The organism is Sinorhizobium sp. 7-81, assembly GCF_030124405.1.
Lineage (GTDB): Bacteria > Pseudomonadota > Alphaproteobacteria > Rhizobiales > Rhizobiaceae > Sinorhizobium > Sinorhizobium psoraleae.
Map to the genome: position 1 here is coordinate 1 of NZ_JASKLT010000019.1, position 57,671 is coordinate 57,671.

The 57,671-nt window shown below is 57.4% G+C and carries 49 protein-coding genes and 7 pseudogenes (1 of these 56 running past the window's edge); 25 read left to right on the forward strand and 31 right to left on the reverse strand.

Going from position 1 to position 57,671, the window contains the following annotated elements:
- Nucleotides 1-179: 179 nt before the first annotated feature.
- The 5 genes from QN224_RS29885 to QN224_RS29905 all read right to left on the reverse strand — a co-directional run bounded on the left by QN224_RS29885 (nt 180) and on the right by QN224_RS29905 (nt 4,662).
- Nucleotides 180-1,181 (reverse strand): IS30 family transposase, encoded by a 1,002-nt coding sequence (locus QN224_RS29885; RefSeq protein ID WP_283979628.1) that lies wholly within the window; start codon nt 1,179-1,181, stop codon nt 180-182.
- A gap of 267 nt (nt 1,182-1,448) precedes the next feature.
- Nucleotides 1,449-2,903 (reverse strand): ISNCY family transposase, encoded by a 1,455-nt coding sequence (locus QN224_RS29890; RefSeq protein ID WP_283979629.1) that lies wholly within the window; start codon nt 2,901-2,903, stop codon nt 1,449-1,451.
- 176 nt (nt 2,904-3,079) lie between these two features.
- The gene (locus QN224_RS29895; protein WP_283979630.1) at nt 3,080-4,051 is read right to left on the reverse strand and encodes a hypothetical protein; all 972 of its coding nucleotides are present in this window, start codon (nt 4,049-4,051) and stop codon (nt 3,080-3,082) included.
- A 72-nt stretch (nt 4,052-4,123) separates the two neighbouring features.
- Entirely contained in the window at nt 4,124-4,336 is a 213-nt protein-coding gene (locus QN224_RS29900) for a hypothetical protein (protein ID WP_283979631.1), read from the reverse strand.
- 176 nt (nt 4,337-4,512) lie between these two features.
- On the reverse strand, nt 4,513-4,662 hold the full coding sequence (locus QN224_RS29905) for a hypothetical protein (protein WP_283979632.1): 150 nt from the start codon (nt 4,660-4,662) through the stop codon (nt 4,513-4,515).
- Between the two features lie 140 nt (nt 4,663-4,802).
- On the opposite strand from QN224_RS29905, the gene QN224_RS29910 reads away from it, so the two are divergent.
- The 9 genes from QN224_RS29910 to QN224_RS29950 all read left to right on the forward strand — a co-directional run bounded on the left by QN224_RS29910 (nt 4,803) and on the right by QN224_RS29950 (nt 11,688).
- The gene (locus QN224_RS29910; RefSeq protein WP_283979633.1) at nt 4,803-6,293 is read left to right on the forward strand and encodes a hypothetical protein; all 1,491 of its coding nucleotides are present in this window, start codon (nt 4,803-4,805) and stop codon (nt 6,291-6,293) included.
- A 53-nt stretch (nt 6,294-6,346) separates the two neighbouring features.
- Complete coding sequence (locus QN224_RS29915; RefSeq protein WP_283979634.1) at nt 6,347-6,634, forward strand: hypothetical protein; 288 nt, start codon at nt 6,347-6,349, stop codon at nt 6,632-6,634.
- 96 nt (nt 6,635-6,730) lie between these two features.
- On the forward strand, nt 6,731-6,976 hold the full coding sequence (locus tag QN224_RS29920; protein WP_283979635.1) for a hypothetical protein: 246 nt from the start codon (nt 6,731-6,733) through the stop codon (nt 6,974-6,976).
- A 130-nt stretch (nt 6,977-7,106) separates the two neighbouring features.
- Nucleotides 7,107-7,868: a TIGR02391 family protein gene (locus QN224_RS29925; RefSeq protein WP_283979636.1), complete on the forward strand. Its 762-nt coding sequence runs from the start codon at nt 7,107-7,109 to the stop codon at nt 7,866-7,868.
- Nucleotides 7,865-8,170, forward strand: a complete 306-nt coding sequence (locus tag QN224_RS29930; protein ID WP_283979637.1) for a site-specific integrase — start codon at nt 7,865-7,867, stop codon at nt 8,168-8,170. The genes QN224_RS29925 and QN224_RS29930 overlap by 4 nt, the downstream gene beginning before the upstream one ends.
- A gap of 205 nt (nt 8,171-8,375) precedes the next feature.
- On the forward strand, nt 8,376-8,819 hold the full coding sequence (locus QN224_RS29935) for a tyrosine-type recombinase/integrase (RefSeq protein ID WP_283979638.1): 444 nt from the start codon (nt 8,376-8,378) through the stop codon (nt 8,817-8,819).
- 113 nt (nt 8,820-8,932) lie between these two features.
- Nucleotides 8,933-9,529, forward strand: a complete 597-nt coding sequence (locus QN224_RS29940; protein WP_283979639.1) for a hypothetical protein — start codon at nt 8,933-8,935, stop codon at nt 9,527-9,529.
- Nucleotides 9,530-9,650: 121 nt separating this feature from the next.
- A complete protein-coding gene (locus QN224_RS29945; protein WP_283979640.1) occupies nt 9,651-10,736 on the forward strand; it encodes a DUF262 domain-containing protein in 1,086 nt (361 codons plus the stop codon).
- The gene (locus QN224_RS29950) at nt 10,723-11,688 is read left to right on the forward strand and encodes a hypothetical protein (protein ID WP_283979641.1); all 966 of its coding nucleotides are present in this window, start codon (nt 10,723-10,725) and stop codon (nt 11,686-11,688) included. The genes QN224_RS29945 and QN224_RS29950 overlap by 14 nt, the downstream gene beginning before the upstream one ends.
- A 336-nt stretch (nt 11,689-12,024) precedes the next feature.
- Here QN224_RS29950 and QN224_RS29955 read toward each other — a convergent pair whose 3' ends face one another.
- The 4 genes from QN224_RS29955 to QN224_RS29970 all read right to left on the reverse strand — a co-directional run bounded on the left by QN224_RS29955 (nt 12,025) and on the right by QN224_RS29970 (nt 15,908).
- Nucleotides 12,025-13,086, reverse strand: a complete 1,062-nt coding sequence (locus tag QN224_RS29955) for a BsuBI/PstI family type II restriction endonuclease (RefSeq protein WP_283979642.1) — start codon at nt 13,084-13,086, stop codon at nt 12,025-12,027.
- Entirely contained in the window at nt 13,083-14,792 is a 1,710-nt protein-coding gene (locus QN224_RS29960; protein WP_283979643.1) for an N-6 DNA methylase, read from the reverse strand. The genes QN224_RS29955 and QN224_RS29960 overlap by 4 nt, the downstream gene beginning before the upstream one ends.
- A 272-nt stretch (nt 14,793-15,064) precedes the next feature.
- Entirely contained in the window at nt 15,065-15,475 is a 411-nt protein-coding gene (locus QN224_RS29965; protein ID WP_283979644.1) for a hypothetical protein, read from the reverse strand.
- Between the two features lie 136 nt (nt 15,476-15,611).
- Complete coding sequence (locus QN224_RS29970) at nt 15,612-15,908, reverse strand: hypothetical protein (RefSeq protein ID WP_283979645.1); 297 nt, start codon at nt 15,906-15,908, stop codon at nt 15,612-15,614.
- A gap of 301 nt (nt 15,909-16,209) precedes the next feature.
- Here QN224_RS29970 and QN224_RS29975 point away from each other — a divergent pair, with 301 nt between their 5' ends.
- Nucleotides 16,210-16,368: a hypothetical protein gene (locus QN224_RS29975; protein ID WP_283979646.1), complete on the forward strand. Its 159-nt coding sequence runs from the start codon at nt 16,210-16,212 to the stop codon at nt 16,366-16,368.
- A 129-nt stretch (nt 16,369-16,497) separates the two neighbouring features.
- Nucleotides 16,498-18,261: a DUF262 domain-containing protein gene (locus tag QN224_RS29980; RefSeq protein WP_283979647.1), complete on the forward strand. Its 1,764-nt coding sequence runs from the start codon at nt 16,498-16,500 to the stop codon at nt 18,259-18,261.
- A 205-nt stretch (nt 18,262-18,466) separates the two neighbouring features.
- Here the strand turns inward: QN224_RS29980 and QN224_RS29985 are convergent.
- Nucleotides 18,467-18,946, reverse strand: a pseudogene (locus tag QN224_RS29985) (SOS response-associated peptidase family protein); the annotation flags it as partial.
- Here QN224_RS29985 and QN224_RS29990 point away from each other — a divergent pair.
- Nucleotides 18,912-19,563, forward strand: a pseudogene (locus QN224_RS29990) (DUF2726 domain-containing protein). The pseudogenes QN224_RS29985 and QN224_RS29990 sit on opposite strands and share 35 nt — an antisense overlap.
- Before the next feature lie 4 nt (nt 19,564-19,567).
- Here QN224_RS29990 and QN224_RS29995 read toward each other — a convergent pair.
- Nucleotides 19,568-19,648, reverse strand: a pseudogene (locus QN224_RS29995) (DUF3606 domain-containing protein); the annotation flags it as partial.
- Between the two features lie 479 nt (nt 19,649-20,127).
- Here QN224_RS29995 and QN224_RS30000 point away from each other — a divergent pair.
- Both QN224_RS30000 and QN224_RS30005 read left to right on the forward strand, forming a co-directional pair.
- On the forward strand, nt 20,128-21,069 hold the full coding sequence (locus QN224_RS30000) for a hypothetical protein (protein WP_283979648.1): 942 nt from the start codon (nt 20,128-20,130) through the stop codon (nt 21,067-21,069).
- 131 nt (nt 21,070-21,200) lie between these two features.
- Nucleotides 21,201-22,481: an acetyl-CoA carboxylase biotin carboxylase subunit family protein gene (locus QN224_RS30005; RefSeq protein WP_283979649.1), complete on the forward strand. Its 1,281-nt coding sequence runs from the start codon at nt 21,201-21,203 to the stop codon at nt 22,479-22,481.
- A gap of 799 nt (nt 22,482-23,280) precedes the next feature.
- Here the strand turns inward: QN224_RS30005 and QN224_RS30010 are convergent.
- From QN224_RS30010 to QN224_RS30030, 5 genes and pseudogenes are all read right to left on the reverse strand, one after another.
- Complete coding sequence (locus QN224_RS30010; RefSeq protein WP_283979650.1) at nt 23,281-24,543, reverse strand: D-amino acid dehydrogenase; 1,263 nt, start codon at nt 24,541-24,543, stop codon at nt 23,281-23,283.
- A gap of 456 nt (nt 24,544-24,999) precedes the next feature.
- Nucleotides 25,000-25,509, reverse strand: a pseudogene (locus tag QN224_RS30015) (IS701 family transposase); the annotation flags it as partial.
- Between the two features lie 415 nt (nt 25,510-25,924).
- Nucleotides 25,925-26,767 (reverse strand): IclR family transcriptional regulator C-terminal domain-containing protein, encoded by an 843-nt coding sequence (locus QN224_RS30020; protein ID WP_283979651.1) that lies wholly within the window; start codon nt 26,765-26,767, stop codon nt 25,925-25,927.
- A gap of 49 nt (nt 26,768-26,816) precedes the next feature.
- Nucleotides 26,817-27,239 (reverse strand): hypothetical protein, encoded by a 423-nt coding sequence (locus QN224_RS30025; RefSeq protein WP_283979652.1) that lies wholly within the window; start codon nt 27,237-27,239, stop codon nt 26,817-26,819.
- Between the two features lie 171 nt (nt 27,240-27,410).
- A complete protein-coding gene (locus tag QN224_RS30030; RefSeq protein ID WP_283979653.1) occupies nt 27,411-28,550 on the reverse strand; it encodes a KamA family radical SAM protein in 1,140 nt (379 codons plus the stop codon).
- Nucleotides 28,551-29,158: 608 nt separating this feature from the next.
- Between QN224_RS30030 and QN224_RS34140 the strand changes: the two genes are divergently transcribed.
- Entirely contained in the window at nt 29,159-29,329 is a 171-nt protein-coding gene (locus tag QN224_RS34140; RefSeq protein ID WP_369292621.1) for a transposase, read from the forward strand.
- Between the two features lie 27 nt (nt 29,330-29,356).
- Here QN224_RS34140 and QN224_RS30035 read toward each other — a convergent pair whose 3' ends face one another.
- The 7 genes and pseudogenes from QN224_RS30035 to QN224_RS30060 form a co-directional block, all read right to left on the reverse strand.
- Nucleotides 29,357-29,923 carry a UPF0149 family protein gene (locus tag QN224_RS30035; RefSeq protein ID WP_283979654.1) on the reverse strand — a complete coding sequence of 189 codons (567 nt, stop codon included), beginning with the start codon at nt 29,921-29,923 and terminating at the stop codon, nt 29,357-29,359.
- Nucleotides 29,920-30,696 (reverse strand): annotated as a pseudogene (locus QN224_RS30040) (transposase); the annotation flags it as partial. The gene QN224_RS30035 and the pseudogene QN224_RS30040, both read right to left, overlap by 4 nt.
- Nucleotides 30,697-30,798: 102 nt before the next feature.
- Nucleotides 30,799-31,140, reverse strand: coding sequence for a transposase (locus tag QN224_RS30045; protein ID WP_283979655.1), 342 nt, complete (start codon nt 31,138-31,140; stop codon nt 30,799-30,801).
- 87 nt (nt 31,141-31,227) lie between these two features.
- On the reverse strand, nt 31,228-31,515 hold the full coding sequence (locus QN224_RS34145; RefSeq protein WP_369292622.1) for a Mur ligase domain-containing protein: 288 nt from the start codon (nt 31,513-31,515) through the stop codon (nt 31,228-31,230).
- Between the two features lie 73 nt (nt 31,516-31,588).
- Complete coding sequence (locus QN224_RS30050; RefSeq protein WP_283979656.1) at nt 31,589-32,659, reverse strand: ABC transporter ATP-binding protein; 1,071 nt, start codon at nt 32,657-32,659, stop codon at nt 31,589-31,591.
- Between the two features lie 12 nt (nt 32,660-32,671).
- On the reverse strand, nt 32,672-34,441 hold the full coding sequence (locus QN224_RS30055; RefSeq protein ID WP_283979657.1) for an ABC transporter permease subunit: 1,770 nt from the start codon (nt 34,439-34,441) through the stop codon (nt 32,672-32,674).
- A gap of 783 nt (nt 34,442-35,224) precedes the next feature.
- Entirely contained in the window at nt 35,225-36,214 is a 990-nt protein-coding gene (locus QN224_RS30060) for a succinylglutamate desuccinylase/aspartoacylase family protein (protein WP_283979658.1), read from the reverse strand.
- A gap of 279 nt (nt 36,215-36,493) precedes the next feature.
- Here QN224_RS30060 and QN224_RS30065 point away from each other — a divergent pair, with 279 nt between their 5' ends.
- The 7 genes from QN224_RS30065 to panC all read left to right on the forward strand — a co-directional run bounded on the left by QN224_RS30065 (nt 36,494) and on the right by panC (nt 44,270).
- Nucleotides 36,494-37,336 (forward strand): IclR family transcriptional regulator C-terminal domain-containing protein, encoded by an 843-nt coding sequence (locus QN224_RS30065; protein ID WP_283979659.1) that lies wholly within the window; start codon nt 36,494-36,496, stop codon nt 37,334-37,336.
- Between the two features lie 400 nt (nt 37,337-37,736).
- Nucleotides 37,737-38,507: an enoyl-CoA hydratase/isomerase family protein gene (locus QN224_RS30070; protein ID WP_283979660.1), complete on the forward strand. Its 771-nt coding sequence runs from the start codon at nt 37,737-37,739 to the stop codon at nt 38,505-38,507.
- A 7-nt stretch (nt 38,508-38,514) separates the two neighbouring features.
- Complete coding sequence (locus QN224_RS30075) at nt 38,515-40,056, forward strand: AMP-binding protein (RefSeq protein WP_283979678.1); 1,542 nt, start codon at nt 38,515-38,517, stop codon at nt 40,054-40,056.
- Between the two features lie 83 nt (nt 40,057-40,139).
- Nucleotides 40,140-40,997 carry a pyrroline-5-carboxylate reductase gene (proC, locus tag QN224_RS30080; RefSeq protein WP_283979661.1) on the forward strand — a complete coding sequence of 286 codons (858 nt, stop codon included), beginning with the start codon at nt 40,140-40,142 and terminating at the stop codon, nt 40,995-40,997.
- Nucleotides 40,998-41,009: 12 nt separating this feature from the next.
- Nucleotides 41,010-41,978, forward strand: a complete 969-nt coding sequence (locus QN224_RS30085) for an ornithine cyclodeaminase family protein (RefSeq protein WP_283979662.1) — start codon at nt 41,010-41,012, stop codon at nt 41,976-41,978.
- 221 nt (nt 41,979-42,199) lie between these two features.
- Complete coding sequence (locus tag QN224_RS30090) at nt 42,200-43,153, forward strand: Glu/Leu/Phe/Val dehydrogenase (RefSeq protein WP_283979663.1); 954 nt, start codon at nt 42,200-42,202, stop codon at nt 43,151-43,153.
- Nucleotides 43,154-43,397: 244 nt separating this feature from the next.
- The gene (panC, locus tag QN224_RS30095; RefSeq protein ID WP_283979664.1) at nt 43,398-44,270 is read left to right on the forward strand and encodes a pantoate--beta-alanine ligase; all 873 of its coding nucleotides are present in this window, start codon (nt 43,398-43,400) and stop codon (nt 44,268-44,270) included.
- 20 nt (nt 44,271-44,290) lie between these two features.
- Here the strand turns inward: panC and QN224_RS30100 are convergent, their stop codons facing one another.
- Together QN224_RS30100 and QN224_RS30105 are read right to left on the reverse strand one after the other, a co-directional pair.
- Entirely contained in the window at nt 44,291-44,989 is a 699-nt protein-coding gene (locus QN224_RS30100) for a hypothetical protein (protein WP_283979665.1), read from the reverse strand.
- Between the two features lie 255 nt (nt 44,990-45,244).
- A complete protein-coding gene (locus QN224_RS30105; RefSeq protein WP_283979666.1) occupies nt 45,245-45,793 on the reverse strand; it encodes a cupin domain-containing protein in 549 nt (182 codons plus the stop codon).
- Between the two features lie 181 nt (nt 45,794-45,974).
- Here QN224_RS30105 and hisD point away from each other — a divergent pair, with 181 nt between their 5' ends.
- From hisD to QN224_RS30120, 3 genes are all read left to right on the forward strand, one after another.
- Complete coding sequence (hisD, locus tag QN224_RS30110) at nt 45,975-47,273, forward strand: histidinol dehydrogenase (protein ID WP_283979667.1); 1,299 nt, start codon at nt 45,975-45,977, stop codon at nt 47,271-47,273.
- A 762-nt stretch (nt 47,274-48,035) separates the two neighbouring features.
- Entirely contained in the window at nt 48,036-49,127 is a 1,092-nt protein-coding gene (locus QN224_RS30115; protein WP_283979668.1) for an ABC transporter substrate-binding protein, read from the forward strand.
- 252 nt (nt 49,128-49,379) lie between these two features.
- Nucleotides 49,380-50,840 carry a M81 family metallopeptidase gene (locus tag QN224_RS30120; RefSeq protein WP_283979669.1) on the forward strand — a complete coding sequence of 487 codons (1,461 nt, stop codon included), beginning with the start codon at nt 49,380-49,382 and terminating at the stop codon, nt 50,838-50,840.
- A 142-nt stretch (nt 50,841-50,982) separates the two neighbouring features.
- Here the strand turns inward: QN224_RS30120 and QN224_RS30125 are convergent, their stop codons facing one another.
- The 6 genes and pseudogenes from QN224_RS30125 to QN224_RS30155 all read right to left on the reverse strand — a co-directional run.
- Nucleotides 50,983-51,294, reverse strand: a complete 312-nt coding sequence (locus QN224_RS30125) for a DUF736 domain-containing protein (RefSeq protein ID WP_283979670.1) — start codon at nt 51,292-51,294, stop codon at nt 50,983-50,985.
- A gap of 642 nt (nt 51,295-51,936) precedes the next feature.
- Nucleotides 51,937-52,887: pseudogene (locus QN224_RS30130) on the reverse strand (ArdC family protein).
- Nucleotides 52,888-53,199: 312 nt separating this feature from the next.
- Nucleotides 53,200-53,754, reverse strand: coding sequence for a hypothetical protein (locus tag QN224_RS30135; RefSeq protein ID WP_283979671.1), 555 nt, complete (start codon nt 53,752-53,754; stop codon nt 53,200-53,202).
- 709 nt (nt 53,755-54,463) lie between these two features.
- A complete protein-coding gene (locus QN224_RS30140; RefSeq protein ID WP_283979672.1) occupies nt 54,464-54,676 on the reverse strand; it encodes a hypothetical protein in 213 nt (70 codons plus the stop codon).
- A 315-nt stretch (nt 54,677-54,991) separates the two neighbouring features.
- Nucleotides 54,992-55,794: pseudogene (locus QN224_RS30150) on the reverse strand (hypothetical protein).
- 209 nt (nt 55,795-56,003) lie between these two features.
- Nucleotides 56,004-57,671, reverse strand: the 3' portion of a protein-coding gene (locus QN224_RS30155) for a ParB N-terminal domain-containing protein (protein ID WP_283979673.1). It continues 108 nt past the right edge of the window; the window shows 1,668 of its 1,776 coding nt (coding positions 109-1,776); its start codon lies off the right edge, out of view; it ends in the stop codon at nt 56,004-56,006.

Sequence of the window (57,671 nt, forward strand, 5' to 3'; positions counted from 1 at the left end):
CGAACACTCATGGTCTCAACCACGCTTCACGTCGCCAGTCTTCCTTCCAAACGTTGACGTTTGACCAGCATCCCAAGAGGCGACGACTGTCGCATCTCTAACTGGCTCATATGTCGCATCTCTAAAATGCCGTGGAGAATCTAATCCAAGTGCAACAATGACGAGTGGATGGTAGGGGATTACCCGCAATCTCGCAAATGTGCCATGAACACCTCGGCTGGTGTGCGATAGCCAAGGCACTTCCTGGGCAGGGAATTTAGATGGTGGGCAAGGGCGACCAGCTGCTGCTGGCTGACGGCGGATAGGTCGGTATCGCTCGGCACAAAGCGGCGGATGCGCTTGTTGGTGTTCTCGATCGCACCTTTTTGCCACGGCGAATTTGGATCGCAGAACCAGCTCCTGGCGCCGATCCCATCTTCCAAAGCCCTGAAACCGCGAAACTCGGTACCACGGTCGAAGGTGAAGCTCTGCCGGGCAAAGGCGGGTAGCGGTGAGAAGGCATCGACGATCTTGTCGATGAGCGGCCGGGAGTGACGGCTGCCATTCTTGATCATCACCGTGTAGCGGCTCTTGCGCTCGATGAGCGAGGTGACATTGGCGTCACCGAGGTCGCGCCGGAAGATCAAGAGATCACCTTCCCAATGGCCGAACTGCGAGCGATCGGCAATAAAATCAGGACGTTGGCTGATCCTGCAATCAAACGGGATCGAGCCGTCGCGGGGTTTGCGGGAGCGGCGTGGGCGGCGCTTGCGACGGCCTTCCGGCAGATGCCGATAGAGCTCCAGCGCATAATCTTCCTTGCCATAAATGAAACGGTAGATCGTCTCGGTGCAGACACGGACGGCGCTCACACCGTCGGCAAGCAGACGGCCGGCGATCTGCTCCGGCGACCAAAGTGCCTTCAGTTGCTCGATCACCAGCTCGCGTAACTGCGGATGGCGCCTGAGCTTGCGTAGGCGTCGCCGACGCTCCTTGGAGAGGTCGTTGGCAATGCCACCATAATAGCCGCTGTATTCCGGAAACTCGGCATCATGAAAGGTGTTGCGCTTCAGCTCGCGATATATCGTCGAGCGATGACGGCCGAGCTGCCGGGCAATTTCGGCAACCGGAACCTTGCGTTCTAGAAGCTGATGCAAACGTCGACGGTCGGGAAGGGTGAGCTGCAAATAGCACTGCGACATGCACAAATCTCCAAGGGCCAAGCCATTGTTTTTATTGCCATGTCGCACTTGGAAATAGAATGTACCCCGCTACATGTTTTGTCAAAGCTATTTAAAGAAGAGACAAAGTAGTCAACTTAGAAATGCGACATCATCATACCCATTATTACTGCACTCGCAAGTGAACATATTTAAACAGTACGCAAACGCAAGCCGCCGACCGGCTGAAGCTGGTCAGGGTTGCGCAGGCCGGTCGGCGGCGGATGGCTTAAGACGCAAGAATAAACTTTAGCTTTGAGAGCCCGAACCCGCCGGATGCGCGGCAGCCTTGAGTCTGGCCAGCGACTGCTGCCGCCGGGCGATCACCACCGGATCGTTGGTGAAATCCGTCCTTGGACCGGGCTTGGTGCCACGTTTCTGATAGCCATTGCTCAGGCTGCCATCGCGAATGCCGAACATATGGTCCGTCTGGCCGGTGCGGCGCGGCCCGCCTTTGCTGCGCTGCTGTGCGCGGCCAGCCTGCATCTCGGCGACCAGGGCCAGCATGTCATCAAGGCGCTTGTTCTCAACCACCTCGGACCGGTGCACCGAGCGCAGCGTGTCGAAGGTCCTGTAGGGCAGGGAGGTCGCCTCATGGGTGATCTCGAGACGGCCATCGGGATAGTCGCAGACGATGACCTTCTGGCCGGCAAGCGTCCTGGCGAGATCGGTCGGATCGAGGATGAACATCACCTTGTCATAGCGCAGCGTCAGTGCCTGCGACACCGTGCGGACTTCCTTGCGGCACATCGCGCCATCGAGGTTCTCATGCTCGGCAAACGGCCGGTGCATGTCCTTCGGATTGCGCGGCGCCTTGCCGAAGCGAAGATTGAAGTCCGCCATGAACTCCGGCGCATAGGCATTGGCGGCCTCGATCGTGTCGATGCCGCGCAGCCGCAGCTCCTTGACGAGCCGATCCTGCAGCGTCTGGTTGGCGCGCTCGACACGACCCTTGGCCTGCGGGGTATTGGCGCAGATGATGTCGATGTTGAGCTCGTAGAGGGCCCGCCCGAACTGCGTCAGGCCGCTGGTTCTGTCCTTCTTGGAAGCATGGGTGGTGCGGAAGATGCCATGCTTGTCGCTGTAGAAGGCGATCGGCTTGCCCCATTGCTGCAGATAGGCCTTCGTCGCGTGCAGATAGTCGAAGGTGTTCTCCGAGGCAGCAAAGCGCAGATGCAACAGCTTGCCGGTGGCATCGTCGATATAAACGAGCAGGGCGCATTTGGGGCCGCGGTTCTCAAACCACCAGTGATGCGAGCCGTCGATCTGAACCAGCTCGCCGAAGCAATCGCGCCGGCCGCGCGGCTGGAAAACCCGCTTCTTGCGCTCGCGTCGCGAGACCCAGATGCCGGCTTCCATCATCCACTGGCGCAGCGTCTCCTTGCTGACGGCAATCCGGTGACGTTCGATCAGCTTCTCAGCAGCCAGAGTCGGTCCGAAATCCTGGTAATGCTCGCGCACCAGGTCGAGCACCAGATTGCGGAAGTCCTCGCTATGACGCCGGTTGCTCGGCCGGCCGCGCTTCTTCGAGACCAGACCGTCGGCGCCGGCCCGGTCATAGGCCTGCAACAGCCGGTGCACCTGACTGCGGCTGAGACCGAGCAACTCGGCCGCCTGGACGACGGTCAAGCGGCGCTGGCGAATCTGCTGGATGAGTTCAAGACGATGCAATTCCTTCTGCGACATGACGATCAAACAAGACATGACGACTCCGAACGCTCATGGTCTCAACCACGCTTCACGTCGCCAGTCTTCCTTCCAAACGTTGACGTTTGACCAGCATCCCGAGAGGCGACGACTGTCGCATCTCTAACTGGCTCATATGTCGCATCTCTAAAATGCCGCTACATGTTTTGATCGCATAAGATAGCTTATGGAACTCAGCGGTCATTTGGACCGTCACGATAGAGCGGCTGGTAGCGCTCCGCGGGAGTCTTCCATGACAGAAAGAAGTCCAGCGGATTGTTGCTACCCAGAAAACGGCGTGCGAGGGCGAGGCGATCGAGCACCTGTTGCCGTTCGTCGGCGGCCAACGCGGCGGCTCGGTCTTCGACTCCCCGCAGGAACTGTTCGACGCTCATCACGTGCGCCCATTGCTGGATGACTTGTCCTAGATGTTCGCGACTGTCCTTGACGGATTGTTCAATGCGGCGTCGTTCCTCTGCGGCAAGCCATTCACGATGTTCGACTTCGGCTTTGCGATCAGCTTCCTCCAGTTTGGCCACGAGCTCGACGGCTGCGGTTTCAATCGCCTTGACGATGGCTCTGAGGGATTTGCCGAGCGGCGCGGATCTCGTTTCCTGCCATTCGGATGTCCAGGTGACACGCGAGTAAGGCGAGTAGGCAACCAGTCGCAGGCGTCCGGACGGCGCCTCCCGGGTGGTCGTCCATGTATGATCGACGAACCGGCCAGAGGCCTTGAGAGCAACGTAGTCGGCGTCCCGGATATATTTTCCGTTGCCGATGTACCGCATGAGCGTCTGTTCGGACATCTCTACGATCGTGAGCCCGATGGCGACTGTTCCTATATAGACGAGAGTCGGGCGGTCCGGTGACCAGAGGCTATTGTGGTAATAGTTGCGCTGCTCGCGGTTCTTCTCACGCTCGTCGATGCGGCTGCGATAGAACCCCTGCCCCGAGGGGGCCATCACGACGCGGTGCCCGCCGGATCCCAAGGCATTATAAAGGTCGCTGGCAAATTTGAGGGCCTTGTCGAGGCAGCCCTTCGACGTCGTGACATCGAGCAGCAGTCTTTTGTAGGGTTTGAGGTATGCGCCGTCCGCAACCGGACGGCCAGTCTCGAAATGTTGCCTCGCTCCACGGATCAAGGGATGAATGCTGTCCGTCGGCACCTGCGTCTTGGAGCGCCGGCGCCGGATCTGGACCCGGGCTCGCGGCGGGGGATGTAGCTTGCCGTCCTTCGACTAATGCAGCTGATCGCCGGGCTGTGCCTCCGGCAAGCGTTCGCGGGCCGGTGCCTTGCCGACCGCGAGTTTGGCCCAGTAGCCCCGCTCTGGTCGGGGGACATTAAGCACCGTGCAGACCCGCGCCATGTAACTGCCAGAGACGTCGAAGTCCTTGGCGACCTCGGTCATGGGCTTGGACCAGACCAGCTCATAGAGCTCTTCTCGCGTCATTGGCGCATCCTCGCTTTGCCATTTACCACGTTCGCGTCACGGCACCTTCCCGAGCTCGTATTCAAATTTGACAAGCCAAGGGATGCCGACAGACAGACGTTTCGGGTCTTTGGTCATAATGATAAACGTGAAGGCCGCGAGCATAGGAAGAGTAACGATTGCGATAACGGTCACTTTCAACCAAGCCCAGCGACCCTTCTGGAACAACTGCTCCATAAGGCCAGCTGGGCGGCCCTGGCCTCCAGCGCGGCGTCGATGTCGGCGTCCGAGGAGGCCGCTAGCTGAGCTTCCTGCGGCTGCCCTTTCTTCTTTATCCTGTCGAGCATGCCCGAAGTTCCTGCCCGCGGCGGCGATCTCTCCCATACTCGCACCGTTTCTACTTTATGGGGAAAGTTCCCACCGGTATATATAATCTGTTGTTCTGACGTGACTTCCGCTCTACTCTCCAATTGGAGAAGGGGATTTCATGGCGACATTCATTAGTGACTATTTCGGCGTCGATGCGGAAGTATTCGAGGAGTATGGGGCTCTCAATATTTCTATCGTGAATGACCTGCCGCTGTTCATCGACCCGTTCCTGCTCTTCCACAGCGACAAGCCGGAATATGTCGAACTTCACGAAGCGATCATCAATTATCTCGTGTTTCTGCGCGATCGGGCGGCCGCCGGATCCGTAAACGAAGGTGATCTGCGCAACTGGTATTGCTTCAAGGAAGTTAAGCAGAACTGGTTGGGATTCTCGGTTTCCGGAAACGGTGGCGCCGGTCTGGGGATGGACTTCGCGCGAAGCCTTCACGCCAATCTCAATGTCATCTTCTCGAATTTCGGCGAAGAGCAGATCACGGAAAGCAGCCACCTAGAAAAGGTATGTCTGGTCTCTGATGGTGTCGGACGCGATAACATCAGCGATTTCACCACCAACCTGATCAAGGACTTCCTCTGCAAATATACAGAGACGTTCGCCGCGGCCCACTTGCCCCCCGGCGCAGTACGGGAAGTGTGGGTTGAGCGCGCTCGCTTCAACTATCAGACCCAGGCTTGGGCACGCGCCAAATACAAGCTACCCTGGATTAACGGCGACTATGTCATTTTGACACCGAAAGACATGCTCACCCGCGACGAAAACTGGATCAACAAGGGTGACCTGATCGATGGGTTCGAGAACGTCCCTACCGCAATTCCAGACGTGCAGTTGCGTGCGGCCGTCTTCAATTATTTCGAAACCGAACTGAAACGGCGTCCCAAACAGCCGGGAAAGAAGCAGCGCGAGCCCACCAAGGAAGAACGCGCGAAGGCGGCCGTCGCAACGATGCGGCGTTTCCCCGAAATCATCGACTATTATATCCGCCTGAAGGAGCAGAGCGGGGATGACGCTTCGGACGTGAGTGCCGAAAAGGTTTTGGCGATCGAATACATGTTCATCGAGCAGCTGAGAGCCTTGCAGGCCTTACTCGTCGCCGATACCAAATTCTACGAGATCGGGAAATCGACCTATGAGGAAGCCCATGCCCGCCTGGCCTATCTAAAGGACGTAATTGAAAACAAAGGCGGTCACCGATTCTTTTACGACGACAAAGGCGTGCCTATCGAGCGCGAGAAGGATCTGCATGTTCTCTATCGCTTGGTCTGGTTCGGGACGCCTTCTGATTTCGGAGCTGAAGCCAACGATGGCCGTGGGCCGGTCGATTTCAAGATCAGTCGAGGCACAGAGAAAACCCTCGTGGAAATGAAGCTCGCCAAAAACACCAAGCTGGCGACAAACCTAGAAAAGCAGGTGCCGATCTACCAGAATGCCAGCGATGCCGGTACAGGCATCAAAGCCATCATCTATTTCACCGCGGCAGAGTTGGCCAAGGTCAAGCGCATTCTAAAAGATCTTAAGCTGACGGATAATCCGGACATCGTGCTCATTGACGCGCGGAGAGATAATAAGCCTTCGGCCTCGAAAGCGGCATAGCCGTTCGCGTCATCTCGTTCATGTCCTTTATCATAGATATGGAGAACTGCAGCATGAGTTGTGAGAATTTGGTTGGCGGATGTTTTTCCGGTGATCGCGCGCCCTTTGCTCTTCATGAGTCAGATCGACGAAGCGCGGTTGTTTATTTGCAGTGCTGCGTTGAAAACAGCCTTCGATGGAGCGATGTCGAAACTCAAATCCGTGCCTATCTCGCACCGCGCGGCAGCGGTGAGCACTACGTGAAATGGGTCGATCAGCAGATCCAGCAAGCGCAAAAAATGTTCCTGCCTTGGCTCGAAGAGATCGACACCGACCAAACCAACGTCGTTGATATCCGCTAGGGGGGAGCATGGCCGAACCGTCACGCTACACTGAGGCAGTCACCGGGGGGGCGGTCGCCGCAGGCGCCGGTCTCGGTTATCGATAGGAGAAGTTGAATGGCGAAGCCTCAAAAGCCTGTGGTTATGGTCATTGCCGATCACGCCCGGAAGGTGTTTTCCATAGAGGGGCCAATGTACGATGATACGCGCTGGACGAATGCGGTCGCCGACGCCATCGACAGCGGTATGAATATCAATTGCTCCACTGCCGAGCTAAGTCCCGCCCAAGCTGCGGCCGAATACCAGCAGACCTATGGATATTCGCAGGTTCCGAGCGGTTCAATCGTTAGTTTGAAGAAATGACGCTCATGGCAAGTGGCCGGATCACTTCGGGTAACTCTATGCCGGGCGTCTTACAGGCCGCCGGCGCGTCTGCGCGAGCAAAATTCCTGGAATTCTTCACCTTGCAAATCCGGAAAGATATGGGGGAGTTATGAGAGACCTCGCCAGAGAGATTCCGGACGTCAATCTCTTGCTGGCGTTGCAGCCCGAAGAGTTGGCGACAAAGCTCCTTTTCGTTCTGCGACGGCGTTTGGAGCAACCAAACGCGCGACATATCAATTTGCACAATTCCCTCAATGAAGTAATCGGCAACTTCGGGAATGACGCCCCTTATCCGATTGATCGAGCGGACGAGGTAAAGGTCGCCATCAGCGAGGCTTGGCTTTATCTGGTAGCGCAGGGCATGATCATCCCTGCAACGGATGGAAATGGGGTGAACGGATTTTCTATCCTGAGCCGCCGCGCCAAGGCGTTCGAAAACGAAGCAGCATTTGCCCAACATCAAGTTGCGCGGCTCCTGCCCAAGGAGATCCTTCACCGCCGGTTCGCAGACAGGGTTTGGTCATCATTCGTCCGGGCTGAATATGATGCGGCCGTGTTTCAGGCGATGAAAGCCGTTGAAGTGTATGTCCGCGAGGTTAGTGGCTACGGAAACGACCTCTTGGGCACCAAATTGATGCAGGAAGCCTTCAAGCCGGAAGGCGGGGTGCTAACCGATCCGAATGCAGAAGCTGGTGAGCGTCTTGCCAGAATGCAGCTGTTCTGCGGTGCCATAGGCTCCTACAAAAATCCAAATTCCCATAGGGACGTTGATATGACCGACCCTATGGAGGCATTGGAGATTATTCTGCTCGCCAACCACCTGATGAAAATTGTGGACGCGCGCGCGGCTGAACGGAATTCGGCGGCATGAATGACCTGATCATCGCGCGTTCTGCTGCAGCTCCGGCACTGATACGGCAGGCGCCGGAGCATGCTAAGTTTCGTTTCCTTGAGTTCTTCACGGCGCAGATCCGCGATCCAAACACCCGCCGCGCCTACGCCAAGGCGGCAGTGAAACTTCTGAGCTGGTGCGAGCAGCAAGAGGTGCATTCGCTTGACGCCATCACGCCTATCCATGTCGCCGGTTGGGTTGAGGAGCTGACACAGAGCCATGCGGCACCTACGGCCAAGCAGCGCCTGGCCCTATCAGGCATCTGTTCGACTGGCTGGTGACAGGGCACGTCATGCAGATCAATCCCGCGCATTCGGTGCGCGGCCCGAAACATTTCCGCAAGCGCGGCAAGACGCCGGTGCTGTCGCCAGAGGAAGCCCGGCAGCTGCTCAACAGCATCCCGGCCGAGACGCTAGTCGGCAAGCGCGATCGCGCGCTGATCGGCCTTATCACTTATACCTTTGCGCGCATCGGGCCGCTTCTGGTATGGAGGTCCGCGATGTCTATGTGCAGAACCGCCGTCTTTGGGTCCGGCGGCACGAGAAAGGCGGCAAGCTCCAGGAAATGCCCTGCCACCACACGCTCGAGCATTACCTGGACGACTACGTTGAGGCGGGGGGACTGCGGGACCAGCCCCGCGGCCCGCTCTTCCGAACGATCGCGCGGGGAACCGGACGATTGTCGGAGCGCCCCCTTCCCCAAGGGAGCGCCTATGCAATGATCCAGCGTCGTGCCGCGGTGGCCGGCATCGACACCGCCGTTTGCTGCCATACATTCCGCGCGACCGGTATCACCGCCTATCTCAAGAACGGCGGTACTCTTGAGAAGGCCGCACTCATGGCCAATCATAGTTCGACGCGTACCACCCAGCTCTACGATCGTCGCGGCGATGACGTCAGCCTCGACGAGGTCGAGAGGATCCTCATATGAGCTCGGATAGTGCGCCTCAGAAACCGTGTATTCAGTGCGGGCTGCCTATTCCCGAACCCGCGCAGTTGTGCACGCACTGCCAGTCCCACCAGGACTGGCGACGATGGTTCCCCGTGTCGAGCACGGTTTTGGCTTTGCTCACCGCACTTATATCTGTGGTCAGCGTTGCCGGCCCTGCCCTTTATCAGCTCGTGCACAATCCTCGCTCGAAGACGGTCTTGATGACGCCTTCCATAGATGGAACCACACTTCGTGTGGTCGCCGTGAACGAGGGGGACGCCCCGGCCGCTTTCATCCTTGCGGCCACTCGGAGCGACTATCTCGCGGGGGCAACGAAAATCCGCCTGCGTAACGATGCGGATGCCATTATTCCGCCCGGCAGCAAGCTCCTGACATTCGATATCATTCCCTTGCTCACAAAGGAGGAGTCGTATCGCAATTCTCTCGAGATGCTGCAGCTTGTGGTTCAAAAGAAGGAGGCAACGGATACGGCAATAGCCTTCGAGATCGCAGAATCGGATGGGAAGCGCTTCGTTGCATCGTTTCCCCTGAGTGCCGAGGATCTATTCTTCTTGATGCGTGCGAACTCCGATCGCTGCTCAGGTATTCAGAGTCCCGATTTTACCAATGGATGCATTGGACCGGGCACCCTGGAGCGGGACGCTGATCCCTTGCCGAGAGCGACAGAATATAGAAACGCGGGACGATGAGGAAATGCCTTCCTGCTTTTAATACGTAGCCTAAGTTGCAGACGATATTGCCTGTGGTATTGTCCACCCGTCTTTGGCATGCCTCCCAAAGAATTTTAAATAACGAAGGGCTTAATCGCATATGGCCAGAGCACTCACCACCCAGGATATTAGCTGGTTCTTGGACTTGAACGAGAAGAATCAACTGGACCTGAATCCTCCCTATCAGCGGAAAAGCGTTTGGTCGCCTCGGGACAAGCGATATTTCATTGACACAATCCTCAACAACTACCCTGCCCCGCCGGTCTTCTTACATAAGTCGCTCAATGAAAGCGGGCGCGCGACCTACCATGTCGTCGATGGGAAGCAGCGGTTACAAACGATTATCGATTTCGCGAACAACAAGGTCCGCATTCCCGACGACTTCTCTGATGTGAATTTGCAGCGCAAGAGATGGAACGATCTCGAGCGTGCGACACGGGAGCGCTTCTGGAATTATGTTCTTATCGTTGAAATGCTACCGGACACCAACGATGCGGCCCTGAAGAACACGTTCGAACGCATCAACCGCAATTCCCGCAAACTCACTGAACAGGAAATGCGTCATGCGCGATACGACGGTTGGCTGATTACCCTCGCCGAAGCGGAAGCGGAAAAGCAAGAATGGAAGGATTTTGGCGTCGTTACGACGGCGCGCGCCAAGCGCATGGCCGACGTCCAGTTCATTTCCGAACTGCTTTATGTTTTGCTCAAGCGCCAGATTACCGGCTTCGATCAAGACGCGCTGAATGAGTTCTACGCGGAATATGAAGATACGAGCGAGGTCGCCGAATTTGTAGAGGAAGATGTGCTTGCCTTGCTTGAGGCGACAAAGGGTCAGCTTCGAGCGCTGCTCACCGCGAATGCCGAGATGAAGGACCATCTCAAGGTTCAAAGCCACCTTTACACTTTGTGGGCGTATTTCGTGCTCCAGAAGGACCGCCTTCTCCCGATGGAAGAGTTCGCTCCGAAGTATGAGGCGTTCTTGGCCCAGGTATCCCAGGCCGTGGCCAATACCCTGCCTCCGGTCGACGATGATCCAGCGAACGTTGCTGCTCGCCAACTGGTCATCGACTATGCGACCAATGTCCGCGGTGCATCTACGGATCTGGCGCCTCGAGCCAAGCGGCAAAGCGGCCTTACGACCGCCATCCATGGGCCGGTGGCCGAACAAAATGAAGATCATTAAGGCGATCCGTGACCTGCACGCAGCCAGTGAGGAGCGTTACAAAAGACTGGCAGATGAGGTGCAGGGGCTCCTCAAGGGTGAGGCAGAAAGGCAAGGGTGGTTCTTTATCGGCCGCACAAAAGGCTTGGAGAGCTTTGCATTGAAGATCGAGACCGGTCGGGTTGCTGACCCAGCCAAGCTCGAGGATTTTTTCGCCTGCACGATCGTTGTGCCCACCCTCTCGGAAATCGAAGCTGCTGAAACATGGATTCTGACCCATTATGACCTGGTCGAACGAAGACCTGCGGAGGATGCCGTCACATTTAAGCAGGCGTCGAATTTCCAGTTCGACGACCTGCGTTTGTACGTTGCCAAACGAGCAAGCCAGACCGGAAAGAACGTCGATCTCGATGGCGCCGTGTTCGAAATTCAGGTGAAAACCGTGCTGCAGCACGCCTGGAGTCTGGCAACTCACGATCTGATATATAAAAGCGATACCGCAAGCTGGCCCCGCGAGCGGATCGCTTACCAGGTGAAGGCTATGCTTGAGCACGCGGAGATCGCTATCGCCGAGGCAAACAGATTGGCGGATGCGCCGGCCGTCGCAAAGAAAGATGAGCGAACAGCGGAAATCCTGAAGCTCATCGCGCAAATCAGGGCGCAATGGTCGGCCGACCGCCTGCCCCGCGACATTAAGCGACTTGCCGAAACCACACAGCAGATTTTCAGATCGCTGCGGTTGGAGGTGGATCAGCTTACGCCTATCCTCGTCGCTGAAAAGCAACGCTTGGGCATGCTTCCGAACGATATGTCACCATATGCTTTCATTATCCAAGCCCTAGCACACAGCGGGACTATCAATTTTCAGACCGCACTCAGCAAAGCGAAGAAATTGAAAGTCTTTGTGCATGGTGGAATGGATCTGCCACAGTGGATGACCGAGGAGCACCCTCAGATCGTTCGGGTGCAATAGCCTGAAGGACCCCGTCGCTATCGGCCGTCTATCAACTCAGAAGCGTCGTATGAATACACGCCTGCCTTATTGTAGTAACCGGAAAAGTATCTCCCGCGCCCGAACACACTCGCTCGTTTGCCTTCGCAAACTTCTCTCGGCGAAAGTTGTTAAATTCCATACCGATCGCGAACGCGGCATGACAACTAATAAGCAGAATAATTGAGTACCACCGAAATCCGTAAGCATTCAGGAGACAGATAAAGAGTGCCAAGGACGCACTCAACCAAGCTGTGGCAAGCAGCACCCCGGGCCACACAGTAGGAGTTTTGATGGCCGTAGTTCGCTCGGCGGCCGCTATTTTGCCTTCCAAACGAGCTCCCCATCACCGTCGAAGTGCAGCAGATGCTCGGGTTCGCTTGCAAACCACGCAAAGCTGCCCCAAGCCAGCGCATCAACGGTTTTCTTGAACTGTGCGCGACTGCGATCGAAATAGGCCGTCACAAACGCGATATGCTCGCGCGGGAAACCTGCGGCATCTGTCAACTTCAGCAGGGCTTCCTTGCGCGTTTCGGAGACGGGACCATCTGAGGCGACGACCTCGATAAAGACCAGGCGGGGATGCGCAGGCGCCAGATCCGCGAGGATAATATCGGGAAGGTTCCTGTCTGCAAGAATGTTAAGGCCGATCTGCTTTGCTAGTTCCTCATGCCGGGAAACAACCTTGTCACGGCTCTCACTCAGGAAAATGACAGCCGGCTCCGTGAGAAATTTCGGCGCGAAGATCTCAATGACCGCTTTCGACAGCTCCGAGCTGGGGCCAGGCGCCATACGCTGCGTCTCACCACTGGGGAATGTCACCAAGATCCGGTCGCCACCAGCTGATGCACCCTTACGCATAACCGCAATGCGCATCCGCGCGCCTGCCGTAAGATGCTTCCCTTGCCATTCCGCAATGGCCGCTGAGAGCTCTTCACCCATAAGCTCAGGAGCGAAGAGAGCTGCAAACCCATCCTGCAGTGCATATTTCCCCGCTGGGGACGTGGTAGGCAAACCCTGCCGCTCAATCACGGCGCCGTTGGCGACCAGAGCGTTGCGGATAGTATCGTCACGGATCGATTCCCGTGTGTTGACCGCATACCAGCGGCCCGGAATATCGCTTTTGGACGGGCGAACGGAATCTTTCTCCCACATTGCACGATCAGCGGGGCTCTCCTTTGCGGCCTGCGCGTCGGTCATGCGCGTAACCTGGTCAGGCCTCAGCCACACCCCTTTGCCCTCGACCGCATCGACGTATAGCATGACGAAAACAGTTCGGGCGGCAATGTCCCAAATCGATTGCGCTCGGTTCGGAGTACCTTCTGGGAAAATTTCACGCAACCGAAGTTGGATATCCTGCCAGGCCAGCAGATCAATCATGCTGCCCCACCCGCGTAAAGGCACTCAAGTTCGGCCTCTATCGCAGACGCAGAAGCCCCGGTTTTCACCAACTTTTCAAGTTTTTTCAACTTGTCGACGCTCGGAAGCGGGAGGGCCTCGAGTTCGAATGCTGAGACAGCAACACTGCCGTTGATGCATCGGAAGGCACGATCAACAATGCGCGAGTTCATGACCGCAGCCACGACCCCTGGCGAGACTGCCGCTTTCGCGCGAACAGGGCGGATCATATTGAGATGGTTTTCGACGATGACACTGCCATGCGTCCGAATAAACGCTTCTGGCAGCTCGGCCGCAATCAGGCGCCGGGCTTGCTCTTTCGCGGTGGTGCGCTGGAGAAGGACACAGCTCTGAGAAACTTTGAGCCATCCGTCCACCGCTTCAGTCTTGAAATATGGAAGGTGGTTGCGCTTTTGCGCCCGGAACTCAAATTGCCCATCCGGTGTAACCGCCTCAGCCCAAATAACCGGGTAGACATCCTTTCCAGAACGGGCGCGGAATTGCTTCTTGAACCGGTTCCAGACCAGCGGTCCGGTCGATACCTTATATCCCCAATCAGCAAGGCGCGTGGGCATCTTGTTGAGACCGGCTACGAGATCGTCGTCTGCAGGGCGGCGAGGCGCCAGCCACGGCGCCGTGGGTTCGCCCGGCAACGCAAAATGGCCCACATGTGTAACCTCAGCCGTTCCATTCACAGAAAGGAAGTGCACCGCCGTCGCGCTCCCCTTTCCGCCTTTCCGGTATGTGGAGAGCATCGTTTCCTGCAGGACATCCTCAAATATGCCGCGCCGGGCCGTCACAAAATCCATCGCTACCGGAGGAGCTTCGCGTACAAGCAAGCCCCGGAGTGCCTTAAAATACTCGCCTGCCAGGAAGCTCGTGGGCGTGACGTAAGCAATGACGCCGCCCTGCTTGGCCCAACGCAATGCCAGATCTGTGAAAAGTCCGTACAGGTTGGCATGCCCATACAGGCTGCGCGCATACTGCGTTCGTAACGTGCCGGCGAGCTTCACACGCCCGTAGGGCGGGTTCCCGATGACCAGATCAAATTGACCACAGGCTCTCTGCTCAAGGCTATTGCATACGGTGACCACCTTCGGGAAAGCTTGATCTGCGGCCTGCAGCTCAGCAGCAAAGGCAATCTCAAGCCATACTTGGGTCAGCCAAGCGGCAAAGGGGTCAATCTCAAACCCCCGCAAATGCCCTTCAAAATGGTCGAGGATTTCCGCCGCCCGCAGATGAGGCAAAGCCTCCCGCATCTTAAGAGCGACTGGTAGCAGAAACGCTCCGCCGCCACATGCCGGGTCGAGGACCCGAGCGGTTTGCCAGTCCACACCCGCCTCAACCCCCAATGTCATCAGCCGATCGGTGAGGGCCGGCGGTGTATAATACGCCCCCCAGGCACTCCGGACGTCTTGTGGCAGCATCGCCGTGTAACAGGCGCTAAGCTGATAGCAGGCTTCCTCGATCGGGAACGAGGCCGCGGCTCTGCCGAGCGTGCACGCGAGTTCGGCAGCTGACGTGTCCAAAATATAAGACAGTGGCATCGACAAAGGAGTAATAGCAATGTCGCGGCCTGTGATTTCCACGGATGCGCTAACATACGCGTCCACCGCCCGGGCGATGAACGCCCAAGCTGCTGGCTGGCGCCGGTCAGCCTTGAGCTGCTCACTCCAGGCGCGGGCCATAACTCGACCCGTCTGCAGGCTGATGGACGCGTCACGAACTACCGGCTGTAGAGCCGGGGCTGGTCGGCGGAATCCGGCTCGGTGGGCAACTCGGGTCATAGGCGCGTGAAACTTTCTTGCTTCGTTCACGGTAACGCGTAGGTGATTCGCTGGCAACCAGAACGACTGCCGCATAGCACCTTTCCCCGACACTTTGGCAACGAAGTAGTAAAAAATCTATGATTGCAGAGCGATAGCGCAAGCTAATGAAGGGGGTGGCGTCTGAGTTGCCTCTATTTCGGTGAAGGCATCCGCCGCTCATTGAGAAGACGTGCAATATACGAACCCATCGGACCAATCATTTCATAAGTACAGGATACAAGATTACACATAGCGCTTGGGTTATGCTTTTGTGCAACGACGATTGCAAAGAATGATTGGTTGCCGGTCGGCCGATAATTACACGCCGCGATTTCCGCTCGGTATGTCGCCAGAGCGCCGGCATCTTTGAACAAAACCCAGTCGACAGCCACGATTGCATCGTCAACGGAACCACAAGAAGGGCGGCCATCTGCTCGAAAATCAAATCCGCAGACCGCCTTCACGTGGTCAAATGTCCCCTGGTTGCACAGCGCTTGCCCAAAGGCGGGCGACGATATGGACACCGCACAAAGAGCTAGGCACGGCAAAACAATCCTAAGCATGTTGATCCTCCCAAAGGACAACGTCCTTGAAAAACAGTATCATCGGCGAAACTCAAAGGCCCGGGTTCGACCCGACCGCGCCAGGGCGAGGAGAGCCCCCGTTGCAGCCCCTTCCCTCTCCTCCCGCCCGCGAAAATCACTCGATAATCTCGATGACCTCGTAGCTCTTCACAAACGCGCCTATGCCGTCATTCAGCAGCGCAAATATGCTCTCCTTCGAGATCGGGAGGGTCACTATCTTCTCGAGCTGCATCGGCGGCCACTCGTCATCCATGTCACTCTCAACATCTCCGCGCAGCTCGTGAAGCGCCTCACGCGCGCTGTCCTCATCATAAAAGAAGATCTCCGGAATACCTGTATAGGCCCAGCGATCGTCACGGCCTTCATCGACACGTGCGTAAGTGTAAAAGGTGAGCGACTCACCTTGGGACATGCCTGACCTCCAAATGTTTTTCCGACAGCAGCACCGGGAGATGGGATCTCATTCCGGTCAGAACGCTACTCGCAAAAGTATTAGCTGCCCGTCAATTGTAGGATCCTACAACGAACGGGCAGCTTCTCTGCACCTACGTCGACGCGGTAGAGGCAGCTCAGTCTCCGAAAACGACGCCGCAATTCCCTTGGCCCTGGGACCGAAAAATCCTGTCGGCGGATTCGGTCATTTTTGTTCCTTGCATCGCCTCGGGCGACAATTCAGATGCGGTGAACATGCCGCATAACACTAGGAACTGACAATGAAACCAGAAACTTTCTACGCCCGCGCCCCGTTCATGACAGCCGTTAGCATCTTCGCAGTCGGCATCCTCGTCTACGAGGTCCACCCGCTCGCGGCGGGCATCATTGCTGCAGCATACGGCTTTGCCTACGACTGGCTCGACAGAAAGCTCTCGTAAGGGCTTGGGGACAGGCTTCGGCCTGTCCCCTCGGTTCTCGCGCCTTCACCAAGCCCGATTACCCTTCCCTGTTGTGCCGCCACTTTGCCGTGTGCTAGCTGTCGAACACAGAAACACTGAGGGGCAAAGATGTACAAGCCAGGCGGAACCATCAAAGCATTGCTCGATAAGATTGCCAGCCAGGACTATATCCTGCCGGCGATCCAGCGCGAATTTGTCTGGTGGCCCGATCAGATCTCTGAACTTTTTGACAGCCTCATGCAGGGCTACCCGTTCGGGACCTTCCTGTTCTGGAAAATCACGCAGGAGCGGCGAAACGAATACAAGTTCTACGATTTTGTACGCGACTACCACGAGCGCGACCGCTCTCACTGCGAACTGCTGAAAGACCCCCCGAACCGTGAGCTCACCGCCGTCCTCGATGGCCAGCAGCGCATGACCGCGCTCAACATTGGTCTGCGGGGCTCTTACGCCTGGAAGATGCCCGGCAAGCGTTGGGCGTCGGATGCTGCCTTCCCCGTCCGCCGTCTTCATCTAAACCTTTTGAGCGAACCGGACCTGGAAAGCGGCTCTAAGTATCACTTCGAGTTCTTGACCGACGAACAGGCAACAACGCCAGAAGACGGCGAAGTCTGGTTCCATTGCGGACGTGTGCTCACCGAGGACTACGACGCCCTTGTCGACAGCCTTGATGACCTGGACCTCGACAAAGAGAGCGTCAAGGCCGCGCGTGCGACCCTGCGACTGTTTCACAGGACGATTCACGACAAAGATGTGATCACGTATTACGAGGAGGAAAACCAGAGCCTCGAGCACGTGCTAAATATCTTTATCCGCATGAACAGCGGCGGCACTCCGCTCTCCTATTCCGACCTGCTTCTCTCGATCGCGGTGGCGCAATGGGAGGAAGTCGACGCGCGTGAGGCCATCCATACCCTCGTAGATGACATGAACAATGAGGGGGACGGGTTTAAGTTCACCAAGGATTTGGTTCTGAAGGCTGGCCTGATGCTTTCCGACATTGGCAGCGTCGGCTTCAAGGTGGAGAATTTCAACAAGGCCAACATGGCGGTTCTGGAAAGCAATTGGCCCAAAATTCGCGATGCCATGATGCTGGCGGTCCAGCTGCTCGCCAGCTTCGGCTTCAACAACCAGAACCTACGCGCCGAAAGCGCGATCCTACCAATTGCCTATTATTTGTATGCCCGCAAGCTGGACGGCTCCTACCTTCTCCGCGCCGAATACGCAGGGGATCGCGAGAATATCCGTCGGTGGCTGATCCGTAGCCTGCTCAAGGCGTCGGGTATCTGGGGAAGTGGTCTTGATACGTTCCTCACCGCGCTGCGCGAGAAAATCAGCGCTCACGCGCCGCAGGGGTTCCCAGTTGCGCAGCTCGAGGCGGTCATGGCATTGCGCGGGAAATCTCTCGCCTTCACAGATGTTGAAATCGACGAGCTCTCCGAACTGCCCTACGGCGATGGTCGGACGTTCGCCCTGCTCTCCCTCATTTTCCCGGGTTTCGACCTGTCACGGCACTTCCACGTCGATCATATCTATCCGCAAGGACGCTTCACCGAGGCCAAGCTCAAGAAGGCAGGCGTAAATGAACAGCTGCGGGAAATCCTCAGCGAAAAGTACAACCGGCTGCCGAACCTTCAGCTGCTGGAGGGGTCCATCAACAACCAGAAACGCCAGAAGATGCCACACGAGTGGTATGCACTCCAAAAGCCCGATGCGCGTGCACGTAAAGAGTACCTGGCTGGCCTGGAAATCGCCGAGTTGCCGGAGGATATAAAGGGGTTCCCCGGTTTCTACGAGCTTCGCAAGCAAGCCTTGCGTGTCCGGATCGTCAATGCTCTGGTTGCGCCTGAAACCTTGGCCGTTGCTTCGTAGTTCCCGATATCCCTCTACCTCTTGATTTCATGAAGTAGGGATAGTTCCGTCCACCTCGGCTCGGAGAATGGCAGCCGTCCCAACGGCTTTGACATGGGAGCGTTGAGGCGCCACGATGCCGTAGCGTTTAACCACTCATGCGGTGGATTGTGGCTCTAGCTGGCGACGCGCGATTGGCCAACCCCCTCCCCCTCCTCCTCCCGAATTAGAAAAGCGTCTGTTCTTCCGCACGCTCCAGCGGCAGCATCATCATCGCGTCCGTGGGGAGTGGCCTTTGCAGATGCTTGGCATCCTCCCACTCCGCAGTGAGCCAGAGTTCGACTTCGGCCGGTTCGGTCAGTATGACCGGCATGCCTTCGGGTGGATCGCTTCACAATCTTATTGTGCCTCGCAGGTGAGCAAACCGAATAGCTCGTGTTCGCCGGCGCGCGGATTCTTGATCGAGCCGCGCTCTCCCTTCCACGGCGTCCAGATCCCGGCAAAGAAGGCCAGCGGTTCGCTCTTATCGAGCCTAAACCAGCGCGCCGTCTTCCTCGGCTTCGTATCTTCAAGTTCACAGAATGCCGTCCAGGGCACGATGCAGCGATATTGCGGCGCCAGCCAGCGGCGCCAGTGCGGTGAATCGAATGTTGGTGACGCCGTAATCAGGTTTGCCCTTCGTGACGAAAGGCGGCGATGGCCTCCCCGCAGCTCTGTTCGTCGGCGTCATCGTTGGCATGGCCGTTGAGCAGCTCTTGGCGGCGATGCGGCAGCACGCATGACAGGCCAGGAATCAATCACGTTGGCAGGAAAACGTCGCGGCGCTAGCATCGCCGCTGGGCCATGGCTTCCGGCACTCGTTACGGAGCCGCCGAAAAAAATCGACGCTGCCAAACAGTTGCGGATCGTGATGGGCGCAAACTTCGATCCAGCCGTTCCTCAACAAGAGCGAGGCGCGCGTGTTCAAGGAACTCGACCGTATCGTCATTGGCTGCAACCCGACATGGCAGGTAATGGCCCAAGTCTCCATGGGCGAGATCATACGTAGCAAGGATTCGGTCGCGCATAGCTGCATCAATTCTAAACGCGTCGACCTGCTCCTGGTCGACGGGAACTCGGGAACTGCCAGCCTCGGCACGCCATCGAGTATCAGGGTGGGGCGCACCATCAGGCGCCGCGGCGGCGCGCGACGCCATCAACAAAGAGGCGCTTCGACGCGCGGGAATCGGCTATTACGAGGTCGTTGCAGGACATACGACCCCGGCTGAGCTTAGGCGGCTGATCGAAAAGCTGGTCGACAAGCCGACAAGCGGCCCGTCCTGAGTGCCTACTTCTTGCCGAGGTATTGCATTACCTTCTCACGGCTCGGCCCTGCCTCGCGGATCGCCTCGAGCGCCTTCTGGCGTGTCGTGGAGCAGTTTTTCAGGATCACAACCCGATGCGACAAGCGCCCGGAAAACTGCCTCGCCGCCGTACTGTGCTTCCGAGAGCGTATTAAGCATCTGATTCTTGGCATTTAGCATCGCACCAAAGTGCATGGTCTGAAACTCAGCCCATGACGAAAAAGCTGTCGTCTGGCGCGATGCTCTTATGTCACGCTCCTCGCCATCAGATGTCGAGTTTGTCGTGTCTGCGCGCACTGCGGTGCGGCTTAGTCTCCTGCAACACCGTCATAGGAGCTTGAATATAATTAAATTAATTCTTCTTCCGCTTAGACCAACCGAGTTGGCGCAAGGCTTGCATCCTTCATCGGTTGTAATACCGCAGCCGATCCCACTCGTCTGATACTGAACTCGAGGCGCCGGAGGACGATTTCTGGAGAACTCGATGTCGAGAACATCCCGTCGTCAATAGCCCGTGAGTTCAAATCAACTTCAGGAGGAACCGATGGGAAAACTTCTTGGCCTTTACGTTGACCACCGGATGACCTCGCCTGCTACAATGGCGCAGCATTCGGCGAAGATTAAACCAATTGCTCACGATCTCGCGAAAAGCGGAGTTCTCTTGGTCGCAACCTGCTTGCGAGTTGAGGTCTATGGTGAGGAGCCCGCAATCAGAAATCTCTCCCCCGCGATATTTTGTGAGCTTCCGTGCAATCGCATTGAAGGTTCGGGTCCTATTGCTCAACGTCTCGCCGAGATTGCCTCCGGCGCTCATTCCCAAATCCTTGGTGAGGCTTACATCAGCGACCAACTCGCGAAAGCAATTGAACTTCTTGATCCAAACCTCCCAATTTTCCATATCGCGCGACGAGCCGTTGATACGGGTCGTGGCTCGCGCGAGCGACAGCAGTTCATCGCATCATTCAATTACGACCAGATTGTCCGAGACATCATAGCTAGCAGATTTCGGGATGGAGCGACACCCAACCATCTCTACATGATCGGGGCGGGCATGCTTGGGCGCGAGTTGATCAGGAGCGGTGTGGGAGAGCGATTCCGTTCGACGGTAGTCGTGACGAGGAACCCCAAAAACCTTCGCAAACGTCTCCGCGCTTGGACCGACATAGAAGTCTTGCTCAAGCGCCCGGTGGAGGTTGGCACCGTACGTGAACCTTATTCAATTGTCGTAATCGCAACCGCTGACGTCAACGACGAATACCAGGGGATTCTTCAGCAAGCGCTTCTGCGGTTGGAGCCGCGTGCCGTAGTCGACATGTCGTCAATCCCAGTGCTGACCGACGCCGCCGTCGAGAAGCTCGATTATGTAACCATGTACGATGAAGAGTTTCTTCAATTCATTGCTCAGAACAATAAGCAACTCGCTTCGAAACTGCCGCGCTTGTGTTCGGATATTGAACAAAGACTCCTGATGGCGCAGTTGCCGTGACCAGACGTGGTAAACACTGCGCCGAAGGCAAAGCAGTCGAGCGCCTTCTTGGGCGGCATTATCGAATGACAAGTCGACACCAAATTCACCTTAAGACCACCCCCACCGCAAGTAAGGAAAGGCAACAGCCGATGCCAAGAAGAGCACTCATTCTCATTGAAGGTTCGAGGAGTAATGGTTTGCTATACTTCCAAGCGGCCCAGCGTCTTGGACTTCATCCAATTACCCTGGCGGCTGATCCAGCTCAGTACGACTATCTTGTGGCGGAAAGCGGTGAGGCTATCGGGGTCGATACTGACAATTTCGAGGCGCTGTTGCGCGAATGTCTCCGGCTGCGTGCGACCTATGAGATCGCTGGTATCACTGGTTTTACAACCCGCGGGGAGTCGGTCTATGCGACCGTCGGCAAGCTTTGCCGGCACTTCGGTCTACCGGGACCGAATCCGGTGTCCGTTGAACGGTGCTGTGACAAATTTGCCCAACGCCAGCTCCTCGCCCGGGCCGGCGTTCCAGTGCCTTCTTTTCGCTTGGCAGCGAATGCGACGGACGTGGAAAGCGCTGCCGCGAAGATAGGCCTTCCGGTGATTGTTAAGCCCGCAGTGGGTAACGGCAGCAGCGGTGTTCGTTTGTGCCGCGATGCGGATGAGTTAGCCGAACATACGACCTATCTGCTGGGCGAGAAGAACCCGTGGCGGTCTTCGCCAAACATACTGGTCGAAGAATTTGCACTAGGCTCATTCTATGACGTCGTTACGATGGGGAACTCGGTTGTTGCCGTCGGTGCCGCAGACTTCGGCTGCCCACCGCATTTCGTCCCTTGCCAGAGCATGTTTCCGGCCAAGCTAACTGAAAAGGAGCATAAGCGTATTGAGGATGTTTCGCTGAACTGCTTGCGAGCTCTAGACCTTGGCTGGGGACCCGCAAATATTGAGTTCCGATGGACGGAACGTGGCCCAGTCGTAATGGAAGTTAATGCGCGTCTTCCGGGTTGGACCACACCTCGGCTGGTTCAACTTGCGTACGGTGTAGATATCATCAACGAGCACATCAAGCTTGTGATCGGCAACGAGTGCAATTTGCGCACAACGCATTCGCACGCTGCGGTCGCGCGGTTCCTCGTTCCTGATCGCGACGGTATCCTCGCTCCGGTCGACGGCACTAGTCGGGCGGCTGCTGTACCGGGTGTCGTGGAAGTCAGATTTTATGTTGAACCTGGGACCCGAATCATCCGGAAAGGCGATTATTTAGACATTATCGGACATGTCATTGCCGCTTCGCCCACACGCACTCGGGCCGAGGCCGTACTTCAGCGTGCCACCGACCTGATCGATTGGTCGATCACGCCATTTCAGCCCCCGAGCGAACCGGGACGGTCGGGGACTGCTTTCTTAGCCGCGCCAGATAAGAGCTGATCGAAAGCGTCGGCCATCCGTTGAACTAGAACACGCCCGGTGAAGCTTGCGGGCGTGGCAGGCCCCGTTCAAATCGATCTGCCGCGGCGCTGCAAATCAATGTCGCTCAGCCAGTCGAGCATGAGGATCGAACGCTCGAGACGGGGACCTCTCTGAGCACCAATTCATGGCCGTTCTAAACGCGGATAGGCGCCGAATTTTCGAAGAATCTCACCTCGGGCCTCGGGGCCAATGCTTGCGGCGAGTCTGAAAATATCAGGCCAATTTTCACGGGTTTGTACGACGCATGCCGCCAAGGTGGGACGCGTCGAGAGTGGTAACAGCAATGGATCTTGCTCAGAAATTCCGGCCGGTCGAGGAGTAAGCACCCGGCAAAGGTCGCTGCCTGAAGGACTTCAGGCAGCGACCTTTGCCGGGTGCTTACGACCGTTCGATAGCAATAACAAGAGCTGTTCGGATGTTGGAGTTCGGAGAAGTGCTATTGTGGCTGGCAAAGGAGGGCAAATAATAGGCGGATCCGTGGTTCCGTTTTTCGGATCGAGAACAGGTTCGAACGGCATTGAAGGCTTTTAAGGCGCATCATAACGCAGATCTGAGCGTCGGATCACCAAGTCAACCAGCCGTGGGTTGATGCGATTTGCTCGCGTGATGTGGACCAATGGTCAGAAGCGAGCAGGTAACCTCGACTCCGCTTATCCGGAGTCGAACTCGGCCCAGATTTGCCGCTCGCTACCTAGCCGCTCAGCCAATCGTACTCTTCACGCCAACCCGCGATGGGCGATGGAGAACACCTGCTTGATCAGAGGGCATAATCTCTTGGGTTGACGCGATTGTTCAACACGCGACCATGGGTGACGAAATCCGCCGCGAGCTTTGCCGAGCCACAAGACATTGTCCATCCAAGGGGTCCATGACCGGTGTTGAGGAAGAGATTGCTATACGGCGTTGGGCCGACAAGAGGGGGGCCGCCGGGTGTCATAGGCCGCAGGCCCGACCAATTCAACGCTGCTTCAATGTCGACGTGCGACACCATCGCTGGCAATATCTTGAGGATGTCGTTGAGCACGCGACGGCCCTCTTTGGCGTCAGTATGCGTGTTATATCTGGCAAACTCAGCTTTGCCGCCCATCCGCAAGCGGTCTCCCATCGGGACCATCATCGCGTGATAGCCGTCGTCCATGACCGGGCGTGTCGGTCCCCCGTTCCAGCCGTTAAGTGGCAAGGTTACAGAGTATCCTTTGACTGGAATAATCGGCAGATTGATGCCGAGGGGACGGGCGAGAATGGGACTATAGCTTCCAAGCGACAGCACATAAGCATCAGCATGAATATCGCCTTTAGAGGTTCGTACATGCGATATTCGTGACGAAGAACCTTTGACTATCTCCAACACGCTGGTGTTCATCATGAATTGAGCGCCCAGTGACGTTGCAAGGCGCGCCATCTCGTTCGTAAACTTGTGCGCGTCACCGCTTTCATCGTCGGGAAAAAAGACAGCACCTACATAGCGGTCGATTACGTCTTTCAAACATGGCTCTTTCTCAAGAATTTGCCCTTGATCGAGCACTTCGAAATTGACGCCCCATTCCTGCATCTCGCGGCACATCTGGACGAACTCGGCCATGCGTCCACCGCGGGGAAAAACCCGCATTGTGCCGCGTGTCGTCTGATCGTAATCGAGGGCTGAAGTCTCGCGAATATTCCGCAATGTCTGCAAACTCAGACTAGCGATTCTGATATTTGCGATCATATTGGCTTTGTGACGCTCGTAAGTCGAATTTGCTAGAAACTTAAGGCCCCATCCAACGATCGACGGTACGGCGCTGGGGTTGATTTTCAGCGTCGAGTTGCTGTCGAACAGCATTTTCCAAAGCCGTTGTACTGTTCCTGGCGAGTTCCAAGGGCTGGAGTCGCTGGGCGTCATCAGTCCGCCGTTAGCGAAACTCGTTTCCATCCCTGGCTTATCACAGCGGTCTACGATGGTTACCCCGTGACCATCCTTGGCGAGCATGTAGGCTGTTGCGCTACCCACTACGCCCGCTCCAAGCACTGCAACTTTCATTCGACGTTACCCTCTATAATGTCGAGCAGGGTGGCCAAGACAAGCCTCCTCTGTATCATTATGTAATTCATTACATTGGAAAACAATACAAATCAAGAGGGTTATGATGGTGCAGGGCGATGGCGGCGGCCCAGGGCGAATCATCCAAGCCAGATCATTGCGGCAGCGAGTAAGGCAAAACCTTGAAGTAGGTGGCCGTCGATAAATAGTGGGGGATAAACGCTGGAAGCGGTCAAGCAGTGTTCGATTCGAGGCGGTATCGATTCGTTTCGTCCTCATGCGGAATGATGACCTTGCGCAAGCGGTTGAGGGAGTGATCGCTCTTGGTCTTCGTGGCGGCGATCGTCTCACGCAAGGCATTGCTGTCTTGGAGCAATGGTCCGGTCGAGGGCGAGATTGGCAAGCTAAAGAACGTCAAGCGCTCCATGTACGGGAAAGCTCGGATGGACCTTCTCCGAGCGCGATCTCCGGTTTGGTGCGAGAAAGGCGCATCTCCTCGGGAACACCAGCCTTAGCCATCCGATCCTGATCGCTGGTCCAACTCTCGGGCAGGAACAGCCGTAAGCCCACTGGGACGGGAACCTCGTCGCGGGCCAGCATCAACGACACCAGCGTCTGGCAATTGGCGCGCTTACCGAGCATCGACGCATACTGTGGCGCGACCCCAACAGAATGGTCGCCCTTCTTCGGCAGGCCTGTGTCGTCGATCATTAGAAAAGCATCTGTGCCCCCGACAATCTTGTCGGCCTGCACGGCCAATTCCGCCTCGAGTGGACCGGTATCCCAAATGCCGTCCGAGATGAAATGATGCAGGCGATCATAGTGATCGGGTGCAAGGCGTTCGGCCATCGGTTCAATGCTCTTGCGATCGCCCGGACCGATCAGGCCCGAAATATAAACCGGGCACATCTGCCGCCGCTTCTTATGATCAAGCTTCTCAACGAACGGCTTTAGCCAATCCGCCAGTGCAGTGCAACATCCTGCTCTGCCATCCCTGCACCCCTGTTAAAGGGTCAAAGATGGCCAATCATCGTTAACCACGGGTTAATCTGCCAAAGTAGTGCTAGTGCGACGGCTGGACGCACAGTATCAAGTTCGAACGCACCTTCCCCGAAATCGCCTCGCAGACGCTCCTTCCGGGCGCCGCCCTCACGAGGATATCGGCGCGATCCATACGTCTATCAGGAGTTCCGCGAGCCTCTCGCCCATCACCGTTGAGCGGCACGCCGAACTCGCCGGATGATGGAGCAGCAAAGATTACGGGCTTGACGAGGCCAACTTCGCCTCCAAAGTCATCGAAGATTTGTCCAGGAATGGGCCCGCAAATCACGTCCAAGAATCTGAACCTTCAGACTGGGCTTTCGCCGAATGCTTACTTTGATCATGGTCGCCGATAGTGCAAAGCAACCTTGGACAGTTGTCGCGCTGTCTCAATTGCTATTGGGCTGAGTTCCGCCTCGACCTTTTGAACCGTCCACCGCGCCGGAGATGCCACGATGGTAACAGCAGCTACGACCTCATGGTCGTAGCCTAAAACCGGCGCAGCCGTTGAAATGTCCCCAAGGTTCGCCTTCTGACTGACTACGGCAAAACCTTTCGCACGTATTTTTCCCAATTCCGCGAGCAACGCACTTGGGTCCGTTACGCCAGGTCCTACAAGTGCGGAAAGGTCTGAGGTCTCGACGATCTGGTCTGCCATTTTCGGATTGAGATAAGCTAGAATCACGCGGCCTGACGCTGTAGCGAGGGCAGGTAGACGAGTTCCGACCCCGACGTAAGAACTTACGATCCGCCGGCTAGGTACGCGCGAGATAAATACTACGTCAGTGCTGTCCAGTTCTGTGAGACCGACGGTCTCTTGGGATTGCCTGCTTGCCTCCAGCAAAAAGGGAAATGTTGCTTCAACCAGAGGATTGCTTCGCAGATAAGCATTCCCAATGTCCATCGCGCGTGACGAGAGGGCATACTGCCGCGTTATTTCGCTCTGAGTTAGATAACGTAGTGCGCGCAAGGTATAAAGTACACGCTGAGCCGCGCTCTTACTCAACCCAGACGCCGCTGTGACCTCTGTAAGAGTCATTGGCCGCGGATTGGCATAAAATGCATCAAGGACTACCATTCCTTTCTCGATAGTTCCCAAATAAAGCCGCTCATCGATCTGCGAATTATCGAATGTCCGGGGGGAGTGCTGCCGGCCGCCACCTTTGTTCCTGCTCTTGAGCATCCTCTTGCTCCTCACCTCGACTGCCCGATCCCTGCGCCGGATATGGAGTTCAATGAAGCTGCAAATCGAAATCTCCCATTGCGAGCTCCGGCTGCACGACCTCGAATTGGATTGTCACGCCGGCTCGCAGGCTGATTTCATCTACACAGTTCCCCACCACTTCGACGAGCTTTTCAAGCACAGTACAGGCTTCTCGCCTTTCTCTGGAGAGATCAAATTTTCCCAGGAGCAGCAACGCGCAATGCTTGTCGGGGCGGGCGCAGAAGATCAAAGCCGCGCCGCTGGCCTCGAGTTCTAGCACCAGGAATGCGTCGTCGGAGGCGACTCCGGGAAGCAACTCGTAGGTTCGACACAGCTTCGATCGGATTGAGGAATACTCCTCTGACGTTTCGATGACACCGGCAAGGGATAGGTACGGCAACCTCCTTGAGCTCCGCAGCCATACTTCAGTTCCGTCCGCTTTAAGAAACAATGACGATCTCCTTGGCATGTAAAAGTCATCAGATGGCGTCGCAAAACTTAGGCCTCTGCCTTGGCCTGTTAGCGCTGGGACCGCGCTTCAACATGGTGCAGAACACGTCCGGGTACGCCCCGCGCGTAGGATGACTGTTTGCAAGCAGTTCCCGCCTCGACTTTAAGGCGCTTAAGAAGGATCGAGACTGTCCGGGTCCTTCCAGGTCCTCCATTCATAGTTGCGAAGCACGATATAGCCGGGCCCGGTTCCTATCACGTAGTTGGGATTGAGTGGCGTTTTGCCGAGCGGGGTGCAGATTACATATTGTGGCACAGCAAAGCCCGTGGTGTGCCCACGCAAGTTCTCGATAATGTCAATGCCAACATCAATAGATGTTCGGAAGTGCTCAGCGCCACGCACCAAGTCGGCGTGGTACAAATAGTATGGTCGCACACGTGCAATAAGAAGTTTGTGGACCAAATCTTTCATAACCTCGACAGTATCGTTAATGCCTCTTAAGAGCACAGACTGATTGCCAACTGGCACTCCCGCTTCGAGCAACCGTTCGATGGCAATTTTCGCTTCAGCCGTGATCTCGTTGGGGTGATTAAAGTGAGTATTTATCCAGATGGGATGGTACTTTTTGACCATTTGGCAGAACTCGGGCGTGATCCGCTGTGGCATTGTCACGGGTGTTCGGGTACCCAGTCGAATGATCTGAATGTGCGGAAGTTGCCTGAGCCGTGATAGTACGTACTCTATCTTAGTGTCGGGAACGGTCAGCGGATCACCCCCGCTTAACAGTACGTCCCGGATCTCCGGCCGCTCGGCAATGTACGCTATGCCCTTGTCTATTAGAGTTCGATCAGTGACGATTGACTCTTGCCCAGCGTGAACCTTGCGCGAGCAGTGCCTGCAGTAGGTGGCACAAAAGTTTGTAAGATGGAAAAGTACGCGATCGGGATACCTGTGGACTATGCAGCTGACGTCGGTCTTCCCCTCCTTCCAAAGAGGGTTTTCGGAATCAACTGCTGATCGGTGGAAGGAGGGGAGCTGCTCAATATGGAAGAGGTCCTCAAGCTCCTGGATATTGGGGAGAGCTTGTAGGCGAACTGGATCGTTCCGATCCTCTTTGTTTATGAGCGAGAGGTAATACGGCGTCACCCGGAAACTATACCGCTCGCTCACCTGGTAGAAGGCCTCTTCTTCTTCAGGGCTGACGTTAATATGTTGCTTGAGCGCCTCGATTGTGGTGACGCTGTTGGCAAGTTGCCAACGCCAGTCATCCCAGGCGCTATTTGGTTTGTCAGTTGCGTTCGTGGTCAGCATGTCAGATCTCCGAATCGACTACTTTCTTGCGAGCGTTTTATGTGCAATCTCCCATTGTCATAGAAGCCACATCAACCAGAGGTACGTTCGAGGAGTCGGTGGATCGCCGATGTCCCTTTCCGTGGCGCGATCTCTGACATGTCTCTCTCCTACCTCGGTCCAATTACGCCCGGGACATTGATGCTGGTCGGCAACAACCGCTGCCTCGCGATGGGAAGTTCAAGGTTCATGCCAATTGGCTGCTTCTCACGAAGGAGCCGTTTCGCGTGCTTTTTCAGCTGTATGGCTTGGCGCAAAAAAGCGGTTGCTACACACAGTTGTGTCGCCGAACCGACATAGGCGACATAAGTACAGACATGCCTACGGACGGCGGATCACTGGCCGTATCTATATTCGGAGCCGCATTCGGTTTCAGTCCCTACTTTCCAAAACTGCCGATGGCCGGATCACCAGTTGTGTGTGGCTACGTCAGTTCGAAGCCCGCTTCAATTCCAACGATATGAATGAAGTCCTCGACGTAACGCTCCGGCGGGAGCCGCCTTTCGAAGTTCCGCGTGTCCCTTGAGTCGCGCTCTTAAGAGTGGACTTAAGAGCGCACTGAGCAATTCATGGGACATGCAGTTTTGCTGACGGGGCCAGAGCGGCGTCGGCGATGGTCATTGGAAGATCGCGCGCAGATACTGGCGGAGGCTTTCGCGCCCGGCGCGGTGGTTTCCGAAGTTGCACACCGCTTCGAGGTTTCGACTGTGAGCGCAACGAATGGCCCACGGCTTTCGTGATTGACTAAATAGGTTTCTGGCTCTCGGTCAGAACCTCTGCTTTGCCCGCTTCGGCATAAAATAGGTTCGGATATTGACGAGTGCTTCGGCGACCTCAGCAGCATCCTGGCGGGTCGCTTTCCGTTTTGCCTCGCCGAGCTTGCGGATGGGCGCGATGATATCGCCAGTGACGGCATGACCTCGAAGGACGGGCTGCCAAAGCTTGGGCGCGTACCTTGTTCCTAGCAGAAAGCAGAGGTCCCAATCGAATGGATCAAAGGTCTGATCATCGATCCTGGTGAACTTGGGCCGGTGGTCTTTGGGCGTTTCGGAAAGGCTGGCCGAGATGCGGTTATATTCCGCAACGATCGTCTGCACGGCCCGATGTTCGGTTGTTTCCATCGGCATATTCAAGGCCTCTGGGCCGGTCAGCTGCGGGATCCACTGACGTGGGTCGATGAACTTTGGGCCGATGATGAGAGCCGTGAGATAGCCATCGAGACCGCTCATCGACCAGATTGGCGATGCCGGACGGCGTGCCCTGATAAACGCCTCGAACGCCGCATCGTCAAGCTTCGGTCGTGCGGTCGTCGTCCCCTGGCTGTTGTGCGTCATGCCGCCCGTCGCTCCTGCTCTGTCATCGCCTCGCGTTCAGCCTTCCAGTTCCACGGCAAGAGACTCTCCATCTCGCTGGCTTTCACTTTGCCCGCGATGATGCGTTCCAGCACATCGGCAAGCCAGGCCTCGGGGTCCACACCATTCAGTTTGCAGGTGTTGACGAGCGATGCGAGGACCGCGAAGGTCTTGCCGCCGCGCTCGTTGCCCACGAACAACGAATTCTTCCTCGTCAGGGCCACGGATTTCATCGAACGCTCGACCACATTGGAGTCCACTTCGATCCGGCCATCCTCCAGGAAGGCTGCCAATCCGCTCCAGTGTCGACCGCCGGCGGCGCCCGGCCATTCCAGGGTCGGTCGTCGATCGCTTGCGCCCAGAGTTGGCAGAGCTTGGTGCGTTTGCGTCCCGGATCGAGCCGCGGAAGCGGCGTCTCGTCGCAAAACACCCTCGGCTGGGAGCGGATGAAGGCGGTGAGCGCATCATAGAGAAGCTCGAGCCACCAGGCGATCCGCGTCACCCAGGCGCCGAGCGTGCCGCGATCGATGATCACGCCGCAAGAGGCAAGCATCTGTGCCTGGCGATGCAGCGGCAGATGCCAGGCAAACTTCGAAACGGCGACATGGGCTGCAAACGCCGTAGTCACCATGCCGATCCATTACGCGCGGCGGCGCGGGCGCCTGCACAATGACGCTTTCGCAGGCCCGACATGCGTAGCGCGGCCGGATCGTCCGTTTGACCCGGACGACCGCCGGCACGATGTCGAGCGCTTCACACACCATGACGCTTGAGCCACGCCATATCCCACAATTGGCCATGGCATCAGCGTTTTTACACAGCCTGGATCCACACCCGCACCCCGGAACTGATCGGAATCATTTGAGCGCTCGCATGACCGCGGCCGCCAGCTCCGATTGCGCTGCAGTGCCAATTTTCACCTTCACGCCATTCGGGAAGTCTACGGACATGGCCGGTTCGACCGCATCGCTGCTGGCAAAGTCAACGAGCTTGGCCGGTGCGAAGGCGGGGTCCGCCTCCTGTACCAAGGCTGCTTGCCGCCGCCAGGTGTAGATCAGGCCAGTCGAAACCTCGAAGCGGTGTGCAACTTCGGAAACCACCGCGCCGGGCGCGAAAGCCTCCGCCAGTATCTGCGCGCGATCTTCCAATGACCATCGCCGACGCCGCTCTGGCCCCGTCAGCAAAACTGCATGTCCCATGAATTGCTCAGTGCGCTCTTAAGTCCACTCTTAAGAGCGCGACTCAAGGGACACGCGGAACTTCGAAAGGCGGCTCCCGCCGGAGCGTTACGAACGGTCCTCAATCTCGATGGCTCCAGGCGCAGCCTCTATGATCGCTGATCTAATCTGCTCTGGTCTTTTGGCTGAAATTACAGACGCCGCACCTCGTATGCTTGCCTTGTGAATATAGTGAGCGCCATCGACGTTCGATCCGCGCAAAGCCACGAAAAGCGTCCCGGATTTTACCGTACGGGTCGTAGACAGTCCGTCAATCTCAATATCCCGGTCGTTTCCGCCATCGGATGGGCGACCTCCGGGAATTCTCCGGCAACCACATCTCTTAACTTCATACATTATTGCCCTGGACGGAGATCCGCAGTTGATCCGGTGCCGGCGGCTCCTCGCCGGCAGCCGAACAGGGAGCTTGTTAATTTAGAATGGTGCAATCTTGCGGTTTCCAGGACACTGTAACTTGTGTTCCGCCGGGGAAATGCCCGAGGCCGCGATTCTGCTGTTTGACGGTGATAGTCTCGTCGCCGCAACGAACCAGGTACCTCGTCATTTCCCCAAGAAAAAGTGCATTTTCGACGACCCCGTCAAGAGCGTTTATCGAGCCCGGAGAAGGTTGCCTCGGGCCGATATCGATGTGTTCCGGCCTTACGAAGAGCCATCCGCGATCGCCACCGGATTGTCCGGTCAACTGAGCTACCCCGGGCGCGATACCCGCCACAGTCACGTTCCCGGCGCCATTTTCGACGCGCTCCACCTGGCAGGGAAGGATGTTTGATTCACCAACGAACGAGGCAACGAAGCGGTTTTTCGGCTTGCCGTAGAGACTCTTGCTGTCGTCTACTTGCACCAATCGACCTTCGTTAATGACCGCGATACGATCAGACATTGTAAGAGCCTCATCTTGGTCATGAGTGACGAAGACAACAGTCACGTTCAGCTGTTTCTGAATACGCATAATTTCAATTTTCATGTGCTCCCGCAGGTGCCGGTCCAGAGCGCCAAGCGGTTCATCCATGAGCAAAATGCCCGGGTTAAACACGATGGCGCGGGCCAGTGCGATTCGCTGCTGCTGACCACCCGACAGTTGGTTGGGATAGCGCCCGCCATATTGCTCCATCTTGACCAATTCGAGTGCGCGATCGACCTTTTCTTTCGTTTCCTGGCGCGGCGCTTTCCGAACAGTTAGAGGGAACGCCACGTTTTCGGCGACGGTCATGTGCGGAAACAGCGCATAGTTCTGAAACACCATACCGATGCCGCGTTCATAGGCGGGAAGATCTACGATGGATTGCTTCCCTAGGAAAATGTCACCAGATGTCGGCGTTTCAAAGCCGGCGATCATCTTCAGTGCGGTTGTTTTTCCGGAGCCCGATGGTCCAAGGAAGGTGACGAACTCACCGGGTTGAATATGGAGATCGAAATCCTTGACCACATGCAGCGGACCATAGAATTTCTGAATGTTTTTCATCTCAAGGCTTGTGGACATGTCTGCCTCCGATCATTCGGCGATACGTTGGGAGATGCGCGTGTTATGCCGGTCCCGGATAAACTGCACAGTGATGATTGATGCTGTGACGAGGATAACAATCAAGGTCGAAGCCGTGCTTAGCAGCGGATCGATTTGATAGGCGATATCTCCCCAAAATTTGACCGGTAGCGTCGGCGTCTGTCGTCCCAGCAGGAAGAGCCCTACTAAGAGCTCGTCGAAGGACGTGAGGAATGCCAGCAAGCCTGCGGTCAAAAGAGCTGGTTTGAGAATGGGCAGTGTTACAAGCCGAAGCGTTTGCAGAGGACGCGCTCCGTGAACTGCAGCTGCTGGCTCAAGAGATGGATCAAAATTTCTGAGGGCTGCAGCCATGACCACGATGACGTAGGGTACTGCCAGCAGCACATGTCCCATCACCAACCCGCCAAACGTCCCGAGGATATGAAGACGCGCCTCGAACACATAGAGCGACGTCGCGATGATAACCACCGGCACCATCAAAGGTGAGAGCGCAAGAAGGAAGAGCATCTTCTTAAAAGGAAATCTTGTACGCACCAACCAGAACGCGCCCATGGTTCCGATGATCGTTGCTACGCATGCCGCCGCAATGCCTAGCTGGACCGAGAAGAAGAACGATCGATGCCAATCGGTCGCATTGGCGAGCTTCTCCCACCATTGCAGTGACAGGCCAGGCGGAGGAAAGACAACAAAAGGCGAAGAGCTGAACGACAGTATGACGACCACGATCAGCGGGGCAGTCAAAAATACAAGGACGACGATGGTGTATGCCCAAAGCCATGTCGCGCTGCGCGTGAGAAGCGGCCTCGTAGCGGCGTGCACCGTTGTCTCGGTAACGGACAGAACGGGATCAACGGCTTGCTTCACCTTCTTGAACAGGCGTGCAGCCAAACGGGGTTTTTCGTCAGAAGCTGCAACCGTCGACGATGACCAGATCATTTCCAGCGGGATGAACAGGCTGGCTATAAACAGGACGGCGATGGTGACAAGGAGGAGCACGATCGACGAAGCGTAGCCGAGTTCGAAGTTGAGCAATGTCGTCATCTGCGCGACAATGAGCTGTGAAATCATCGTGTCGCTCGGGCCTCCGAGCAGAGCCGGGGTGATGTAGAATCCGATCGCAGAGATGAAGATCAAAATCCCGGCGGAAAAGACCCCCGGAAGCGTCAAAGGAAAATAGACGCGCAGAAAAGCTTGCACAGGTTTCGCGCCGAGGATCTGGGCTGCCCGAGCAACATCATGGTCGATCCTTACCATAGCCGAATACATCGTGAAGATGGCCGTGGGAATGAACACGTGGGACATGCCCAAGACGACTGCGAATGTTGTATTGAGAAGGGTCAAGGGCTCCTTGGTAATGCCAAGCCAGATAAGCGCGTTGTTGATGATGCCTTCGCGCCCGAGAATCACCATCCAGGCGTAAGTGCGGATCAGGAAGGCGGTAAACAATGGAATCAACAAAAAGACACTGACAACGGACAGCGCACGTGATTTGAGCTTGGTCAACAGGTAGGCAACAGGGTAGCCGGCGGCGAGCGAAACCAAGGTGACAATCAGACCGGTTCTGAGCGTGTAGCGAAGGATGTTCAGATTTGTCTCACTGGCGAAGACGCGAGCATAATGGCTGAAATTGAACTTCGAGCCTTCGAAGCTGCCCCAAACGATGTACGACAGTGGAACCGCAAGGAATCCGATGAGAAGGATTAGGAGTGGAGCAGAAACGATGGCTCCCCGTATCCAACGATTTTCCAGCAGATTGTTCATATATGCTAGCCTCTTCGCCGGTTGCTCAGTTGCGGAACCAGCGGTTCTTGCCTGTGCGAAATTCATAACATCTCACTCCCGCGCTGCTCGCCGAAGGGGGCCACAGCGACATAATTCTGCTTGCCGGCATTTGCCCGGTCTAAGCCATGGGGCGACTGCCGCGATCGACGCAGCGCACGAACGCTACATCCGATTACTCACAACCTCAGCAACGATTTGATCTGTAAGTCGCAAGCCTGTCAGACTCGTCCTTCACAACAGGCAAAGAACCTCGAGGGGCCAATTCCGATCGCAACGTTGTCGAGCTTAGCACTCATATGTTCCCAATGACGCGCTGGCCGGCTCCGAAAGGGACAGATCCGTCATCGCTTATTGTTATGCAATATCGTATATTGGAAAATTGCGAGGGTCAAGGCATTTCTGGGAAGCGGTGTTGTTCAACGCTTCTCCGAAGCGCCTAATCGGAGATTCTCCATCGCAGTCTGTTCCGTCTTACGGAACAGACAAAGAGGCATTTCGCGTGGATCGGCGGCGGCGGCGCTCAGGCAGAGCTAAGCGCGCGCCAATTGCTTCTTGAATGAGTGTTCCTTGTGGACTCAAATTTAGTCGAGCACACCCCAAGCCGCCATGCGAATCTGCGCTCCGTTCGAGACCGCAGAAAAAAGCCCCAGGCAGGAGACGTTGTCTCTATCGAGAAACTGCTCCCGGGCTCGACGGCTTCCGCCACGGCTGTTTAACGTTGTCACGACCCAAAGCCATGTATTCGGCGTCCGGAAACATGGCTTACCCCGGCCGCTCCTCTTCCACGATTGTCAGCACCGGCTCGCCTTTGCGAATTGACGGATGCGTGATTCGCCACAAGACGAAGCCTGTCACTGGAGCCGTAAGTTCAGCAAGCGTATCGCCAAAAAGGTTGCGTAATAAGCCGAGCCGTTGACCCCTTTCCACTTTTATGCCGGGTTCCACCTCGGCGTGGAATTCTCCATCTGCCGGACAATCCACCCATATATATGTGTCGCAGACCGTTCGGGCGTTAGTGGGCAATGTCACGGCTGAGTCAGTCATGCCCAGCAAGCGGGAAACGTTCAGGACGCCTTCCACGTGGAAAGCGATGTCGTCTTCGCTCAGGAGGCCGTTCGATCCGGCTTCGGTCATTATCCCGACCTGCTTTCGCAAGGCACAGGCAGTAGGAGGTCTGCCGGGCTTGCTCATATATTCGGGGGTGAGGGCAAGTACGATCTCGCTGTCGAAGCACATCGCAATCCGTCGTGCCAAATCATCGAATTCAGCTTCGCCCGTCTTCTGGAAAATTGAGAATTTCGAGACTTTTTCCTTCAGATCGCCCCCATGCATATCGATGTAGCAATCTGCTTCGGCGGTCCATTCGCTCAGAACCGCATCGCAAAGGGCCTCTGAAAACGTGCCATCTCTCTTTCCCGGGAAAGTGTGGTTGATGTTTTTCCCATCCACTGGGCAAACGTACTCGCAGTACTTGTATGCTGCAGGCTGATTTATTAGCGGGACGATCGAGACGGTGCCTTTCAACGTTTCGGGATCGAACAGGTTTTGAAGCCGCACCGCTGCCTCGATACTCGAAACTTCATTCACATGCACTCCGGCTGATATACAAAGGCGAGGCCCAGGCACCTTGCCGCGAATTTCGCAAATTGGCCAGACGTAGTCCGCGAGAATGGGATTTTCGAAGCGAAAAGTGCCCCGAAACACGCCGGGGTCACCATACGCACAGCTTTTATCTGAAGCAGTCACTTTCATAGTTCATCTCTGTTATTTGGAGTGCTCAAGGTGGGCGTACGCCTCCAGCGGGCGCACGCAACAGGCCAGAAGGGTCAATTGCATAGTAATTTATAATATTGAATAAGTCGCAGCTGTATGTCAAGTTATGGCTCGAGTCCACCGATACGCCACGGCTTGTGTGTTCACCGGTACCGAGACGTTTGCAGCTTGCGCAGCTGCGCGCAACCACTTGCGATCTTTACACCCGCATTGAATAGCAATATTCAATACCGCGATCTGCAGAAAATGAGAGGCACAATGCTCGACAGCGGTGGTAAAGGCAGGACCGGAGTTAACTCTCCCACGGTACTCGAAAAATCCAATATCGATGAGCGTCTCTATTTGGGCACAATCGAAAAAGGAATGCTCATTCTCGACACGTTTTGCGCCAACCCAAGACCGATGACATTGGCTGAGGTCTCCGCGGCCTCCGGATTGAATAAGAGCGCGACGCAGCGGGTTCTCTACACCCTTAGAGCACTCCGCTACTTGACCCATAGCGAAACCACCCGACAGTATTCGTTGTCCGTCAGGGCGATGGACATTGGAAATGCCTACCTGCGCAGCAATCCAATCGTCGAGGCGACATATCCCTATTTACTGGAGGCCAACAAACGCTCCCAGGAGACGGTTAATCTGACAGAACTCGACGGTTCTGACATAGTCTTTATTTCACGCGTTCCAAGCAGGAGTGTGATGAGTTCCTATGTTACAATAGGTACTCGTTTGCCCGCATTTGCGACGGCGCCCGGCCGAGCAATCTTGGCGAACCTTGATCCGGCTGCGGCAGAAGAGATTCTCGATGGATCGAGCTTGAACGCGCTGACCCAACACACAATTATCGATCGGCGGAAGCTTTTTGAAGAACTGGAGGCAGTGCGAAAGAGCGGCTTTGCGCTGGCGAATCAAGAGGCGATGTTGGGCGACATTTCAACTGCGGCGCCTGTATTCGGTTATGACAACAGAGTCGTTGCGGCTGTAAACATTGCAGTATCAACCGCAAACTGGACGCCCGAGAAGGTACAGGCGGAACTCAGTCCCATAACCGTTGAAATTGCGCGGCAAATGTCCAAAGTTGCATCGCAGTATCGGCGGTTGTGAAACCCCCGGCATCAGCGGTCCTTCGAGCCGGAAAGCCGTTGATGCCGGCTGTTGAATCACTTTAGCGCTTTAGTCGACCGCGCCATCTTGATCAGCGGCATGCCGCTGAATTCGACCCTGCTTTGATTGCCAGCACCGGCAGACCATCTCTGCCGCCCGTGAGACGAACTCAAGTGGCCGGCCCCGAGATGAGCGGCAGCACAAGAGCGTGCCGCTATTTTTGTCACGTGTGAGCTGCCAGGCGCATCCGCCGTCCGTCCAACCGCAGCTCTTCAATTCGTCTAAGCCGCCAGCCCCAACTATCGCGGTGCCTTTCACCCGACAAATACACTTGACTTGCCCGCACGGCTTCGTCACACTATACGATATGCTATATTGCATTCCAATGCGGAGGCAAATCGTGGATCATTTTATTCTCATCGATAGACAAGATGACATCGCTATCGTGACTCTGAACAGGCCGGAAATCCTGAATGCGTGGCATGCACCAATGCGCAGTCAGTTGGTTGATGCCATTCTCGAACTCGAGAACGACAAGGCAGTGCGTGCCATCATTCTCACCGGAGCAGGAGATCGCGCCTTCTGTGCGGGTCAAGACCTGAATGAGGCCAAGTCCTTCGACGGCGACACCGGTTCGGCCTGGATTGCGGAGTGGGAGCGTTTGTACGGAGCCATCAGGTCGCTGACAAAGCCTCTCATAGCCGCCCTGAACGGCGTGGCTGCGGGCTCCGCATTTCAGGTGGCCTTGCTTTGCGACTTCAGGATCGGCCACGCGGGAGTCCGAATGGGGCAGCCTGAGATCAATTCCGGCATCGCCAGCGTCACTGGACCGTGGATCATGCGAGGAATACTTGGCTTGGCTCGCACGACTGATTTGACGCTCACCGGTCGATTGATGGATGCGGCCGAGTGCCATGCCATTGGTATTATCAACAAGATCGTCGCGCCAGAAGACGTCTTGCAAACCTCTTTATCACTGGCGCGCGAGCTTGGGGCCAAACCTCCAGTCGCCATGCGCCTCGATAAGCAGTGGCTTCGCGAGATGACTGAAGTCGAGTTCCGCGCGTGCTTGGATGCCGCGGTCCGAATTCATCGAGAAGCTTACGCTTCAGGCGAGACAGCTCAGATGATGGACAAGTTTTTGGCCGAGCGGGCCTCCAGGAAGGCCTGACACTGTGATGATTAATAAATTTAGGGGCTTCATAGCCGACTTCTCTGCCAAAGCTCGCAACTTCCCTGAGCGGGTCTTTGCTGATTTCAATGATGAAGCAATTACTTTCGGCAGGTTGGAGAACGAGTCCGCCTCCTTCGCTGCAGAGCTTCGGCTTCGGGGGCTGAAAGCCGGCGCCCGCGTTGCGGTCATGATGCGAAATTCACCGGAGACGCTTTCCCTTCTTTTGGGCATTGCCAAAGCCGGCGCCGCCTGGGTACCGATCAATGCGCAGCAAAAAGGGGATGGTTTGCGCTACATTCTCGAGCATAGTAGGCCCGAGCTTGTTGTCTGCGAACAAGGCTTTGTTCCCGTGCTCGCCGATTGCGGCGCCAAGATTCGCGCCGAGGCTGTCATCACAATCGGCGACTGCCGCGATGAGCGATCTCTGGAATCAATTTTACAAAAGAATCTCGAGTTTGCTGAAACGGCCCCTGATGCAAGTGAACTTTTCGCAATCATGTACACGTCCGGAACCACCGGACGACCAAAAGGCGTTCGTGTCACCCACGGGATGCTGCGCTTGGCAGGTGAGGCGGTGCGTACACTCACAGCTATGAAGCCGGCGGACGTCTTCTTCGTATGGGAGCCATTCTTCCACATCGGCGGAGCTCAGCTATTGGTTCTGCCGATCATTGAAGATGTCAAGCTCGCTATGGTCGATCGCTTCAGCGCCACCCGCTTCTGGGAGCAGGTCAGGAATTCCGGCGCGACGCATATTCACTATCTGGGCGGCATTCTGCAGATCCTCCTAAAGCAGCCGGAAACGGCACTCGATCGTCAACACAAGGTTCGCATTGCTTGGGGAGCTGGATGCCTCAATGACATCTGGCCGAAATTCCGCGATCGTTTCGGTGTCGAGATCCGAGAATGCTACGGAATGACTGAGGCATCCAGCATCACAACCTGCAACACAGAAGGTGTCGTCGGCTCGGTCGGGAAGGCAATGCCTTGGTATAGAATCGACATTGAGGATGAAAACGGCAATCCACTTCCCGCCGATCATCGAGGGGAGATCGTCGTCCGGTCATCTTTGGATGGGGCCCTTTTCAAAGGGTACCTCGACAACCCGGAAGCTACCGATCGAGCCCTCGTGAACGGTGCTCTGCGGACAGGTGACTCCGGAACTCTGGATTCTAATGGCAATCTCTGGTTCCACGGGCGGATGACGGACAGCGTTCGATGCAAGGGCGAGAATGTCTCGGCTTGGGAGGTTGAGCATGTCGTAGCGGCTCATCCGGCCGTCGAAGACTGCGCAGTGATAGGTGTGGCAGCTGACGTCGGCGAGCAGGACATCAAGCTGTTTGTCAAAGCGAAGAGCGGAAATTCTATCGACCCGGACCAGCTCTCGTGCTGGCTCTCTGAGCGCCTCGCCTCGTATCAGATCCCTCGATACATCGCCATTGTCGCCGATTTCGAACGGACACCCAGCCAGAGAATCATGAAACATCTTCTTCCCAGGGAGCTGCACGATTGCTGGGACAGGCTGGAAGAGCCGGCTCGCGCGTGAAATTTGGGCCATTGCGATCGCCTTCGTAAATCCCCGAAGGCTTTGTCGGAAAAATGCCGGAAGTGAAGCAGGAGAGGTTACGAATGGTTGCCGCAGCGTCGAGCAAATGGGAAAATCCCCTTATTCTTGTTGGTTGCGGCAACATGGGCTATGCGCTGTTGCGTAGCTGGCTTAACTCGTCGATCGTCGAGCCTGGCAATGTGCACGTTGTTGAACCGGTGGACAGTTTGCGCGACCGAGCAGCGTCACTCGGCGTGAATACGCACGAGGCAAGCGAAACTCTGCCGGCGAAAGCGGATCTCGTCGTCATCGCGTTAAAGCCCCAAGTGCTCCAAGCGGAGTTGTCGACTTACCGGTCCTTTTCCGGCCAGGCTCTCTTCGTTAGTATCGCTGCCGGTGTGCCAACTGAGGTATTGGAACTTCTTCTTGGCTCTCCGCGGATCGTGCGTGCGATGCCCAACACTCCCACAGCAATCGGAAAGGGCTCCACGATCGTTTTTGCCGTCAGCACCGTTTCAAAATCCGACCTCGACAAGGTGGTATCTCTGTTCCAAGCAGGAGGAGCCGTGCATAAGGTTGCGCAAGAAGTCCTGATGGACGCGGCGACCGCGATCAGCGGCTCGGGTCCCGCTTATATCTTCCATCTTCTTGAGTGCCTTACCGACGCCGCCCGTCAGCTCGGGCTTCCCGAAACAATCGCCAGCAACTTGGCCAGGGAAACTGTTTATGGCGCCGCCGCTCTCGCGATGGAGTCGCCCGACGCTCCGGCAGAGCTGCGACGACAGGTGACGAGCCCAAACGGAACGACCGCTGCGGGTTTGGCCGAATTGATGCACGAAAATGCGCTGTCCTCACTCATTGCGCGGACCACAAAAGCGGCTTTCGACAGGTCTAAGGAACTCGCAGCGCCGGCGCAAGAACACCAGCGGGAACGAGATTAGAGGAAAAGCGCCATGAGCGATTACATCTTGTACCTGAATGCATCTGACATCGATCGCCTTGACATGACGCAGTCAGACCTGCGGTCGCTGCTTCGGAGAGCATTCAAAGTGTATGGATCGAGCGATCTCCGCATTCCACCGAAGCAGACTGTGCGAGTGACGTCGGAGCAATACTTTCAAACCATGGCCGCTGTCTGTGCCGAACCGCCATTTGCCGCGGTAAAGTGGGTGAGCGTTGTCGGAGCGAACGCCCAAAAGGGCCTGCCAAATGTCAATGGGCTTATCGTTGTCGGCGACTTTCATACGGGGCAACCCTTGGCCATTGTGGACGGCAATCGTCTCACTATCCTAAGGACGGCCGGGATGTCGGCACTCGCTTCGGAGTACGCTGCAAATCCAGCGAGCACCTCGCTCGGTTTCGTTGGATGCGGAGCGCAAGCGTACGGGCATTTACCAGCGCTACGAGAAGTACTGCCAAACCTCACAAATGTCGTGTGTTTCGATCGCCGGCGAGATTCGGCAACCGGATTCGCCAGACATGCCGCAAGTCAGGGTATTTTCGGCCACGCGACCGAGAACGCCGATGAAATTCTTGAATGCGATGTAATCGTTTCAACAGTGCCCAGTGTCGCAGGCATGCAACCGTTCTTGGATGCAAGGAAACTGAGACCGGGCAGTTTCGTGATTTCCATCGACATGGGGCGGTCGTGGCTGCCTGAGAGCCTTTCCGCCTTTGACTCCTACATCGTCGACGACAGGGCGCAAGCCCAAGATCCTGACACTCGTTCTAAACTTGCTTATCCGGGGCCTTTTGGAGCCGATCTCTCCGAACTTGCCTGGGGTACTGCCGTGGGTCGTACCGATGCGGCAGAGCGAGTGTTGTTTATCTATCCTGGATTTGCACTGGCTGATCTGGCTGTTGCTGGGGAGTTGTATGTGAGAGCTCTCAAAGCAAATGTCGGCACAAGAATGCCGCGCTGATAGCCCTGCAACCTCTCCGTAGCTGCGCTGGAGAGTTGAGCGGGCAGCGTCGCTTCGTCGTAACCTAAGAACGGAAGACCAGATTTCGCGTAGTCCCCAAGAAGCTGTAATCGCGAAATTAGCTCCACAGATCCCCAGCCTCCTCCTGAGGCACCTTGGCTGTCGTCGATGAACTTCGGCGGCAGCCATTTTCTAAATCTTCACCGGCCGGGGCTACCTCTATGCCTCTATCGGCCAACTTAGAGGCAAATCGTGCAATCAGATTCATTGCCAATGCCGATGCCGAAGAGGTCGAGGCGCTTGCGGCCCTGATGACGCTCAAATGCTCGCTTGTTGACATGCCCTTCGGTGGCTCCAAGAGCGCGCTGAAAATCGATCCGCGCGAATGGACGCCGCAAGAGCTCGAGCGCATCACCCGCCGCTTCACCCAGGAACTCAACAAGCGCGGTCTCATTGGCCCGGGCGTACACGTTCCAGCCCCTGACATCGGCACAGGCGAACGGGAGATGGCCTGGATGATGGACGAGTTCCGCCGCGCCAATCCGACCGATGTCGTCAATGCCCGTGCCTGCGTCACCGGCAAGCCGCTGTCGAAGGGCGGGATTGCCGGGCGGACCGAGGCCACCGGCCGCGGCGTTCAAATGACGGGCATCGAGCAGCCCTGCGACGTGCTGATCCCGGCGGCGATGGAAAATGCCATCCATGCGGAGAACGCCGAGCGCATCAAGGCGCAGCTCGCCGTCGAAGCCGCAAACGGCCCCGTCACGTTCGAAGCGGACAAGATTCTTCGCGCCCGTGGAGTGACGATCCTTCCCGATCTCCATGTAAACGTGGGAGGCGTGGTCGTCAGCTATTTCGAGTGGGTGAAAAACCTGACGCACATTCCTTTCGGGCTGATGGAACGGCGGCGGCGCGAGCGGCGCAACCATGCCATCGCGACCGTCCTCGAGCGGATGACGGGCACGGAGTTCCCCGCCGACATGCGCGACGAGTTCCTTGAAGGTGGCGCCGAGATCGACCTGGTGCGATCAGATCTGGAAGACGTCATGCGCAGCACCTGGGCGCGCATTGCCGATCTGATCGAAAAGCAACCGGAGCTCGGCGATTGCCGTACCACCGCCTATGTCGCGTCCATCCGACAGGTTGCGGAGGCCTACGAGGCAATCGGAATATGACCAAGCGTCACTTTGCACTGCAGCGGGGACGCGAGTTTCCGGTGCGGCAGCTTACAGAACGATGATTGCAGAGGCCGGGGATCGGGCACGGTGAGGAAAGCTCTGAGGCGAGCGTGCCGAGAGTTGGGCCGGCCAGCGCACCGTGTCTTTTGCGCTTCCTCACATTACTGGGGACGGGAGGTGACCGCTCTCCAAACCTGAACAACTTACGTCGACAGAACATTTCGATTCGAAGGGCATCACGATGACCACCACGATAATCCGGACCATCGAAGAATTACGCAAAACCGTAAGCCGCTGGCGAAGTATGGGAGGACGCGTAGCGGTCGTGCCAACGATGGGGGCTTTGCACGAGGGCCATTTGAGCCTCGTTCGGGCCGCACTTGCGGGCACGGATTGGGTAATTGTGACACTCTTCGTGAACCCGCGCCAATTCAACAGCGCCGACGACCTTACGACCTATCCACGGACAGAAAATGAGGATCTCGCCAAGATCGAGACAACCGGCGCTCACGTTCTGTACGCCCCCAACTTGGAGGACATGTACCCGCCAGGCTTTGCCACGACAGTACAGGTGGGAGGCGTGTCGCAGGGCCTTTGCGGTTCGCATCGCGAGGGGCATTTCGATGCGGTGGCGACAATCGTCACAAAGCTCTTCCTCCAGACCGGAGCGGACATTGCGTATCTCGGGGAAAAAGACTTCCAACAACTACACGTCGTGCGCCGGCTTGCGCACGATCTCGACATTCCCATTGAGGTCGTTGCCTGCCCCACCATCCGCGACGCGGACGGGATGGCCATGTCGTCACGCAACACGCGCCTGTCGGCCGAAGAGCGCAAAATCGCGTCCCATCTTCCCACAATTCTCTTCGAAACAGCAAAGAAACTCTCGGGCGGACTTGAACCTCGTGAGGCAATCGCGGAAGCACAGCAGCGGCTTCGAACAGCCGGTTTTGCTGGCGTGGACTACCTTGAATTACGTTCTGAAGCGGAGCTTTCCTCTCTCGATCAGCTCGACCGCCCAGCCCGCCTGCTAGGCGCGGCCACGGTAGGGGGGACGCGCCTTATCGACAACGTAGCTGTTAAACCGCTACCGAAGCTTGCCACAAGCGGTTAGAGGATGCGATCTGGGGCACCTCAGGAGAGCGATGCCATCGTTAACCGGCAGAGATCGGTAATGCTGTAAACAGGCAAATCCGCCTTCTGCCGCAGCGCTGGCGCTACGCATGGAAAGGCAGCACATGTTAGTAGGATCGCCGCTACTTCTGGATGTTCAGCTCGCAGGCGCGCGGCGCCCCCTACTACATCCGCCTCGAGACTGGCCAAACGGTGGGAACCAGTTTCTTTCAGCGGAAACCGCGTTTTCACGCTTTGCTCGTAAGCGCCTTCGCAGCCTCCGAATACCACTCGGCTGCGATCTGCTGGATCATTGATTCCTAGCGCCTCATCGTCGTACGGCGACGGCAATGAGACACTTAGCACGCCCACTTTTGCCATCTGCGGCAGCTGGCGAAGCAGGAGAGGCAAAAGAGGCAAGCTTGAAAGTACTACAGGCACAGGGACGGAAGCCGCAACTCGAGCTTGGTGCCATGTCAGCAGACCGCAGTCTGAAGTCAGCGCTATGGCACCCCGCGCGACCAGTCTTAGGGCAGCTGTGATCAGCGCGGGTTCAATCGATGGATCGCGCGCCCATAGTCTGTCCATATAAGCTCCCGCAACTGTTTCTGTGATGATCGGAAAGTCAAAAGTTTCAGGATTTCCGACGTAACCGCGCGGCAACATTTCACCGCCTTCAGTCGTGAGGACGCCTAGTGGCCGAGACATATTCGAGATCATAGTCGCGGTCTCCGTGGAACTGCGATCGAGAGAATCTTGATGGGGGCCATATCTGATCCTGTCTAGGTGGCCGTGCGTGCTACCAGGGAAATTGTCGACGCAGTCTGCCGTCATGCGGCCAATTTTGATTTTTGGGTGGCCAGCATTGCCGTCGCCCGGAAATTGAGTGTTTATTAAAAAAGCGCGTTTCGATAGCCTTGGGAAGACGCTTAACTCTGGTTACTATACTCACCAAGCTGCACAACGCCTCAGAAGTCAGTAAGTAGGCGGAGTGATCGCGCTCAAAATCTCGCTTTGCCCGTCGTGGACATTTCGGAAGCGATGCGGCAGGCGACTGTCAAAATAATAGGCATCTCCCGGCTTCAAAACCTTTTTTTGGTTTCCGACTGTGATCTCCACCAAGCCCGAGAGCACCATGCCCGCTTCCTGCGCCGAATGCGTGAATTCCTCCCCGGTGTCTGCGCCAGGCGCGTAGCGCTCGTGCAGCATCAACATTTCCCGATTGGGATGGTCAAGGCCGATAACTCGATATGAAATGGTATCCACTTTACCGATTTCGACCAGGTCGGCTGACGAGTAGAAAGGCGAGTAAGGCGAGCTGGACTGAAGGTCAGAGAAGAAGCCGGGCAGGGTTGTTCCCAACGCGTCGAGGACTGCACCGAGGGTGTCAATCGACGGGCTCATTCGATCGCGCTCAATTAGCGATATAGTAGAATGGGAAATCCCTGAGCGGGCGGCCAACTCTCGCACACCAAGGTCTCGACGACGGCGAAGTTCACGAAGCTTGCTGCCAACTTTTGGCATTAGTCAGTTCCCCTGTTACCTGTGACACGCTGACAATGGCATCGCTTGCACTAGCGGGATACCGGGATTGGTCGCATACCACTCGCATTGGTGAATATAATGAACAGCTGGTTTGTGAGCAATTGTCGTACAGCCAACCTTGGAAGATGATGACGCCCATCATTCCACACAGGAGGTCTTGATGACGTCGCGTCGCGAAGCGCTGAAAGGCAAATTCACCCAGATCAAGGAACCGACCCGAGACGCCGTCTCTGATACGGCCCCGGTCGAAAAGACCGTGAAGGACATTATCGCGAATGTACGCAAACGCGGCGACGCTGCCGTTCGTGAATATTCCATTGCCTTCGATAAGGCTGACGTCGCCAACTTCGAAGTTCCCGAAGAAGAGAAGCTCAAGGCTGTGGCCGATCTCGATCCGCAGACCCGCGAAGACACCGAGTTCGCCATCGCAAACGTACGCCGTTTCGCCGAAGCCCAGCTTGGCACCATTCTCCCGCTCGAAATCGAGAGCCTGCCCGGCTTGCACCTCGGCCACCGCGTGATCCCGATTGAAATCGTAGGCTGCTATGTTCCGGGAGGCCGTTATCCCCTCCTCTCGGCCCCGGTCATGACGATTGTTCCGGCCAAGGTCGCTGGTTGTGACCAGGTTATCGCCTGCCTGCCGCCGAATGCCCATCCGGCGATGATTGCTGGCTGCCAACTCGCTGGTGCAGACCGCATTTTCCGGGTCGGTGGAGCCCAGGCGATCGCCGCAATGGCTTACGGAACCGAGACCATTCCAGCGGTCGATAAAATCGTCGGCCCGGGCAACGCCTTCGTCAACGAAGCCAAGCGTCAGGTCTTCGGTCAGGTCGGCATCGACCAGCTGGCTGGCCCGAGTGAAATCTTCATCGTCGCCGACGAAACCGCCAACCCTGCTACCCTTGCAACCGACATGTTGGCCCAGGCCGAGCATGACGTCCGCACCCGCGTTGGTCTGGTGACGACCGACCGCAAGCTCGCCGAAGAGACCATCAAGGAAGTCGAGAAGCAGCTCGAAACCCTGTCCACAGCTCCCGTGGCCGGCGTAGCCTGGAAGGACTACGGCGAAGTCACCGTTGTCGCCGACGAAGAAGCGATGATCGCCTACTCCGACTACATCGCTACCGAGCACCTTCAGGTCCACACCCGTGACCCGCAGGCAACGGCAAAGAAGCTGCGCAACTACGGCTCCATCTTCATCGGCGAACTGGCCAGCGTCGTTTACTCTGACAAGTGCTGCGGCACGAACCACACCCTGCCGACGATGGCTGCAGGCCGTTACACGGGCGGTCTTTGGGTCGGTTCCTACCTCAAGATTGCCACCCACCAGTGGCTCGATGAGCGCGGTGTTGCTGCAGTAGCTCCCGCAGCCGTTCGTCAGAGCGCGACTGAACAGCTGGAAGGCCACCGCCGCGCCGCTGCGCTGCGTCTTAGCCCGAAACAACTGGTAGCAGAATGATTTGATCCTCCCAAGCTACTGTGCCGAGATGGAAGAACCGCGGAGCACTCAGCGGTTTTTCTCTTTAGAAAGTACGCGGTGGAAATGTCAACTTCTGCTTTAACGCAGATGATGTCCTTTGTCTCTCCCGCGTTGGCATGCCTTAATACAGCGGACTTCCTACGGTGGAACACGGCTTTTCGCGTGAGTTTTCGAGCGCTAACTCCGGATTACAAAGCTGTGAGTTCAGAGCTCGAATAATGGCGAACACGCCGTTTAACCCGATCGCATACTGTATTTTTATCCATCAACGCGAGCAGAATCGCCTCCTCCGCTTGTCGCAGAACTGGCGATGGAGACGCTCATTATAGACCTTCTCAATACCCTCCAAGAACTTGAAAGCTGGAAGGTGTCCGGAACGGGATGGTCTTCGAAGTATCCTTGCCGCATGGGCGGACACCTCCGACCTTTCTCGTGCTGACACCAATGCTGCATTCACTGATTGTCCCATGAGTCAGCAAGAGTATCGCCTGAAGCTGGGCCAGGGCCAACTCTCAATGGCATCATCGGGGCGATGCGGGTCAGGTCTCAGGGCAATCAGCAGGCATGCAAAACATTTCTCTTGACGTTCGCACGGCGAATTATACAATACGCCATATTGCTATGCGATATTCGTTTCGCGCTTAGGCAGGGAGGTATTGCAACGCATGTCAGAGGACAGGCTCGAGTCTTCGTGACGCCGGCAATCTCAGAAATGCGAGCTCTGAAAAGGGGAATAGAAGGATGACTACATCAGCTAAAACGATCGCACTTTGTGCTGCGATTTTAGTGACCGGACTGCCAGTTGCTGCTCAGGCCGGAGAGGTCCCCGAAAACCTCAAGGGAACCGGCGAGGTTGTGGTAGCGACGGCAGGCGGAGCGTTTGAGGAAGCGGAACGGAAAGCCTGGTTCGAGCCATTCACACGTGACACCGGCATCAAGGTCGTAACCATTCCATCGAGTCCGAAACTGCTCGCTTCGGCTAAGCTCGGCCAGCCTGAAGCTGACATCAGCAATATCAACGGCGGCGAGGTGCCGAGCTGGATCGACAATAACGCTCTTGAAAAAATCGACTACAGCTATTTCTCGAAGGACACCTTGGCCGGCTTGCCGGATTTCATGAAGGAAGAATACGGCCTTGGGTCCTTCTTCTACTCGGTCGTCGTTGCTTATTCGACGAAAAGCTCGGGAGACCATCCCAAGAATTGGGTCGACTTCTACGATGTCAAGAAGTTCCCCGGCAAACGGACCCTGCCAAATTGTGACCTCATGCTTTACGGCGGCCTGCTTGAAGGTGCGCTGGTCGGTGACGGCGTCGCACCCGAAAAGCTGTATCCGCTGGACATGGATCGCGCCTTCGCCAAACTTGCAGCGATTAAGCCTAATGTAGGGCGATGGTGGGCAACGGGCGCCGACGCTCCACAAAGCTTGATTGGGGGCGAAGTCGACATGGCAGCAGCGTGGAACGGCCGCATCATCACCGCAAAAAAGCAAGGCGCACCGTTGGAGCTATCTTGGGATCAGTCATTGCTGCAGTATGATGACTGGATCGTCCTGAAAAACGCGCCCAATAAAGACAACGCGTCCAAGCTACTGGCGTATATCTCGCGTGCGGAAGCACAGGCGGCATTCGCCGAAGCGATCCCTTATGGCCCAGTCAACAAGGATGCGTTCAAGCTTCTTCCGAAGGAACTGGTTGACGTCCTGCCCGGTGGACCTGACATTGTGAAAAAGCAGATCGTTCAGGACTACAAATGGTGGGTAGCGCGAGGCGCGGATGGCCGCACCAACTATGATGTTGCGATGGAACGTTGCATTGCGTTGCTGACGCAATAACTCTCATGTGCTGCTGCGGGTCCCTTGCCCGCAGCAGCAGCCAAACAGAACGGGACGTATTCTGCTGAGAGTTTCAAAGGCGTGATCTGTTGAGACCTATTTGCCGCACTCTCGATTGATGCCCTGACTGATCCCACTCTCCAAAAGAAGTGCAGCTCCTGTTTAACCCTGCACCCTTATGCGTCCTCAAGTGACAGGAGCCAAGAATCTCTTTTTGGGATTTTTCCTAAACCGAGAGAATGGAGAAAATCTATGAGAATTGCCCTCGGTGGTATCCTGCACGAGACGAACACGTTTCGGAATGAGGATGCACAGCTTTCTGATTTTGACATCGTTCGCGGCGAGTCGCTGGTTACGGCTCATCAGGGAGTTCGTTCCTACATCGGCGGGATGCTAAATGCCGCCGCGATGATGGGCGCAACCGTGCTCCCGGCGATGTTCGCGTCCGCGGAAGCTGGTGGCACCATCTCGGAACGAGCGTATTCCGGCATGGTCGATAATCTGCTCGATGAAATCCGAACGGCTCTGCCGATTGATGCCGTTGGTTTGGCGCTCCATGGTGCAGGCATTGCCCGCGGCGTCGGTAACATTGAAGTGGACATCTGCCGAAGAGTCCGCCAACTGGTCGGTCCCACAACTAAGATTGTAGTCACGCTTGATCTTCACGGAAATCTGGATCGGCAGATCTCCGAATATGTCGACGCGATCTTCGGAACCAACTACCATCCCCATACGGACATGTTTGAGCGAGGCCAGGATGCCATAAACATCCTTCCTGGATTGTTCGATGGCGCGGTCGTGCCGAGGATCCATATCGAAAAGCTGCCATTCCTGATGGTTACATCGACTACGATGCATGGCCCGGCGGCCGAGGTAGAGAAATTGTGCCGGCAAATCGAGGACGATCCCGACATTATTGCCTGCACATTTTTCCACGGCTTTGTCTGGACAGACACCCCCGACACCGGTCCATCGGTACTCGCAGTTTCCAACGGAAATATTGAGAAAGCCGCGGAGGCCGCTCGGCGGGTCGCGCGCTTTGTTTGGGATAATCGAGACAAATTCCGTCCCAATGCACTCGCCCCGAAAGAGGCAATCGCGTCCGCTCTCGATGCTGGTGACTGGCCGGTGGCGGTTCTTGACGGAGGTGACGATCCCGGCGGCGGTTGTCCGGGGGATGGAACATATCTGTTACGCGCAATGCTCGAAGCTAACCTTGTCGACGCCTGCTTCGCGGCGATGTTTGACCCATCTGTCGTGGCACAAGCGCACGAAGCGGGTGTGGGTGCGACGATCGAGATCGAACTCGGAGGCAAGACAGATCCGAGACATGGCGCGCCCGTTGCCAGTTCGGCTTACATCAAAGCGCTCACTGACGGAAATTTTCTTTGTCAGTCACCAATGGGCAGGGGCAGCCAAGTGTCAGTCGGCCGGACAGTTCGATTGCAGATCGGCGCCATCGATATTGTCGTCGTTTCCGAAAGGCACCAGCCTATCGACCCGGAGATATTCCTCTTGCACGGTATCGATGTGTCCCGCTCCCGAATTGTTGCCCTCAAATGCACAAACCATTGGCGGGCGGGCTTCGCCGGTATTGTCAAACGTGACTTCTTGGCCGACAGCCCCGGCATTATGAGCAGGGACCTAAAAACCCATCCTTACAGACAAATACTCAGGCCCGTTTGGCCCTTAGATCCACAAGCAACTTATTAGCCCGATGAAAGCCAGCAAGGTGCTTGGCAATCTTGCTTGGCAGTCCAAAAGTTTCAACGATCTCCGCGGCCGGCTCAATGCCTGCTTTCGGCTTCTTGACATTGAGGTTGGCCCCGCCTTCGCAGGCGGGGCCGGTGGCGCTTCAGTCCCGGTTGGGGCGGGACCAGATTAGCTGGTAGCCGTCCTCGCCCTCGACTTCCGTCAGCGTCGCGTAGATCGGAGCCGGGAAGCTGGGGTCGTCGAGCTTGACCGAGAGGTAGTCGCGGTCAGTCTCGGTCGAACGCTTCTGCCAGGCCGCACCCAGCTCGACATTGCCCGCGTAGATGCGGAAGTGCGGGCCTTTGTCGGAGGGGTTTTCGACGCGGGCGATGCGTGCCTTGACGTTGAGGGCGAGAGTGCGGATCGAGCCGTTGAAGCCATTTTCGCTAGAGGTGAAGGTGCCGATGGTAGCCATTGTCGTAATCCTTTTTGCTGTTTCGGGCCGCGCCCATCGCGGCCTCGATGGCAGTCGCAAAGACCGGTGACGACCGGACCGCACCTAGAAGGCCGAAATGAAATGGAGGACGGCCGGGAGCGACTTTGTTGCTCCGCGAGGAATGAGCGCTCTGCGCTCAGGGGAAGAAAGTTGCGAAGGCCGTTGCGGGAGGACGATCGAGGCGTAGCCGGTCTCCGGTCAGACATGCCTCATCGAGCCCGCGAAGGGAGCGCCTGTAGCAAGGGGTAAAGGAATGGCAATGGTGCTGCGCCCGTTCGCTGCCTTGTGGAAACGGTCCTCATGGTGAAACCCGTTCTCGACTGCCATTGCGCCACGCTGTTGAGCTGAAGCTTCGGAGCCCGACAATAGGGCCTGGTTGCCTCCGCTGTTGTGTCGGCTATCGTTGCGCCGCGATTCGTCCGGAGGATTCATGCGCAAAGAGACAAAGCCGTTCATCGTCGAGATCAAGCCGTCCCGCAAGCTGAAAACTGGTCCAAAGAAGATGTCGATCTGGGAAAGTTGGACCTGAGCACGGAAGGCAGCGTTCGGCCAACGACGATGCAGGAACAGAGCCAGCCGCCCTCGACGAGAGCGGCCGGGCCTGATTGAGACGAGCGGCCCTCACGCCGCATGCCGATCCTGGTTATCTGCCGGCTGGAGGCCGTGGAGATAGTTGACCGCACGCTGCGCATGCGCGGCCGCGGCGAAGATGAACCGCTTCTCGTTCTTGAGAATTGAGCCAGCTTGCGAGGTAGCTCGCATGATCCGGCCTCGGCTCAAGCTCGGGAACGATGCCGAGATCGGCAGCCAAAAAGCAACCGCCAAGATCGGCGATCAGCTCTTCGTGGGCGCGAGACGCGCGATCCTTGTGATAGCGGGAGAGGTCGCGATCAAGCCGTTTTTCCGAGCCTGACCAATGGATGTTATGCCGATATCGGCATAATGCGTTAGCTCATGTCCAAGCGTCGCATAGTAACTCGGCACATCGCTGAAACTCTCGAACGGTGGCATCTGTACGATATCGAGAGCCGGATTGAAATAGGCCTGATTGCCCCCCTGCCGGACGATGGCGCCGGTGTTGGCGAAAAAGATGTCGGCATGGGTGATCCGTTCCACCGGATCGGTCGCGGGTGCCGGATTGACATAATAGTGCTCGGGCAGGCCCTCGATCTGGTCCACGCAGAACACCGTGTAGGCTTTGAGGAAGGGAATCCCGCGTTCGACTTCCTCGCCACGGGCATCGGTCTCGGTGCGCGTGAAGCGGCTGGCATAAACCACCATTGAGCCGGTCTCGCCCTTGCGGACATGGCCGCCGAGTTCGACGCTCTGCTTGAAGGTCATCCAGACCGGTGAGACGAAGCCCCTCGCAAGGGCCTCCGACCACAAAAGCAGCGTATTGATGCCCTGGTACGGCACGCCGTTGTGGCGCAGCGGCCGCGTGATGCGGCCGGCCGTGTTTGCCGCGCTCCAGGGCTTCACCCAAGGGCGCACCCCCTTCTCCAGATCCGCGACGATCTTGTCGGTAATCTTCGCATAGATGTCGACGCGGGTGCTGTTCTCTTTCCTGCTCATGTCCTGACCTCCAATTGGGGCCGCGCCGATCGCGGCCCGTCACGGAGGTCTAGGGCCGGGGAAATCAGGCACGCGAAGGCACCGAAGGCCGGAACGTTAAGTGGAGGACGGCATGGCCGTTGCTTTCGCTGCTGGCCCCGGCAGGACCGCAAACCGGGACGGGACCGCACGCGGCGCGCTCTGCGTTTTTCCTCTTCGGCAGTGCGAGCAGTCGGGAAACTTGCAGGTAGACACACAAAAGGGCCGGCTCCGGAAAGCCAGCCACAATCGGCAGGATGAGAACCGACGGGGCCGAAGCCCCGCCCGGCGGTCTCAATCGAAGGCGGCCATCTGCGAGGCGGCCGCCTTGCGGTCGAGCGAGGCGCCGGGGCTTTCAACCGGGCGATCGAATGGCTTCCAGACCTCGCCGACGACCTGTTCGTAGGCGGCGACGGCGCCTTCGGCGGCCATCCGGAGCGAGTAAGCCTGGACGCCCATGTCGGCGGCGAATTCCCGCTTGCGCTGGGCGGCGCCGTCATAGCCGACCGGGCCGTCGAGATCCTCGTCGCGCGCCTCGGTGACGGCGCGAGAGTAAAATTGGCCGGCGCCGTGGGCGGATCCGACATAGGCGCCGACGATGCGCTGCAGATGGATCTGCATCGCCCGTTCGCCAAGACCTTCGGAAAGCGCGTCAGCCGTCTCGACGATCAGGCGTTCGTGCAGTTCACGAATGCGCTCGCCGTCGATCACGGCGGTGCCGAAGCTTTCGGCGATCAGCATCGCCTGGGCGGCGTCCGGGCAGGTGAGCCGGACCATTTCGAGTGTGGCGCCCTTTCTGAGCTGCACGACGCGGGCGGCGTGGCGGGATTGGGTTGCGGGCTTGGCCATTGACTTATCCTTTCTGAGGTTTCCTCCGAAGCGGTTCCGGCCCTGGGTCGGTCTCACCCTGCGGTGCGGTTGAAAGGAACCGGCGGAAGGCGGGCGTATCAGGTCCGGGCCTGCCAGGACGAGCAAAGCCGGGTTGCGGGCAGAGAGGTCACACTGACCTCGCGCGGCGCGCGGCCCTGCTTTGCCGAGGACGGCACGGTCCGGCCGCCCTGCGGCGCGGAACGCGGCCTTGAAACGACCGGCCGCCGGTTCAGACCGCAGCAGAACCGAAGGGAGAGACCGGCCAAGGACCTGCTCCGACCACGGAAACCTTGAACAGGATGTCACCGCGCCAGAGCTGCACCCTCCACACCCGCCCACCGCGTAGAGCTCGATGGTCCATCGCCCGAGATCGGCGCGCATGCGCCGTCCCGCCAAGGCGACTGCTGACGCATGTGCGGCCGGATCTGCAGGACGACATCAAAGGTATGGTCGCTGCATCAGCTGCCAGGCTGGTCCGTCCGTCATTCCGGCTCCGGCTTTGGCGCGGGCTTGGTCTTCGGTAGGCGATAGGATTGCAGCCAGGACGGACCATGCGAGTTGCGTGAGCCGCACAATGTGCCGGCATCGTCATGGGGCGGACCGCCTATCCAGACGCGGTTCAGGACGCTTTTCCGGCGCCGGCCGTGCCTGGGGGCATACGCCTGCAGCGCCTCGACCTTCTCCGAAGTCAAGGGCGGCAGCCTTTCGCTTCTCGGCCGCGACACGGTCGCCGGGCCACGGGCCTCACCTCCTTCTCGGCAACCAGCCTTTCGAGCTCCGCCACACCGGCTTTGAGGCATGCGACCCCGTCGAGATGATGGAACCGGATCCAGAATGCGGTCCGCTCCTCTGCCGAAGAGCCGATACCGGCCATTCGCTCCAGTTCGCCGATCGTGCTCATGAGTGTTGACCTCCCGTCGAGGCGCCATTCCCGCCCGCCGCTGGAACTAAGCGTAGCCGGTGACGCTGCCGGAGCGCCGCGATCGCCGCGTCCTGGCGGATAAGTTTGCGGGTGAGCGCATCGACCTCCGGCTGACGCTCGGCGGTGAGTGCTGCGAGATTGGCGCGATAGCGTTCGAGAAAGGCGGCCGGCGCCAGTGCCCTGCCGCGGCGATAGCCAGCCCGGCTCGGTCGATCACATCGAGGTGGTGCTGCGTCTGCCGCCGCGCCGCCTCCATGCGGGCAAGTTGCATAGGTCGTGTTGCGGGATCGGACATCACGCGACCCTCCCGCGCCGAATGGCGAACGTCGACGGGCCGTTGTACTGAGCATGCCGAGTCTCATCGATGACGAAGCCGAAGCGGCCGACGACGTACTCGACGCTCGGCACAAGAAAGCGGCGCTCGGCCGCCCGTTCGTCGCGCTTGCCGCCGATCGTGGCGATCACCTCGGTCATGCCGGGATGATGGTCCGAACGGAGCGCGGCGATGACGATCCAATCCTTGGCATGCGCATGCGAGAAGTCTCGTCGATCCTTCTCGTGGGACTCGCCGGGCGCAAGCAAGCGACCGTGGATCGCTTCCCAGGCATCCGGCCAGCTATCGCGGATCGACTTGTCGGCACATTTCCGCTCGTAGGTCGTAAACAGCTCCGGATAGGTCAGTGCCACGATCGCCCAGGCGGCATCTTCCTCATAGAAACCATCGTCCGCCCGCAGCATCGGATGAACCTTCGCGTTGCGCGCGGCGGAGAGCTTGAAGCCGCCATGGCTGGTCGTGGTATGGGAAACAATTCCATCGGCATAGATCGTGGCGCCCTGCGACGGCCCCCATAACGTGCTGCAGTTCATCCTGACGGTTTGTCGCCCAAGGGACCGGAGCTCGCGGCAATGTCCGGCCTGCTCGATCATGCGAACGCGGAACGCTGCCTCGTCCTCGACTGAACCATGGTGCGAATAGAAGTCATCGCGTTTGAGCTGATCGAGCGGACGCGACGCGCGCCAGGCGCTAGCGAGAATGACTGGCCGTCACGAGACTTCACCATGGCGAAGACGAGATCACCAATGCGCGCAACCGGCATGCCGTCGGCGCTCAAGCCAAACTCCAGGCCCGCACTATCGATGGCGGAGATCTCGACGGTCTCGGTGACAGGCGCGGATCTACCATCGCGCTGGTCGTGGGTTATCGACGCGGACATCGCGTTTTCTCCTTCAGATTTGGGGTGATGAAGAAAACGCCGCCGGTGAAGGCCGGCGGCGGAGATCGATTGGGTGATGTTGGATGGGTCGGCTATTCCGCCGCGATGCCGTAGGCGGTCTCATCCTCGTCGATTGCGCCCTCGGGCGCGTCGGCTCCCGGATGTTCGGCCGCGCTCGCATCGGACACTCCCGCCTCGTCAGGAGCGATAGATGCATCACTGTCCGGCTTGCGGACCGGCGAGTCATCGACCACCCCGAACGCCGCTTCTTCCTCGTCGAGATCGTCGGCGTGCCGCAGCAGATCGTTGAGCTCCTGCCGGTCGGGTGCAAACAGCGCCGCCGCGTGCACGAAGCTTGCCTCGCCCTTGAAGTGGTCGACGAGCGCCGCGCGGGTTTCGCGAACCCGTGGCCGCGCCTGGACGTCGGCCTCTTTGGCGGCCGCTTCGAGTGCCTGCCGCGACAGGCACAGAAGGAAATCCTCGGTGCCCATGTTCGGCAAATACCCGTCCGCGCCCGTTGCCTCGCCGGCGATACGCGCAACGACGCCGCTGTTCGACATGCCGCGCCGGCACGAGAGCACGTCGATCAGCATGGACCGGGCGGTAACGCGCACCGTCTCCATGTCGAAGGACAGCCTGCCGTCCTCGTTGAACAGCCGCGCGACATGGCGCTTGAACCGCTTCGGCCCGAAGACGTGGTCGTTTGCTCCGGAATCCACCCGCACGTTCTGGCCGGCAAAGGCCATGACCAGCAGCGCCATCAGCATGTCGTCCTCGATCGACGCGCGGGCGAGCGCCTCGTGCAACGCGTCGGTGCGGAAATCGCCGATCATGTCCTGGCCCTTCTGGGTCACGTCGGGACGGGGCTTTGCGAGTGTGGCACCGTCATCAAGATCTGCCGATCCCGTCGCCGCGGTTCCGTCCGATCCGACGGGCTTTTTTGGCTCAGGCATGCGGTAATGCACGCTCTGCACCTTGCCATCGCGGTCGAGATAGACAGCGGTGCTGTCGCCTTTGCCGGGCTTGCCGTAGACGCGTTCCGCCTTCTTCGGCAGCTCCGGCTGGCCCCAGTTGTTGACCTCGACGATCGTGCCCTTCTTCGGCAGATTGTTCGTCATCCACTCCTGCTGCGCACCGAGGAAGGCCTCGACATTGGTGGTGTAGCGATTGTCCTGGTCGGCCGGACCGAAGAGGTCTTCCGCCCATTCGATACCGTAGGCCTCTCTGAGATCGTCGCCAAAGCTTGCGTCGCGGGCATACACGCGAGTTTTCGCGAGCCCGTTGGCGATCTGCCACCAGGCGGTCGTCTCCCCCTTCTTCGGCTTGTGCGCCTTCCACACTTCTTTCTGATCGTCGAGCAATGCGGCCGCGATCGTCCTTAGTTGCTGCTCGTTCGGCATGTCGCCTCTCGCCATCTGGTCGAGCATGGTGGGGAGAACATTGGCAAGCAGGCGCAGCTTCCTGATCTGGCGCACAGGCAGCGCCAGCGCTACCGCGATCGCCTCCTCGGTCCAGTCGAGCGCCACCAGCCTCTCGATGCCGCGCCATTGGTCGACGGGATTGAGAGGTTCGACGGCAATATTGGCGATCATCGAGCGCATGGCGCCATTGTCGTTGGCGGTATCGGTGACGAGCACCTGGATCTCCTCGAGGCCGGCGGCGACGGCCAGCTTCACGCGAAGATGGCCGGCCTGAATGACAAAGCTGTTGCCGCCGTCCGTTTCTGGCGCGACGACCGGTGGCTGGATGATGCCGACTGC

What these genes read in the sequence shown, in the direction of transcription:
- QN224_RS29885 (WP_283979628.1), bottom strand. Translation starts at nt 1,181, where the DNA reads ATGTCGCAGTGCTATTTGCAGCTCACCCTTCCCGACCGTCGACGTTTG.
- QN224_RS29890 (WP_283979629.1), bottom strand. Translation starts at nt 2,903, where the DNA reads ATGTCTTGTTTGATCGTCATGTCGCAGAAGGAATTGCATCGTCTTGAA.
- QN224_RS29900 (WP_283979631.1), bottom strand. Translation starts at nt 4,336, where the DNA reads ATGACGCGAGAAGAGCTCTATGAGCTGGTCTGGTCCAAGCCCATGACC.
- QN224_RS29905 (WP_283979632.1), bottom strand. Translation starts at nt 4,662, where the DNA reads ATGCTCGACAGGATAAAGAAGAAAGGGCAGCCGCAGGAAGCTCAGCTA.
- QN224_RS29910 (WP_283979633.1), top strand. Translation starts at nt 4,803, where the DNA reads ATGGCGACATTCATTAGTGACTATTTCGGCGTCGATGCGGAAGTATTC.
- QN224_RS29915 (WP_283979634.1), top strand. Translation starts at nt 6,347, where the DNA reads ATGAGTTGTGAGAATTTGGTTGGCGGATGTTTTTCCGGTGATCGCGCG.
- QN224_RS29920 (WP_283979635.1), top strand. Translation starts at nt 6,731, where the DNA reads ATGGCGAAGCCTCAAAAGCCTGTGGTTATGGTCATTGCCGATCACGCC.
- QN224_RS29925 (WP_283979636.1), top strand. Translation starts at nt 7,107, where the DNA reads ATGAGAGACCTCGCCAGAGAGATTCCGGACGTCAATCTCTTGCTGGCG.
- QN224_RS29930 (WP_283979637.1), top strand. Translation starts at nt 7,865, where the DNA reads ATGAATGACCTGATCATCGCGCGTTCTGCTGCAGCTCCGGCACTGATA.
- QN224_RS29935 (WP_283979638.1), top strand. Translation starts at nt 8,376, where the DNA reads ATGGAGGTCCGCGATGTCTATGTGCAGAACCGCCGTCTTTGGGTCCGG.
- QN224_RS29945 (WP_283979640.1), top strand. Translation starts at nt 9,651, where the DNA reads ATGGCCAGAGCACTCACCACCCAGGATATTAGCTGGTTCTTGGACTTG.
- QN224_RS29950 (WP_283979641.1), top strand. Translation starts at nt 10,723, where the DNA reads ATGAAGATCATTAAGGCGATCCGTGACCTGCACGCAGCCAGTGAGGAG.
- QN224_RS29955 (WP_283979642.1), bottom strand. Translation starts at nt 13,086, where the DNA reads ATGATTGATCTGCTGGCCTGGCAGGATATCCAACTTCGGTTGCGTGAA.
- QN224_RS29960 (WP_283979643.1), bottom strand. Translation starts at nt 14,792, where the DNA reads ATGGCCCGCGCCTGGAGTGAGCAGCTCAAGGCTGACCGGCGCCAGCCA.
- QN224_RS29965 (WP_283979644.1), bottom strand. Translation starts at nt 15,475, where the DNA reads ATGCTTAGGATTGTTTTGCCGTGCCTAGCTCTTTGTGCGGTGTCCATA.
- QN224_RS29970 (WP_283979645.1), bottom strand. Translation starts at nt 15,908, where the DNA reads ATGTCCCAAGGTGAGTCGCTCACCTTTTACACTTACGCACGTGTCGAT.
- QN224_RS29975 (WP_283979646.1), top strand. Translation starts at nt 16,210, where the DNA reads ATGAAACCAGAAACTTTCTACGCCCGCGCCCCGTTCATGACAGCCGTT.
- QN224_RS29980 (WP_283979647.1), top strand. Translation starts at nt 16,498, where the DNA reads ATGTACAAGCCAGGCGGAACCATCAAAGCATTGCTCGATAAGATTGCC.
- QN224_RS30000 (WP_283979648.1), top strand. Translation starts at nt 20,128, where the DNA reads ATGGGAAAACTTCTTGGCCTTTACGTTGACCACCGGATGACCTCGCCT.
- QN224_RS30005 (WP_283979649.1), top strand. Translation starts at nt 21,201, where the DNA reads ATGCCAAGAAGAGCACTCATTCTCATTGAAGGTTCGAGGAGTAATGGT.
- QN224_RS30010 (WP_283979650.1), bottom strand. Translation starts at nt 24,543, where the DNA reads ATGAAAGTTGCAGTGCTTGGAGCGGGCGTAGTGGGTAGCGCAACAGCC.
- QN224_RS30020 (WP_283979651.1), bottom strand. Translation starts at nt 26,767, where the DNA reads ATGCTCAAGAGCAGGAACAAAGGTGGCGGCCGGCAGCACTCCCCCCGG.
- QN224_RS30030 (WP_283979653.1), bottom strand. Translation starts at nt 28,550, where the DNA reads ATGCTGACCACGAACGCAACTGACAAACCAAATAGCGCCTGGGATGAC.
- QN224_RS34140 (WP_369292621.1), top strand. Translation starts at nt 29,159, where the DNA reads ATGGGACATGCAGTTTTGCTGACGGGGCCAGAGCGGCGTCGGCGATGG.
- QN224_RS30035 (WP_283979654.1), bottom strand. Translation starts at nt 29,923, where the DNA reads ATGACGCACAACAGCCAGGGGACGACGACCGCACGACCGAAGCTTGAC.
- QN224_RS30045 (WP_283979655.1), bottom strand. Translation starts at nt 31,140, where the DNA reads ATGGGACATGCAGTTTTGCTGACGGGGCCAGAGCGGCGTCGGCGATGG.
- QN224_RS34145 (WP_369292622.1), bottom strand. Translation starts at nt 31,515, where the DNA reads ATGTATGAAGTTAAGAGATGTGGTTGCCGGAGAATTCCCGGAGGTCGC.
- QN224_RS30050 (WP_283979656.1), bottom strand. Translation starts at nt 32,659, where the DNA reads ATGTCCACAAGCCTTGAGATGAAAAACATTCAGAAATTCTATGGTCCG.
- QN224_RS30055 (WP_283979657.1), bottom strand. Translation starts at nt 34,441, where the DNA reads ATGAACAATCTGCTGGAAAATCGTTGGATACGGGGAGCCATCGTTTCT.
- QN224_RS30060 (WP_283979658.1), bottom strand. Translation starts at nt 36,214, where the DNA reads ATGAAAGTGACTGCTTCAGATAAAAGCTGTGCGTATGGTGACCCCGGC.
- QN224_RS30065 (WP_283979659.1), top strand. Translation starts at nt 36,494, where the DNA reads ATGCTCGACAGCGGTGGTAAAGGCAGGACCGGAGTTAACTCTCCCACG.
- QN224_RS30075 (WP_283979678.1), top strand. Translation starts at nt 38,515, where the DNA reads ATGATTAATAAATTTAGGGGCTTCATAGCCGACTTCTCTGCCAAAGCT.
- proC (WP_283979661.1), top strand. Translation starts at nt 40,140, where the DNA reads ATGGTTGCCGCAGCGTCGAGCAAATGGGAAAATCCCCTTATTCTTGTT.
- QN224_RS30085 (WP_283979662.1), top strand. Translation starts at nt 41,010, where the DNA reads ATGAGCGATTACATCTTGTACCTGAATGCATCTGACATCGATCGCCTT.
- QN224_RS30090 (WP_283979663.1), top strand. Translation starts at nt 42,200, where the DNA reads ATGCCTCTATCGGCCAACTTAGAGGCAAATCGTGCAATCAGATTCATT.
- panC (WP_283979664.1), top strand. Translation starts at nt 43,398, where the DNA reads ATGACCACCACGATAATCCGGACCATCGAAGAATTACGCAAAACCGTA.
- QN224_RS30100 (WP_283979665.1), bottom strand. Translation starts at nt 44,989, where the DNA reads ATGATCTCGAATATGTCTCGGCCACTAGGCGTCCTCACGACTGAAGGC.
- QN224_RS30105 (WP_283979666.1), bottom strand. Translation starts at nt 45,793, where the DNA reads ATGCCAAAAGTTGGCAGCAAGCTTCGTGAACTTCGCCGTCGTCGAGAC.
- hisD (WP_283979667.1), top strand. Translation starts at nt 45,975, where the DNA reads ATGACGTCGCGTCGCGAAGCGCTGAAAGGCAAATTCACCCAGATCAAG.
- QN224_RS30115 (WP_283979668.1), top strand. Translation starts at nt 48,036, where the DNA reads ATGACTACATCAGCTAAAACGATCGCACTTTGTGCTGCGATTTTAGTG.
- QN224_RS30120 (WP_283979669.1), top strand. Translation starts at nt 49,380, where the DNA reads ATGAGAATTGCCCTCGGTGGTATCCTGCACGAGACGAACACGTTTCGG.
- QN224_RS30125 (WP_283979670.1), bottom strand. Translation starts at nt 51,294, where the DNA reads ATGGCTACCATCGGCACCTTCACCTCTAGCGAAAATGGCTTCAACGGC.
- QN224_RS30135 (WP_283979671.1), bottom strand. Translation starts at nt 53,754, where the DNA reads ATGGCCAAGCCCGCAACCCAATCCCGCCACGCCGCCCGCGTCGTGCAG.
- QN224_RS30140 (WP_283979672.1), bottom strand. Translation starts at nt 54,676, where the DNA reads ATGAGCACGATCGGCGAACTGGAGCGAATGGCCGGTATCGGCTCTTCG.